Origin of the sequence: Streptomyces anthophorae (assembly GCF_049310305.1) — a bacterium.
In the GTDB taxonomy this organism is placed as follows: Bacteria; Actinomycetota; Actinomycetes; order Streptomycetales; family Streptomycetaceae; genus Streptomyces.
In genome coordinates this window covers 2556367-2613612 of record NZ_JBLWQQ010000001.1, presented here as the reverse complement: position 1 = coordinate 2613612, position 57246 = coordinate 2556367, and the positions used below count along the sequence as shown (strand labels likewise).

The 57246-nt window shown below is 71.2% G+C and carries 51 protein-coding genes (2 of these 51 cut by a window edge); 35 read left to right on the top strand and 16 right to left on the bottom strand.

Features of this window, described 5'->3' with window-relative positions; genetic code table 11:
* The 11 genes from ACNYS0_RS11640 to ACNYS0_RS11590 form a co-directional block, all read left to right on the top strand.
* Window positions 1-831, top strand: partial view of an APC family permease gene (locus ACNYS0_RS11640; protein ID WP_422410637.1) — the end only. Its footprint begins 1215 nt before the window's first position; only the last 831 of its 2046 coding nucleotides appear in the window; the start codon falls outside the window, past its left edge; its stop codon occupies window positions 829-831.
* Window positions 832-955: 124 nt separating this feature from the next.
* On the top strand, window positions 956-2284 hold the full coding sequence (locus ACNYS0_RS11635) for a class I SAM-dependent RNA methyltransferase (protein WP_422473014.1): 1329 nt from the start codon (window positions 956-958) through the stop codon (window positions 2282-2284).
* A 96-nt stretch (window positions 2285-2380) separates the two neighbouring features.
* Window positions 2381-3112, top strand: a complete 732-nt coding sequence (locus tag ACNYS0_RS11630) for a TetR/AcrR family transcriptional regulator (protein WP_422473012.1) — start codon at window positions 2381-2383, stop codon at window positions 3110-3112.
* A gap of 164 nt (window positions 3113-3276) precedes the next feature.
* A complete protein-coding gene (locus ACNYS0_RS11625) occupies window positions 3277-3927 on the top strand; it encodes a thermostable hemolysin (protein ID WP_422473010.1) in 651 nt (216 codons plus the stop codon).
* Window positions 3924-5483, top strand: coding sequence for an AMP-binding protein (locus tag ACNYS0_RS11620; RefSeq protein WP_422473008.1), 1560 nt, complete (start codon window positions 3924-3926; stop codon window positions 5481-5483). The genes ACNYS0_RS11625 and ACNYS0_RS11620 overlap by 4 nt, the downstream gene beginning before the upstream one ends.
* A gap of 25 nt (window positions 5484-5508) precedes the next feature.
* Window positions 5509-6423, top strand: coding sequence for a TauD/TfdA family dioxygenase (locus ACNYS0_RS11615; protein ID WP_422473006.1), 915 nt, complete (start codon window positions 5509-5511; stop codon window positions 6421-6423).
* 3 nt (window positions 6424-6426) lie between these two features.
* Window positions 6427-6756 (top strand): hypothetical protein, encoded by a 330-nt coding sequence (locus ACNYS0_RS11610; protein WP_422410645.1) that lies wholly within the window; start codon window positions 6427-6429, stop codon window positions 6754-6756.
* The gene (locus ACNYS0_RS11605) at window positions 6743-7732 is read left to right on the top strand and encodes a hypothetical protein (RefSeq protein ID WP_422473004.1); all 990 of its coding nucleotides are present in this window, start codon (window positions 6743-6745) and stop codon (window positions 7730-7732) included. Before ACNYS0_RS11610 ends, ACNYS0_RS11605 begins: the two co-directional genes overlap by 14 nt.
* The gene (locus ACNYS0_RS11600) at window positions 7729-9114 is read left to right on the top strand and encodes an MFS transporter (RefSeq protein ID WP_422473002.1); all 1386 of its coding nucleotides are present in this window, start codon (window positions 7729-7731) and stop codon (window positions 9112-9114) included. Before ACNYS0_RS11605 ends, ACNYS0_RS11600 begins: the two co-directional genes overlap by 4 nt.
* A gap of 62 nt (window positions 9115-9176) precedes the next feature.
* On the top strand, window positions 9177-9614 hold the full coding sequence (locus ACNYS0_RS11595; RefSeq protein ID WP_422473000.1) for a hypothetical protein: 438 nt from the start codon (window positions 9177-9179) through the stop codon (window positions 9612-9614).
* Window positions 9611-11185: a multicopper oxidase family protein gene (locus ACNYS0_RS11590; RefSeq protein ID WP_422472998.1), complete on the top strand. Its 1575-nt coding sequence runs from the start codon at window positions 9611-9613 to the stop codon at window positions 11183-11185. Before ACNYS0_RS11595 ends, ACNYS0_RS11590 begins: the two co-directional genes overlap by 4 nt.
* 26 nt (window positions 11186-11211) lie before the next feature.
* Here the strand turns inward: ACNYS0_RS11590 and ACNYS0_RS11585 are convergent, their stop codons facing one another.
* Together ACNYS0_RS11585 and ACNYS0_RS11580 are read right to left on the bottom strand one after the other, a co-directional pair.
* Window positions 11212-12033: an alpha/beta fold hydrolase gene (locus ACNYS0_RS11585; RefSeq protein ID WP_422472996.1), complete on the bottom strand. Its 822-nt coding sequence runs from the start codon at window positions 12031-12033 to the stop codon at window positions 11212-11214.
* Window positions 12034-12120: 87 nt separating this feature from the next.
* Window positions 12121-12525, bottom strand: a complete 405-nt coding sequence (locus tag ACNYS0_RS11580; RefSeq protein WP_422472994.1) for a VOC family protein — start codon at window positions 12523-12525, stop codon at window positions 12121-12123.
* A 93-nt stretch (window positions 12526-12618) separates the two neighbouring features.
* On the opposite strand from ACNYS0_RS11580, the gene ACNYS0_RS11575 reads away from it, so the two are divergent.
* Complete coding sequence (locus ACNYS0_RS11575; RefSeq protein WP_422472992.1) at window positions 12619-13593, top strand: helix-turn-helix transcriptional regulator; 975 nt, start codon at window positions 12619-12621, stop codon at window positions 13591-13593.
* Window positions 13594-13595: 2 nt separating this feature from the next.
* Here ACNYS0_RS11575 and ACNYS0_RS11570 read toward each other — a convergent pair whose 3' ends face one another.
* Together ACNYS0_RS11570 and ACNYS0_RS11565 are read right to left on the bottom strand one after the other, a co-directional pair.
* Window positions 13596-14624 (bottom strand): LacI family DNA-binding transcriptional regulator, encoded by a 1029-nt coding sequence (locus ACNYS0_RS11570; RefSeq protein ID WP_422472990.1) that lies wholly within the window; start codon window positions 14622-14624, stop codon window positions 13596-13598.
* Window positions 14621-17023, bottom strand: coding sequence for a glycoside hydrolase family 2 protein (locus ACNYS0_RS11565; protein WP_422472988.1), 2403 nt, complete (start codon window positions 17021-17023; stop codon window positions 14621-14623). The genes ACNYS0_RS11570 and ACNYS0_RS11565 overlap by 4 nt, the downstream gene beginning before the upstream one ends.
* Before the next feature lie 211 nt (window positions 17024-17234).
* Here ACNYS0_RS11565 and ACNYS0_RS11560 point away from each other — a divergent pair, with 211 nt between their 5' ends.
* The 4 genes from ACNYS0_RS11560 to ACNYS0_RS11545 are packed head-to-tail and all read left to right on the top strand — an operon-like array spanning window position 17235 to window position 21454.
* A complete protein-coding gene (locus ACNYS0_RS11560; RefSeq protein ID WP_422482594.1) occupies window positions 17235-18557 on the top strand; it encodes an ABC transporter substrate-binding protein in 1323 nt (440 codons plus the stop codon).
* A gap of 1 nt (window position 18558) precedes the next feature.
* Entirely contained in the window at window positions 18559-19521 is a 963-nt protein-coding gene (locus ACNYS0_RS11555; RefSeq protein WP_422472986.1) for a carbohydrate ABC transporter permease, read from the top strand.
* A complete protein-coding gene (locus ACNYS0_RS11550; protein WP_422472984.1) occupies window positions 19518-20390 on the top strand; it encodes a carbohydrate ABC transporter permease in 873 nt (290 codons plus the stop codon). The genes ACNYS0_RS11555 and ACNYS0_RS11550 overlap by 4 nt, the downstream gene beginning before the upstream one ends.
* Entirely contained in the window at window positions 20387-21454 is a 1068-nt protein-coding gene (locus tag ACNYS0_RS11545; protein WP_422472982.1) for a LacI family DNA-binding transcriptional regulator, read from the top strand. The genes ACNYS0_RS11550 and ACNYS0_RS11545 overlap by 4 nt, the downstream gene beginning before the upstream one ends.
* Here ACNYS0_RS11545 and ACNYS0_RS11540 read toward each other — a convergent pair.
* The 5 genes from ACNYS0_RS11540 to ACNYS0_RS11520 form a co-directional block, all read right to left on the bottom strand.
* Window positions 21444-22448: a glycosyl hydrolase gene (locus ACNYS0_RS11540; protein ID WP_422472980.1), complete on the bottom strand. Its 1005-nt coding sequence runs from the start codon at window positions 22446-22448 to the stop codon at window positions 21444-21446. The two genes, ACNYS0_RS11545 and ACNYS0_RS11540, sit on opposite strands and share 11 nt — an antisense overlap.
* 152 nt (window positions 22449-22600) lie before the next feature.
* Window positions 22601-24160 (bottom strand): AbgT family transporter, encoded by a 1560-nt coding sequence (locus ACNYS0_RS11535; protein ID WP_422472978.1) that lies wholly within the window; start codon window positions 24158-24160, stop codon window positions 22601-22603.
* A 15-nt stretch (window positions 24161-24175) separates the two neighbouring features.
* Entirely contained in the window at window positions 24176-25135 is a 960-nt protein-coding gene (locus tag ACNYS0_RS11530) for a CE1 family esterase (protein WP_422472976.1), read from the bottom strand.
* A 55-nt stretch (window positions 25136-25190) separates the two neighbouring features.
* Window positions 25191-25964: a creatininase family protein gene (locus tag ACNYS0_RS11525; protein WP_422472974.1), complete on the bottom strand. Its 774-nt coding sequence runs from the start codon at window positions 25962-25964 to the stop codon at window positions 25191-25193.
* Window positions 25961-26659: a FadR/GntR family transcriptional regulator gene (locus ACNYS0_RS11520; protein ID WP_422472972.1), complete on the bottom strand. Its 699-nt coding sequence runs from the start codon at window positions 26657-26659 to the stop codon at window positions 25961-25963. The genes ACNYS0_RS11525 and ACNYS0_RS11520 overlap by 4 nt, the downstream gene beginning before the upstream one ends.
* Before the next feature lie 246 nt (window positions 26660-26905).
* Here ACNYS0_RS11520 and ACNYS0_RS11515 point away from each other — a divergent pair, with 246 nt between their 5' ends.
* The 5 genes from ACNYS0_RS11515 to ACNYS0_RS11495 all read left to right on the top strand — a co-directional run bounded on the left by ACNYS0_RS11515 (window position 26906) and on the right by ACNYS0_RS11495 (window position 30584).
* On the top strand, window positions 26906-27727 hold the full coding sequence (locus ACNYS0_RS11515) for an ABC transporter ATP-binding protein (protein WP_422472970.1): 822 nt from the start codon (window positions 26906-26908) through the stop codon (window positions 27725-27727).
* Window positions 27728-27833: 106 nt separating this feature from the next.
* Window positions 27834-28214: a cell division protein SepF gene (locus tag ACNYS0_RS11510; protein ID WP_422411687.1), complete on the top strand. Its 381-nt coding sequence runs from the start codon at window positions 27834-27836 to the stop codon at window positions 28212-28214.
* Between the two features lie 119 nt (window positions 28215-28333).
* Complete coding sequence (locus ACNYS0_RS11505; protein WP_422472968.1) at window positions 28334-29500, top strand: AAA family ATPase; 1167 nt, start codon at window positions 28334-28336, stop codon at window positions 29498-29500.
* Window positions 29497-29874 (top strand): nucleotide pyrophosphohydrolase, encoded by a 378-nt coding sequence (locus tag ACNYS0_RS11500; RefSeq protein ID WP_422472966.1) that lies wholly within the window; start codon window positions 29497-29499, stop codon window positions 29872-29874. The genes ACNYS0_RS11505 and ACNYS0_RS11500 overlap by 4 nt, the downstream gene beginning before the upstream one ends.
* Window positions 29875-30080: 206 nt before the next feature.
* Window positions 30081-30584, top strand: a complete 504-nt coding sequence (locus ACNYS0_RS11495; RefSeq protein ID WP_422472964.1) for a DUF6099 family protein — start codon at window positions 30081-30083, stop codon at window positions 30582-30584.
* 64 nt (window positions 30585-30648) lie between these two features.
* Here the strand turns inward: ACNYS0_RS11495 and ACNYS0_RS11490 are convergent, their stop codons facing one another.
* Both ACNYS0_RS11490 and ACNYS0_RS11485 read right to left on the bottom strand, forming a co-directional pair.
* Entirely contained in the window at window positions 30649-30837 is a 189-nt protein-coding gene (locus ACNYS0_RS11490; RefSeq protein WP_422472962.1) for a hypothetical protein, read from the bottom strand.
* 222 nt (window positions 30838-31059) lie between these two features.
* Window positions 31060-31983 (bottom strand): LLM class F420-dependent oxidoreductase, encoded by a 924-nt coding sequence (locus ACNYS0_RS11485; RefSeq protein WP_422472960.1) that lies wholly within the window; start codon window positions 31981-31983, stop codon window positions 31060-31062.
* Between the two features lie 105 nt (window positions 31984-32088).
* Here ACNYS0_RS11485 and ACNYS0_RS11480 point away from each other — a divergent pair, with 105 nt between their 5' ends.
* The 7 genes from ACNYS0_RS11480 (at window position 32089) to ACNYS0_RS11450 (ending at window position 43514) form a co-directional block, all read left to right on the top strand.
* A complete protein-coding gene (locus tag ACNYS0_RS11480; protein WP_422472958.1) occupies window positions 32089-33582 on the top strand; it encodes a 3' terminal RNA ribose 2'-O-methyltransferase Hen1 in 1494 nt (497 codons plus the stop codon).
* The gene (locus tag ACNYS0_RS11475) at window positions 33579-36155 is read left to right on the top strand and encodes a polynucleotide kinase-phosphatase (RefSeq protein ID WP_422472956.1); all 2577 of its coding nucleotides are present in this window, start codon (window positions 33579-33581) and stop codon (window positions 36153-36155) included. Before ACNYS0_RS11480 ends, ACNYS0_RS11475 begins: the two co-directional genes overlap by 4 nt.
* 205 nt (window positions 36156-36360) lie before the next feature.
* Entirely contained in the window at window positions 36361-37593 is a 1233-nt protein-coding gene (locus tag ACNYS0_RS11470) for an arginine deiminase (RefSeq protein WP_422472954.1), read from the top strand.
* A gap of 113 nt (window positions 37594-37706) precedes the next feature.
* Window positions 37707-39185: an APC family permease gene (locus tag ACNYS0_RS11465; RefSeq protein WP_422472952.1), complete on the top strand. Its 1479-nt coding sequence runs from the start codon at window positions 37707-37709 to the stop codon at window positions 39183-39185.
* 25 nt (window positions 39186-39210) lie between these two features.
* Window positions 39211-40812 (top strand): amidohydrolase, encoded by a 1602-nt coding sequence (locus tag ACNYS0_RS11460; RefSeq protein ID WP_422472950.1) that lies wholly within the window; start codon window positions 39211-39213, stop codon window positions 40810-40812.
* Window positions 40813-40942: 130 nt separating this feature from the next.
* Entirely contained in the window at window positions 40943-41938 is a 996-nt protein-coding gene (gene argF, locus ACNYS0_RS11455; RefSeq protein WP_422472948.1) for an ornithine carbamoyltransferase, read from the top strand.
* A 121-nt stretch (window positions 41939-42059) separates the two neighbouring features.
* On the top strand, window positions 42060-43514 hold the full coding sequence (locus tag ACNYS0_RS11450) for an amino acid permease (RefSeq protein WP_422472946.1): 1455 nt from the start codon (window positions 42060-42062) through the stop codon (window positions 43512-43514).
* Here ACNYS0_RS11450 and ACNYS0_RS11445 read toward each other — a convergent pair.
* Complete coding sequence (locus tag ACNYS0_RS11445; RefSeq protein ID WP_422410692.1) at window positions 43477-43935, bottom strand: ATP-binding protein; 459 nt, start codon at window positions 43933-43935, stop codon at window positions 43477-43479. The genes ACNYS0_RS11450 and ACNYS0_RS11445 overlap by 38 nt on opposite strands.
* Before the next feature lie 252 nt (window positions 43936-44187).
* Between ACNYS0_RS11445 and ACNYS0_RS11440 the strand changes: the two genes are divergently transcribed.
* Window positions 44188-45018 (top strand): enoyl-CoA hydratase family protein, encoded by an 831-nt coding sequence (locus tag ACNYS0_RS11440; protein ID WP_422472944.1) that lies wholly within the window; start codon window positions 44188-44190, stop codon window positions 45016-45018.
* 7 nt (window positions 45019-45025) lie between these two features.
* Window positions 45026-47314, top strand: coding sequence for a bifunctional salicylyl-CoA 5-hydroxylase/oxidoreductase (locus ACNYS0_RS11435; RefSeq protein WP_422472942.1), 2289 nt, complete (start codon window positions 45026-45028; stop codon window positions 47312-47314).
* 95 nt (window positions 47315-47409) lie between these two features.
* Here ACNYS0_RS11435 and ACNYS0_RS11430 read toward each other — a convergent pair whose 3' ends face one another.
* Window positions 47410-48216: a PaaX family transcriptional regulator gene (locus ACNYS0_RS11430; RefSeq protein WP_422472940.1), complete on the bottom strand. Its 807-nt coding sequence runs from the start codon at window positions 48214-48216 to the stop codon at window positions 47410-47412.
* A gap of 4 nt (window positions 48217-48220) precedes the next feature.
* Window positions 48221-49861, bottom strand: coding sequence for an AMP-binding protein (locus tag ACNYS0_RS11425; RefSeq protein ID WP_422472938.1), 1641 nt, complete (start codon window positions 49859-49861; stop codon window positions 48221-48223).
* Window positions 49862-50027: 166 nt separating this feature from the next.
* Between ACNYS0_RS11425 and ACNYS0_RS11420 the strand changes: the two genes are divergently transcribed.
* The 3 genes from ACNYS0_RS11420 to ACNYS0_RS11410 are packed head-to-tail and all read left to right on the top strand — an operon-like array spanning window position 50028 to window position 52480.
* The gene (locus ACNYS0_RS11420) at window positions 50028-51158 is read left to right on the top strand and encodes an acyl-CoA dehydrogenase family protein (RefSeq protein WP_422472936.1); all 1131 of its coding nucleotides are present in this window, start codon (window positions 50028-50030) and stop codon (window positions 51156-51158) included.
* Window positions 51155-51595, top strand: coding sequence for a RidA family protein (locus ACNYS0_RS11415; protein ID WP_422472934.1), 441 nt, complete (start codon window positions 51155-51157; stop codon window positions 51593-51595). Before ACNYS0_RS11420 ends, ACNYS0_RS11415 begins: the two co-directional genes overlap by 4 nt.
* A 27-nt stretch (window positions 51596-51622) precedes the next feature.
* Complete coding sequence (locus ACNYS0_RS11410) at window positions 51623-52480, top strand: alpha/beta fold hydrolase (RefSeq protein WP_422472932.1); 858 nt, start codon at window positions 51623-51625, stop codon at window positions 52478-52480.
* A gap of 73 nt (window positions 52481-52553) precedes the next feature.
* On the opposite strand, the gene ACNYS0_RS11405 is transcribed toward ACNYS0_RS11410, so the two are convergent.
* The gene (locus ACNYS0_RS11405; protein WP_422472930.1) at window positions 52554-53996 is read right to left on the bottom strand and encodes a hypothetical protein; all 1443 of its coding nucleotides are present in this window, start codon (window positions 53994-53996) and stop codon (window positions 52554-52556) included.
* Between the two features lie 104 nt (window positions 53997-54100).
* Between ACNYS0_RS11405 and ACNYS0_RS11400 the strand changes: the two genes are divergently transcribed.
* Window positions 54101-54760: an MSMEG_1061 family FMN-dependent PPOX-type flavoprotein gene (locus ACNYS0_RS11400; RefSeq protein WP_422472928.1), complete on the top strand. Its 660-nt coding sequence runs from the start codon at window positions 54101-54103 to the stop codon at window positions 54758-54760.
* 95 nt (window positions 54761-54855) lie between these two features.
* Here ACNYS0_RS11400 and ACNYS0_RS11395 read toward each other — a convergent pair whose 3' ends face one another.
* Complete coding sequence (locus ACNYS0_RS11395) at window positions 54856-56385, bottom strand: helix-turn-helix domain-containing protein (protein WP_422472926.1); 1530 nt, start codon at window positions 56383-56385, stop codon at window positions 54856-54858.
* Window positions 56386-56656: 271 nt separating this feature from the next.
* Between ACNYS0_RS11395 and acnA the strand changes: the two genes are divergently transcribed.
* Window positions 56657-57246: the beginning of an aconitate hydratase AcnA gene (acnA, locus tag ACNYS0_RS11390; RefSeq protein WP_422410709.1), read on the top strand. The gene runs 2125 nt beyond the window's last position; the window shows 590 of its 2715 coding nt (coding positions 1-590); the start codon lies at window positions 56657-56659; its stop codon lies off the right edge, out of view.

Genomic DNA, 57246 nt, shown 5'->3' with positions numbered 1-57246 from the left:
ATCGTGGGCGTCTTCGTGTCGTTCACGCTCAGCCAGATCGGCATGGTGCGGCACTGGAACCGGCACCTTGCCTCCGAGCGCGACCAGGCCAAGCGCCGCCACATGATCCGCTCCCGCGCGATCAACGCCTTCGGCGCGTTCTTCACCGGCCTCGTCCTCGTGGTCGTCCTCCTCACGAAGTTCACGCACGGAGCGTGGGTCGCGCTGCTCGGCATGTGCATCTTCTTCGTGACGATGACCGTGATCCGCAAGCACTACGACCGGGTCGCCGAGGAGATCGCCGCGCCGGAGACCCCGACCGACGACAGCGTGCGCCCCTCGCGGGTCCACTCGCTCGTCCTCGTGTCGAAGATCCACCGGCCGACGCTGCGGGCGATCGCGTACGCGAAGCTGATGCGCACGGACACCCTTGAGGCCTTGAGCGTCAATGTTGATCCGGCGGAGACGAAGGCATTGAGGGACGAGTGGGAGCGTCGAGGTATTGACGTGCCGCTCAAGGTTCTTGATTCGCCGTACCGGGAAATCACCCGGCCGATCATCGAGTACGTCAAGAGCCTCCGTAAGGAGTCTCCGCGCGACGCGGTCAGCGTGATCATTCCCGAGTACGTGGTCGGCCACTGGTACGAGCACCTGCTGCACAACCAGAGCGCGCTGCGCCTGAAGGGCCGCCTGCTCTTCACGCCCGGCATCATGGTGACCTCCGTCCCGTACCAGCTGGAGTCCTCCGAGGCAGCGAAGAAGCGGGCCCGCAGGCGGTCCGAGTGGAACGCGCCGGGTGCCGTGCGACGCGGTCCGGTCGAGAAGCGCCCGAAGGAGCCCAGCTCCAAGTAGGCCGATGCGTGCCCTGGTGAGCGGCCGGGCGACAGCCACGTAAACTGGTGGGCTGTTGTTCGGCCGCTCTCGTGTGCGGTCCGCGACGTCGAACGCCTTCCCCCTTACGTACTGGAGCCCCGCCATGCAGGCAGAACCGACGAAGTCACTGGTGGGGGAGGAATACGAGGTCGAGGTCGGCCCCGTCGCGCACGGCGGTCACTGCATCGCGCGCACCGCCGAGGGGCAGGTCCTCTTCGTCCGGCACACGCTGCCCGGCGAGCGGGTCGTGGCGCGGGTGACCGAGGGCGAGGAGGGCGCGCGCTTCCTGCGCGCCGACGCCGTGCAGGTGCTGGAGCCCTCCAAGGACCGCGTCGAGGCGCCCTGCCCGTACTCCGGCCCCGGCCGCTGCGGCGGCTGCGACTGGCAGCACGCCAAGCCCGGCGCGCAGCGCCGCCTCAAGGGTGAGGTCATCGCCGAGCAGTTGCAGCGCCTCGCGGGCCTCACGCCCGAGGAGGCCGGCTGGGACGGCACGGTCATGCCGGCCGAGGGCGACAAGCTCCCGTCGGGCGAGGTCCCGCAGTGGCGCACGCGCGTCCAGTACACGGTCGACGCCGACGGCAACGCGGGTCTGCGCCGCCACCGCTCGCACGAGGTCGAGCCGGTCGAGCACTGCATGATCGCCGCCGCGGGCGTCTCCGAGCTGGGCATCGAGAAGCGCGACTGGTCCGGCATGGACTCGGTCGAGGCGATCGCGGCGAGCGGCTCCCAGGACCGCCAGGTGATCCTCACGCCGAAGCCGGGCGCCCGCCTGCCGATCGTCGAGCTCGACAAGCCGGTCTCCGTCATGCGCGTCGAGGAGAAGGACGGCGGCGTGCACCGCGTCCACGGCCGCCCCTTCGTGCGCGAGCGCGCCGACGACCGCACCTACCGGGTCGGCAGCGGCGGCTTCTGGCAGGTCCACCCGAAGGCGGCGGACACGCTGATGCGCGCCGTCATGCAGGGCCTGCTGCCGCGCAAGGGCGACATGGCGCTCGACCTGTACTGCGGCGTCGGCCTGTTCGCGGGCGCGCTCGCGGACCGGATCGGCGAGAAGGGCGCGGTCCTCGGCATCGAGTCCGGCAAGCGCGCGGTCGAGGACGCCCGGCACAACCTGGAGTCCTTCGACCGCGTCCGCATCGAGCAGGGCAAGGTCGAGGCGGTCCTGCCGCGCACCGGCATCTCCGAGGTCGACCTCATCGTCCTGGACCCGCCGCGCGCGGGCGCCGGCAAGAAGACGGTCAACCACCTCACGACGCTCGGCGCCCGCCGCATCGCCTACGTCGCCTGCGACCCGGCCGCCCTCGCGCGCGACATCGCGTACTTCCAGGAGGGCGGGTACAAGGTGCGCACGCTGCGGGCGTTCGACCTGTTCCCGATGACGCACCACGTGGAGTGCGTCGCGATCCTGGAGCCGGTGAAGAAGGACGCCTGACCTGCCGTGCGTCGAGCTTCAGTGTCTGGCCAAAAAATCTTGACCCTACATTGACCAACTGTCGAACTTTGACGATCGGTCACGCATAATGCGTCCATGCGAACGACTCAACGTAAGGCGCAGGAAGTTGCGGAGCGTGACCAGAAGCTGGTGGACGTCGCGCTCGACATGGTGTGCCGCGACGGCTTCCACAATCTGACGCTGGGGAAGCTGGCCGACGAGGCCGGCTACTCCAAGGGCACCGTCTACAACCACTTCACTTGCAGGGAAGACCTGCTCATCGAGCTCTCCGCGGAGAGTGCGCGCCGCCAGCTGCGCTACTTCCAGGCGATCGCCGATCTGCCCTGGGACGGGGTGCGCTCCGTGTACGGCATGGCGCTCGCCTATCTGCGGCACGCCGAGGTGGCCCCGGTGCTGTTCGAGTGCAGCATCACGGCGCGCACCGACGCCGTCTGCAAGGTCGCGTCCGAGCAGCGGCTCAAGCGGCGTGACCTGGTCGAGGCGCAGATGTCGCAGGTGGTGGGGTATGCCGTGGAGCGCTCCGTCGCCGAGGGGTCCTTCGAGAGCGCCGATGTGGAAGCGGCCGTGGCGGTGGACGCCCTGCGCGCCTACATCCTGGGCTACGCGGCCATGCATCTGCTCTCGCGGCGCTTCCTGTGGGCCGGCGAGGAGGACCGCGACACCCGCCTGAAGGTGATGACCTCCATGGTCAGCGGCCTGGGCTGGGCACGTCTGGCCGCCGACGACGTGGCGCGGCTGCAACGCGAGGTGGCGGGCATCGTCGACGCGATCGCCGCGCAGTACACCTCCGACGGTCACCCTAAGTAGACACCGCGCCCGCAGGAGAAGCGGGCTGCCTCATTCCGTATTTCTGCATTCACGTTCCGTTCATCGACTTCTATCGTGAACTAGTTGTCAAAAATCGACGACTCGTCATAAGTTGATGGAGCGCCCGGCCGATCGGTCGGGCCGTGATGCGGAACGGAGGGGCAATGCGCATCAACATCGCTCGCCGCGGGAGTGCTCTGTGGCATGCGTGCGTCGATCTGGCCCGGGAGCGCTACGCCCGGGACTACGACGCACGGATCGCACCGTCACCGGACAGCTTCATCGCCCTGTGCTCGGACGAAGGCGGCGGATCGGACGTCGTCCCGCTGGCCTGTGCGGGACTGACGTACGGAGGGGAACGCAGTCTCCTCATCGAGAACTACCTGGGGGACGAGGCCGTCAGCGCCATATCCCAGTACACGCGCACCGCGTGCGAGCCGGCCGGTCTGGTCGAGGTCGGACCGCTGGCCTCCAGCGAGCCCGGCGCGGGCCTGAAGCTCATCGGCATGGTGCCCGCACTGTGCTGGTGCAACGGCGCCTCTTACCTGCTGTGCACCGTCACCCAGCCGCTCGCCCGCACCCTGGCGCGGATCGGACTCAAGTTCACCGGCCTCGCCGAGGCCCGCGAGGACGCGCTGCCGCCGGAGCAGCAGGGCACCTGGGGCTCGTACTACGACACGAAGCCCGTGGCCGGATTCATCGACCTGCGCGCGTTCGACGCCGGCATCAACCGTGAGGCCGAGTCCGGCTACCACCTCGCCGTGACCTGGGCGCAGGAAGCGCCGCTCGCCGCGCAGGGGGCAGGTGCCAGATGAGGAAGATCCACGACGGTCTGTACGCACCCGAGCGGCGCGACCACGTCCTCGTCGAGAGGCTCGCCGCCGACGGCTCGGTCGCCGACATCTTCACGTACGGGGATCTCGCGGGCTGGAGCGGGCAGATCCGACGGCTGCTCGCCGACCTCGGCGCCGACGCGGGCGCCACGATCGGCGTCGTCGCGGGCAACGGCCCCGAATGGGTCGCCGCCGATCTCGCGCTGCTGCTCGGCGGGTACGTCGAGGTGCCGGTGCCGCTGGCGTTCTCCGGCGAGCAGGCCGCCTCGCTGCTGAAAGAGGTGCGGCTCTGCCTCGCCGACGAGGCCGGGGTCCGCAAGCTCGCCGAGTGGGGTCTGGACGGCGCCGTCACCGTGCTGCCGATCGCGGCGGACAGCGGCGCGGGGAACCGGGTGGCGGAGCCGGAGGGCCTCCGGCTGCCACCGGACGAGCGGATCATCAAGGTCATCCACACCTCGGGGACGACCGGTGCGCCCAAGGGCGTGAAGATCCGGTCGAAGGCGCTCGAGGCGCTGCTCGTCTCCCTCGACTCCGTCTCGCCCGACGGGGTGTACGCCCGCTATCTCTCCCTGGTGCCGTTCAGCCTGCTCATCGAGCAGGTCACCGCGGTGTACCTGCCGATCATCAACGGCGGCCGGATGATCCTGCTGCCCGAGGACACCGCGCTGCTCGGCACGGCCGGCTCGCGTGCCGACGACGTGGTCACCTGGATGCGCGCCGCGCGGCCGACCGCCGCCGTGCTGCCGCCGGCCGCGGTGAGCGCCCTCGACAAGGCGGTGCGTGGCGCCGAGGCGGGTTCCGTGCTCGGCGACGGTGTGCGGCCGTTCCTGATGGCGGGCGGCGCGCCCGTCGATGTGGAGGCCCAACTGCGCCTGGACGCGGCCGGATTGCGGGTGCACGAGGGGTACGGGCTGTCCGAGAACAGCTCGGTCGTCTCGTGGAACACCCCCGAGCACTGGCGACCCGGAACGGTCGGCAGGCCGCTGCCGCACTGCGAGGTCCGGCTCTCCGAGGACGGGGAGCTGCTGGTGAAGTCGACGTCGCTGTTCGCCGGATACACCGTCGAGGACCCGACCAGCCGCCCCGTCGACGAGGACGGCTGGCTGCACACCGGGGATCGCGGCGAGATCGACGAGGACGGCTACATCCGCATCCTCGGCCGGCTGAAGAACGTGATCATCACCAGCCACGGCCGCAACGTCTCGCCCGAGTGGGTCGAGGGCAGCCTGCGCAGCTGCCCCTCGGTGGTGGACGCCGTGGTGTTCGGCGAGGGCCTCGAGCACCTCTCGGCCCTCCTGATCACCGGCGAGTCCATCGACGCCGGCATGGTCGAGGAGGTGCGGCGGCAGGCACGCGCGTACGCCGAACGGCACCTGGCGGAGACCGACCGGCCCGAGCGCTTCTTCGTGGTCGCCGACAGCGGCGACTTCCGCCGCACGTACTTCACCGTCACCGGCCGGCCACGCCGCCAGAAGCTCTTCGACGACCTGATCGCGGGCACCACCGACCACGGCCGCCCGGACGACCACAACCTCTGACCTGCACACGAACGGGGACCCAGCCATGACAGTTGCCCAGCACACGCTGCGCCTGACCACCATCGGCGACGGCGACGGCATGATGATCACGCCCACCGGCATCGACTCCGACTTCACCGAGCTGTACCAGGCGGGCCTCGACGGCCTGCTCGCCGACACCGGCCACCTCCTCATCCGCGGATTCGCCCCGAGCGTCGAGGAGTTCAACGAGCTGGTGCGCCGCTACAGCTCCCGCACGACCCTCGACCCGGCCCGCACCTTCCACGGCAACGCCGCGCAGAAGGTCGACTCCGGGCACGACCCGATCGGCCTGCACCTGGAGAACGGGGCCACGCCCTTCGCCCCCGACCTGCTCTGGTTCCACTGCGTCAAGGCCGCCGCGTCCGGCTCCGAGACGACCGTCTGCGACGGCTTCCGGGTCTGGGACGCGCTGTCCGAGCGAGCCAGGAAGGTCTTCGCCGGCAACCCGGTGAAGTACGCCCGCAGCAACGTCCCGCGGGCCATGTGGCAGCGGCTCGCCGCCCACCTCACCGGCCCCGACGCCGACCCGGACGACATGACCGTCGAGCACCTCCACGCCGTGTCCAACCAGGGCGCCGACGCCGTCTTCACCGAGGCCGCCGACGGCTCGCTGAGCTACGAGTACCGCGTGTACGCCGCCCATCCGACCCGCACGTCCTCGCGCACCGCGTGGGCCAACAGCATCCTCGGCCCCTCGTTCAACTACGAGGCGCCCGAGATCCGCTTCGCCGACGGCTCGCCGATACCCGACGACGTGATCGCCGAGTACACCGAGGTCTCCGAGAGGGTCACCGAGGAGATCCAGTGGGAGGACGGCGACATCGTCCTCATCGACAACACCCGCGTCATGCACGGCCGCCGGGCGATCACCGACCCCGAGCGCACCATCCTCAACGCCCAGAGCTACGCCAGGAGCTGACCCATGAAGTACGGCATCGTCATCCGCTACGAGTTCGACACCTCCTGGCTGCGCCTGAGCCGCGAGCAGCGGGGTGAGAAGGAAGAGGTCTTCCAGAAGGAGATCGTCGGGCCCTTCGCGGACAGGATGTCCGTCCGGCACTTCGACGCCGAGGCGTTCGCCACGGACTACTCCGACTTCCTGTTCGTCGAGACCGACGACATCAAGACCTACTACTACTTCATCGAGAAGCTGCGGGACAGCGAGTTCATCGCCCAGGGCTGGGTGCGGCTGCGCGACATCTCCATCGGTCTCCAGGACGGCTACAAGGAGTTCGAGAATGACCAGGTCTGACCAGTTCGACGGCATCGCCGAGGCCGTCCGCACCGAGCTGGCCTCGGTGACCCGGCTCGCGCACATCAACACCTTCCACCCGGGCGCCTTCGACTGGAGTGAGGCCGGCACGCGGGCCGAGCGCGAGTTCGCCTCCGTCGTCGCGTACGGGGAGACCGGTCACGAGGCCGAGGCCGTCGCCTACCTCACCAAGGAGCTGGCGCAGCTCGCCGAGATCGAGCGCCACGTCAGTACTGTCATGGCCATGGTGATGGGAGAGCTGCACGATCTGCGCGACCCCATCAACCTCGGGCACGAACTCCACCACGCCCTCTCCTGCTTCGCCGCCGAGGAGATCCAGCACGCCAACACCTTCTACCGGTACGTGCGTGCCCTGTCCGGCGCCGAACCCCGCGTCGACAAAGCCCTGTTCGACGAGCGCCTCGACGTCTTCCGCACCGACGACCACCCCTACGTCAAGCTGGTCGCGCTGTGCTGCTCGGCCTACGTCGGGGAGTCCGTGATCACCGTGTTCGAGCACCGCAGCGACGCGCTCGACCCCGAGCGGGCCCGCTTCTTCACCCGCCTCCTGCACACCCACGGCCTCGACGAGGCCCGGCACGTGAAGATCGACCACGTCGCCATGAAGCTGATCCACCCGGCGCTCACCGCCGAGCAGCAGCAGCGCGTACGGGCACTCCTCGGCCAGATCGAGGAACTGAACCGCACCCTCGCCGCGACCTTCGAAGCCCGCACCCGGCAGCTCCTCGACGTCGACTTCGTCACCGGCAACCCGGCGGCCGCCGTGCAGCTGGAGATGACGAAGGCGTTCGGGCAGAAGGTCTTCGCCGACGACGGGACGCTGCACAGCGTCGACGAGATCCTCGACGACGAACTGGCCGGACTCATCACGGAGTTCTCCGGTGTCGGCCGTGTGCACGCCGCGCCCTTCGCGGCGCCGGCGAAGGCGCTGAGCACAGTGGGGAGCGCGTCATGACGGCGGCGGCCGTGGGCACGGACGCCGCCGCTCCCGACCGTCCGGCCGTGGCCGGGGGCAGGATCGCAGTCGCCGCGGCCGTGCTCGCCCTGCTCCTGGCCGCGATGGACGCCACCGTCATGGGCACCGTGCTGCCCAGCGTCCTGTCCGACGTCGGCGGCGGCTCGGGCGGCGGATACGCCTGGCTGGTGTCCGGGTTCATGCTGGCGCAGGTGGCGGGCACCCCGCTGGCCGGCTGGGTCGCCGACCGGCTCGACGACCGGATCCTCGCCGTCGGCTCGACGCTGGTCTTCCTCGGAGCCTCCGTGCTCGCCGGGGTCGCGGGTTCGTTCGGCGTACTGGTCGCCGCCCGCGTACTGCACGGCCTGGCCGCCGGCGCGATCGTCGTCTCCAGCTACGTGATCGTGGGCCGGGTCTTCGGAGCCGAGCGGCGCGCCAAGGCCCAGTCGATGCTGAGCATGGTCTGGGGCGTGGCCGCCGTCCTCGGTCCCGTCGTCGGCGCAGCCGTCACCGAACTCTGGGGCTGGCGCTGGGTGTTCTTCCTGAACGTGCCCCTGTGCGCCTTCGTCGTCCTGGCCGTCCTGCTCGCCCTGCCCAAGCGGCAGACCGCCTCGGAGGCACCGGGCTCCGGCTTCCCGGCGGGGGAGTACCTGCTGGTCACCGGCGGCTCGGCGCTCGTCCTGGTCGGACTCCAGGGCGGCGAGCTCGGCCTCGGCGCGATCGGCGGCGCCCTCGCCGCGCTCGCGGGCATCGTGGCGCTGGTCCTGGTGCGCCGCTTCGGAGGCGGCCTCGTACCGCGCCGGATCCTCGCCCGGACCCCCTCGGCGGGCGCGGCACTGGCCACCGTCGGCGCGTGCGTCGTGATGTACGCGACGGTGACCGTGCTGCCCGTACGGCTCGCTGCCTCCGGCACCTCGACCACTCAGATCGCCGTGGTCGTCGGCCTGGCCGCACTCGGCTGGGTCGCCGGAAGCGCCGTCACCGGCGCGACAGTGGCCGAACACGGCTATCGGCCCTTGATGCTGGCAGGCGCGTTCGCCCTGCTGATCAGCGCCGTGCTCAGCGCCACCGGCGAACTCGCCTGGCTGGCCGGTGTGACCGCCGGCCTCGGCACCGGAGCCGTCACGGCCACGACGCTCGCCCTCATCCAGGATCAGTCGCCGCCCGAACAGTTGGGCGTGGCCACCTCGGCCGCGACGATGCTGCGCAACCTCGGCTCGGCGGCCGGCGTGAACGGCATCGCGGCCCTGACCGCCGCTCTGGCCACCACCGCTCATCACGGTCAGCAGAACCGGGCGTTCTGGGTCCTCGCCGCGGTGGTCCTCGTGACGGTTCTCGCCCCGGCGGTCATGGCACCTCGCCGTCGCGCCACTACCGGGTGACAGCCGGGGCAGGGGCGTTCGGGCGCCCCTGCCCCGGTCGGCCACGAACAGAACGGAACACGATGATCCGGACCACGACGGCTCCTCCCGCGCCGACCGGGGCGAAGGCGCCACATTCCTGGCTGAGCAGGGGGATACGTCTCCTCCGCCTGCTCTCGGTGCTCGCCCTGTTCGACACCCTGTTGCAGGCGGCGCTCGCCGGACTGTTCATCACCGGTGATGTCGGCCTGCTCGACTGGCACGCGGCGAACGCCTCCGTGCTCGCCCTCCTCGTCGTCCTGGAGATGGTCGCCGGGTTCATGGTGTGGCGCCCGGGCCGCGGCCCCATCGGCCCGTTCCTCCTGGCGACCGGACTGCTCGTACTCGTCGGCGTGCAGCAGGCGCTCGGTGAGTCCCGCGTCCTCGCCGCACACGTACCGCTCGGCATCACGATCTTCGGCATCGGTGCCGCGCTGACGTACTGGTCCTTCTCGCACGTCAACGAGGGAGACCCCACGTGACGTCTCGGCGCAAGGTGCTGGGCCTGATCGCGGGCGGTGCCGCGGGCCTCGCGGTGCCCGCGGCCTCGGCCGCGTATGCCCACTGGACCAAAGAGAGCGCCGGCCGGATCCTGAACAGCCGGATCGCCCTGCCCGCACCGTTCGCGGTCCCGCTGCCGACGCCGCCGCGCGCCCGCCCGGTGCGCGGAACCCGCACCACCGACCACTACGAACTGACGCAGCGCGCGGCCCCGGTGGAGATCCTGCCCGGCACCCGCACGACCGTCTGGGGCTATGACGGCATCTTCCCCGGCCCCACGATCACCGCCCGCTCCGGCCGCACCGTCTCGGTGAACGTCCTCAACTCCCTGACCGTGCCGACCTCGACGCATCTGCACGGTGGCGTCACACCCCCGCACTCCGACGGCTACCCGACGGACGTGGTGGTGCCGGCCCTGTGCGGCGACACCTTCCGGGCCGGCCGCATGCAGCGAAGGGGCCACGGCATGCACACGGCCGCTTCCGACTGGACGGTCTCGCAGGGCGCCAAGACGTACGAGTACCCGCTGAAGCAGCGGGCGGCGACCCTCTGGTACCACGACCACAGGATGGACTTCAGCGCCCCGCAGGTCTGGCGCGGCCTCGCGGGCTTCTTCCTCGTCCACGACGCCGAGGAGGATGCCCTCCCGCTGCCCGACGGCGACCGTGACCTGCCCCTGATGCTCTGCGACCGCTCCTTCGAAGCCGACGGCTCCTTTCGCTACCCCGGCCACGACCTCGGCTGCACCGGCACCCCAGGTGTCCAGGACGCGTACATGGACGGCGTCCTGGGCGACGTGCAACTGGTCAACGGAGCCCCCTGGCCCGAGGCCGAGATCCCGGCCACCCGCCACCGGCTGCGACTCCTCAACGCCTCCAACGCCCGCCGCTACCACCTGCGTTGGGAGCTCGACAGTGGGGGAACGCTCCCTCTCGTCCAGATCGGCGGTGATGCCGGGCTCCTCGGTGCGTCCCAGCGGCTCGACGCGATCCCCATGGCCCCGGCGGAGCGCTTCGACGTCGTCACCGACTTCTCACGATGCCCGGTGGGCAGCCACGTCACCCTGGTCAACACCCTGGCCGAAGGCCGGATGCGCCAGGTCATGCGTTTCCGCATCGCGCGCAGGGCGAAGGACGACAGCCACGTGCCTGCCCGCCTCTCCTCCTACGCGCCGCTCGCCCCGTCCACCGCTGTCACCACCCGGCACTTCGACTTCCGTCGGACCGAGGACCGGTGGACCATCAACGGCCGCCCCTTCGACGCGGCGGCGACCCTCGCCCGCCCCCGTCTCGGCACGGTCGAACGCTGGCGCCTGAGCAGCGACTTCCACCACCCGGTCCATCTCCACCTGGCCCACTTCCAGGTCCTCTCGCGCGGCGGGCGCCCTCCGCGGGCCACCGACGCGGGCTGGAAGGACACCGTCGACGTCCGCCCGTACGAGGTCGTCGAGGTCCTTGCCCGCTTCGACGGCCATCGCGGCCGGTACATGCTGCACTGCCACAACCTGGAGCACGAGGACATGGCGATGATGGCGAACTTCGAGGTGGTCTGACTCCTGCCGGTGGCGCGCTCCGCGACTCAGGCCGGTGCGAAGTCGGCTGTCAGGAGGGCCAAAAGCTGACTGGGCGCGTCCTCCTGGAGAAGGTGGCCGGCGCCCTCGATCCAGTGCAACTGCGCGTGCGGAATGCGCTCGTGCAGCCACTCGGCGTACATCGGAGGCAGGATGCGGTCCTCGCGGCCCCAGACGAGCCGTACAGGAATCGACACGCCGCCCAGCAAGTGCTCGTACGCGACCGTGTCCGCCTGCCTGATCCGGGTGTACTGACGGTAGAACGCCGCCTGCCCCTCCGCTCCCCGCCACGGTGCGAGGAAGGTGTCGAGGACCCCCGGCCGGAAGCCGGTGTGCGTGGCGTGCCGCAGATGGGCGGCGACCAACGCTTCATGCGCGTAGCCCGGCAGTTTGCGGAAGACGTCCTCGTGCTCCAGGAAGAGCCGAAAGAGCCCTCGTTCCCACTCGCCTCCGCTCACCGCGTCGAAGAGGGTCAGATCCTGATAGCTCCTCTCCTCCAACAGCAGGGTCCGGAGCGCCACCGCCCCGCCGATGTCGTGGGCCACGACGCTGGGGCGCGACAGCCCCCAGTGGTCGAGGAGCCGGGCGAAGTTCCTCGAGTGAGCCGCCAGGCTCAGATCCTGGCCCTCGCGCCGGTCCGACCGGCCGAAGCCAAGATGGTCGAAGAAGTAGACCTTGCGGGTACGGGCGAGTGCCGGTGCGATGTCCCGCCAGAGGAAGGAGGAGTACGGGGTGCCGTGCACCAGTACGAGGGGGTCTCCGCTGCCCAGGGTCCCCCACCGCACCACCCCTTCGGGTGTCTCGAATTCCTCGTCGAGTGTCCAGTCCACCACTGCTCTCCTCTCCTGCCTCGTGGACACCACCTTCCGCGCGGAGCGGGTTTCGATGCCTCGTCAGCGAGATTTTCCGCATCCGGGTCAGGTGTGGCGTGCGAACTTCTCGACCGCCTCAGCCGTGACCGGCGTGAAGAAGTTGACCAGGTTGCCGTCCGGGTCGCGCAGCAGCAGGGAGCGGTTGCCCCAGGGCATCGTGGTGGGCTCTTTCACGAAGTCCGTTCCGTGAGCGGACAGTTCGCGGTGGGTGCGGTCCACGTCCTCGACGAGGAACTCGGTGATCACGCTGTCGTTGGCCGCCGGGCGGGCCGAGCCCGGGGCGAACAGCGGGACCGTGCGGGTGCTGGCGATGGCGAGGGTGCCGTGGGGCGTCCGGAGTTCGGCGAAGTCCTCGGTCGCCCAGGCCGCCGCCACGCCCGTGGCCCGCTCGTAGAACGCGACGAGGCGTGCGACGTCGGCCGTGATGATGCGGATCGATACGAAGTCCATGAGGTCTCCCTGAGCTCTGGGCGGGTCGGATGCTTCGCAGGCTAGGAGCAATAGCGGACAGAATCGGTCCGGTATCCGCGTTAGCCTTCGAAGATGTCCCGACCCGCAGGCCGCGTGCTCACCCTCCTTGAGCTGTTGCAGTCCGGCGGCACCCGCACCGTCGCCGAACTCGCCGACCGGCTGGGCGTCGACGGGCGCACCGTTCGGCGGTACGTCGACCACCTCGTCGACCTCGACGTTCCCGTGGAGTCGGTCCGCGGTCGCTACGGCGGATACCGGCTCGGTCCGGGCCACCGGCTGCCCCCGCTCATGCTGAGCGACGACGAGGCACTGGCCGTGCTGCTCGGCCTGATCGCCGGCCGGCGGGCGGGGCTCGTGGCGGCCGGGGAGACGGCGAGCGAGACGGCCGCGGCGAAGATCCGGCGGGTGCTGCCCAAACCGCTCGCCCGGCGGCTCGACACGCTCCTGGACGCGCTCTCCTTCACCGACCGGCCCGGCGAGCGGGCCCCCGCCCCCGACGCCGGGGTGCTGCTCGCCCTCGCCGACGCGGTGCGCCATCGGCGTCCCGTCTCGGTCCGGTACGTCGACGGGGAGGGGCGGCGCAGCGAGCGCACGCTGCATCCGTACGGGATCGTCGCCCACGCCGGGCGGTGGTACGTCGCCGGGCAGGACGCGGGGCTCGGCGAGGACCGGACCCTCCGCCTCGACCGGATCGCGGACGCGCGGTCGCTGCCCGGTACGTTCGATGAGCCGGAGGGGCCCGAACCGGAGCAGCGCGTGCTGTCGGGGCTCGCCACGGCCGCGTACCGGTACGAGGTGACCCTGCGGATCCACGGCACCGTCCGGCAGATCCGGGACCGGCTCCCCGCGAGCGTCGCGGTCCTGGACGAGACGGAGCCCACCACCGAGCGCCGACGGCGCGTCGAGCTGCGGGCACAGCGCCTCGACTGGCTGCCTCCGGTGCTGGCCTCGCTCGACCGGCCGTTCGTCGTCGAGCGGCCGGCCGAACTCCGCGAGCTCGTCGCTGAGTTCGCCGAGCGTCTCGCCTCCTACGCCCGACGGACCTGACGTCACCCTCGCGGTGGCGCCGTCGACCCCCTCGGCGTCAGCGAAGGCGTGGGCACCGGACCCGGTTTCGCCGGGTTGCCCGCGATGATGTCGAAGAGGACGCGGGTGACCTGGGCTCCGAAGCTGTGCACGTCATGGCTCATCGCGGACAGCGTGGGGTGGGTGAGGCGGCAGAGCTGGGAGTCGTCCCAGGCAAGGAGCGAGAGCTCGTCGGGGACCGCCACCCCCATCTCGGCGGCGACCCCGAGCCCGGCCACCGCCATGATGTCGTTGTCGTAGACGATCGCGGTCGGGCGGTCGGGGCGCAGCAGGAGGGAACGCGTGGCGCGGGCCCCCTCCTCGTCCGCGAAGCCGGTGGTGAGGTGCAGGCTCGCGTCGAGGCCGAGCCCGCGCAGCGTCGACTGGAACGCCTCCTCGCGGATCGCGCTGTGCCCGAGGTCGGCCGGGCCGCCGACGCGGGCGATCCTGCGGTGGCCGAGCGCCGCGAGATAGTGCACGGCCTCCGTCATCGCGGTGGCGTCGTCGGTCCACACGGAGGGCAGGCCGCCCGTGAGGTCGGGGTGGCCGACCGCGACGGCCGGGAGGCCGATGCGGGTGAGCGGTTCGACGCGCGGGTCGTCCTGGTGGAAGTCGACCAGGACGCTGCCGCCGATCTGCCGCTCGCGCCACCACGTCTGCTGGAGCGCGATCTCCTCCTCCAGGCTGCTCACCAGGCGCAGGAGGAGAGAGCAGGAGTGCTCGGCCAGGACGCTCTCGATGCCGGAGATGAACTCCATGTAGAACGGTTCGAGGCCGAGCAGCCGCGCCGGGCGGCACAGCGCGAGACCGATCGTGTCCGTGGTGCGCCGGGAGAGGCTGCGCGCCGAGGAGTTCGGCGCCCAGCCCAGCTCCCGCGCGGCGGCGAAGATCCGCTCGCGGGTGGCCTCGGAGAGCCCCGGCTTCTGGTTGAACGCGATCGACACCGCACCCTTGGACACCCCGGCGGCCGCCGCGACGTCCTTGATGGTGACGTTCCGGATGGGGGCGCTCACGCCGGTTCCACGCAGAAGAGGGCGGAGCGGATCGCGTTGGCTCCGGCGCCGCGTGCGCCGGTGAGGCGGATCCGGGCCCGCTCGCCGGGCAGCAGCGTGACCAGGCCGCGGTCGGCGCGCGCGTGCGGCGCGACGCGGTCGGGCTGGAGCAGCAGGTCGCGTACGAGGGTCTGGGCGGTCACCACGACGTCGACTGTATCCGGGTCCCCGCCGACGGTCTCGGTCACGACCGTGAAGCGGGGCTCCGGGTAGCCGAACTCCTTGTCCCGCACGGGGAAGTGCAGCGCACGCGAGCCGTCCGCGTCCGCGACCAGGAACTCCTTGGCCGAACCCGCCGCGGGCAGCACCGAGCGCGGCACCGGCACCCGCGTCACCTGACGCGGGCCGGCGCTCGCCCGCAGCCGGGCCTGCCCGGCCATGGTCCCGTCGGCGCGCATCAGACGCAGGGTGACGGTGGTGGTCCAGGGCGAGGCGCCAAGATTCGACAACACCAACTCCGGTTCTTCGCGGACTGGTTGAAGGGTCAGGAGCCGGTCCGCGTACACCCGTCGCAGTTCGTGGTGGAGCGGCTTGAGGCGGCCGTCGCCGTCGACCGCGGACCAGGAGCTGACCGGCCAGCAGTCGTTGAGCTGCCAGACGACGGTGCCCGCGCAGCGCGGCCAGTTGGCGCGCCAGTGCTCGATGCCGGTGGCGACGGCGCGGGCCTGTACGACCTGCGTCAGATAGTGCCAGCGGTCGAAATCGCCCTCGGGCGCGACGAAATGGCGCTCCAGGCCGCGCTGAAGCTTTCCGTTCCCGTCCTCCGCCTTCTGGTGGTGCAGCATGCCGGGGGAGTCGGACGCGAGCCGCTCACCGGGCAGGGCGCGGCGCAGCGTGGCCATCGCGGGCGGCGCCTGCCAGCCGAACTCGGCGACGAAGCGCGGGACTTCGGACAGGTACTCGGTGTAGTCGAGCCGGTTCCACACCTCCCACGAGTGGAATGTGCCGTGGTCGGCATCGTTGGGGTGGTGGTCCCAGGAGCCGGACCAGGGGCTGCCTGCGGTGTAGGGGCGCGTGGGGTCCAGCTCGGCGACCACACGCGGCAGCAGGCCGAGGTAGTAGCCCTCGCCCCAGGAGTCCCCGGCGAGCTCGTCCTCCCAGCCCCACTCGCGAAAGCCCCACAGGTTCTCGTTGTTGCCGTTCCACAGGACGAGGCTGGGGTGCGGCATCAGGCGGCACACGTTCTCGCGCGCCTCGGCCTCTACCTCGCCGCGCAGCGGCTGCTCCTCCGGGTAGGCGGAGCAGGCGAAGGGGAAGTCCTGCCAGACCATGAGGCCCAGCTCGTCGCACGCGTCGTAGAAGGCGTCGTCCTCGTAGATGCCGCCGCCCCAGACGCGGACGAGATCGACGTTGGCCTCCGCGGCCTGGGTGAGGCGGGTGCGGTAGCGCCCGGGGGTGATGCGCGAGGGCAGGACGTCGTCGGGGATCCAGTTGATACCGCGTACGAAGATGCGGACGCCGTTGACGACGAAGGTGAAGCCGGTGCCGTGGTCGTCGGCGCTCTGGTCGATCTCGACGGTACGGAAGCCCACGCGGCGCCGCCAGGTGTCCAGCTCTTCCGAGCCGTCGAGCAGCGTCAACTCGACGTCGTAAAGCGGCTGTTCGCCGTACCCGCGCGGCCACCAGAGGCGTACGTCCGGAACGTCCAGGACGAGGGTGGCCGCGTCGCCCTCCACGGAGGCGTGCACCTCCACGCCCGCCACCGAGGCCCGCGCCGTGAGCGGCCGTTCGGCGCCACGCCCGGTGCACTCGACCTCAACTCGCAAATCGACGCGCCCTGTTGAACCGTCGACCGTCACCAAGGGCCGTACCCGCGCGAGGCGGGCGGTCGACCAGCGCTCGATCCGGACCGGGCGCCACAGGCCCGCCGTCACGACGGTGGGTCCCCAGTCCCAGCCGAAGGAGCAGGCCATCTTGCGGATGTACTGGGACGGCGCCGGATAGACGTTGGGGCGCTCGCCGGTCAACTCCCTCACAGCGGCCGCCTCTTCGTAGGCGGAGGCGAAGTCCACCCGCAGTTCGCCGGAGCGGCCGGTGACGTCGAACCGGTACGAGCGGTGCATGTTGCGGGTGCGGGCGAGCGGCTCCCCGTCGACGGTGATGCGGGCCGCCGTGTCGATGCCGTCGAAGACCAGGTCCGTTCGTTCATGGGCGCCTTGAGTCGTCGGCAGAAGAGTCACGTATGTCCAGGAGCGCCGGCCCACCCACTCGACCTCGCGCTCGTTCGTGCCGAGGAACGGGTCCGGGATCAGGCCCGCGGCCAGGAGGTCGGTGTGGACACAGCCGGGGACACGGGCGGGGATCCCGGTCCCGTCGTGGTCGAGGCTCCAGTCCTCGCCGAGCTGGACGGCGTCCTTCATAGTGCGGCTCCCATCGGGCGTACATCAGGCCGGAGTTCGCGATCCGCGCCAACCTAACTCCGGTTGTGTGAACCGGTCTAGTCCCCTTCCCCTAGGGGGATCTGCTGGTTCACCGCGCCAAGGGGCTTTACCGGTTCACGGTTCGCTGCCATAGTGCCGTCAGCCGCTGGGCCTGAGCCGTCAAACCCTCGAAGGAGTGGGGCACATGAGGATGAAGCCGAGCAAGCCGTTGGGCGTCGCGCTGCTCGCCACCGCGATGCTGGCCGTCGCGGGGTGCAGTGGAGGAGGCACGGGCACGGGCGGGGAGGCGAAGGCGCCCACCGACCCCAAGGACGTGTCGGGCACCATCAAGGTCCTGACCCACCGCACCGATCTCGTGCAGAGCGGCGCGATGAAGAAGTACGCCGCCGAGTTCAACAAGACGTACCCCAAGGTGAAGGTCGAGTTCGAGGGCATCACCGACTACGAGGGCGAAGTCAAGATCCGCATGAACACCGAGAACTACGGTGACGTGCTGATGATCCCCGGCGTCATCGCCAAGAACGACTACCCGAAGTTCTTCGCCCCGCTCGGCGAGACCTCCGACCTGAAGAAGACGTACCGCTTCACCGGCAAGACGGACGTCCAGGGGAAGACGTACGGCATCGCCAGCTTCGGCACGGTCAACGGATTCCTCTACAACAAGGCCGTGTGGAAGAAGGCCGGCATCACCAAGTGGCCCACAACGCCGCAGGAGTTGCTCGACGACCTCAAGGCGGTCAAGGGGAAGACGGACTCGGTGCCGTACTACACGAACTTCAAGGACGGCTGGCCGCTCAGCAGTCCCTGGTCCAACTCCATCGGCTCGGTGAGCTGTGACGTGAAGGCCAACGACAAGCTCGCCACCGACAAGAAGCCGTGGGCCGAGGGCAGCGACCTCAACGTCATCGACACGCTCCTGTACGACATCGTCCACGACAAGTACGCGGAGCAGGACCCGACCACCACCAACTGGGAGAACTCCAAGAACCTGCTGGCCAAGGGGAAGATATCGAGCATGCTGCTCGGCTCCTGGGCCGTCACGCAGATGCGGGACGCCGCGAAGAAGGCGGGCGAGAACCCGGACGACATCGGGTTCATGCCGTTCCCCGTGCGGAAGGACGGGCAGTTCTGCGCCACCCTGCTCTCCGACTACCAGCAGGCCGTGAACATCCACTCCGAGCACAAGGCCGCCGCCCGTGCCTGGATCGACTGGTTCACCGAGAAGTCCGGCTACGCGGCCAAGGAGGGGGCCGTCTCCGCGCTGCGCTCCGCGCCGATGCCGGCCACGCTGAAGTCCTACGAGGACAACGATGTCAAGTACATCGAGCGCTCGGAGGCCAAGACCGCGCAGGTCAACGCCATCGACAACGCGGCGGAGATCGGGTTCAGCAAGCCGGACTACCGGCAGAAGCTCGTCGACATCGCGCGGGGGGCGCAGAAGGGATCGGTGGAGGGGTACTTCGCGGAGCTGGACAAGCGGTGGGCCGATGCGGCGGCCACGGCGGGTGGGTGACATGGTCTCCGACGCGAAGTCCACCGAGTTCGTGACGCCGCCCGGTCCGACGTCTCGGGGCTCTGCCCCGGACCCCGCTGCTCAATCGCCGCAGGGGCTTGAAATACTCACCCGGCTCACCCCCTGGCTGTTTCTGCTGGTGCCGCTCGGGTTGTTGATTACGTTCACGTATGTGCCGGTCGGGAACATGATCTATTACAGCCTCACCGACTGGGACGGCGTCAGCCCCGATCGCGACTTCACCGGGGTCGACAACTACACCCAACTCTTCACGCGGCCAGAGCTGTTCAGGGTGTTCTTCGTCAGCTTCTACTATCTGGCCGCGTCCGCCGTGCAGATCGTGATCGCGCTCTACTTCGCGACGGTGCTCAGCTTCGACCTGCGCTTCCGCAACCTCTTCAAGGGCATCCTGTTCTTCCCGTACCTGATCAACGGCGTCGCCATCGGCTTCGTCTTCCTGTACTTCTTCCAGGACGGCGGCACCCTCGACTCGGTCCTGTCGTGGTTCGGGGTCGGCGGCGACCACGCGTGGCTCGGTGACGCGGAGTCGGCGAACACCTCGCTCGCCGGGGTGTCCGTGTGGCGGTTCACCGGACTCAACTTCGTGCTGTTCCTCGGCGCGATCCAGTCGATCCCGGGGGAGCTGTACGAAGCCGCGCAGCTCGACGGCGCGAGTCGCTGGCAGCAGTTCCGGCACATCATCGCGCCGGGCATCAAGCCGGTGCTGAGCCTCAGCGTGATCCTCGCGGTCTCCGGTTCGCTCGCCGTGTTCGAGATCCCGTACATCATGACCGGCGGCGCGACCGGGACGTCGACCTTCGTCATCCAGACGGTGAAGCTCGCCTTCCAGTTCAACAAGACGGGGCTCGCCTCGGCCTGCGCCGTGGTGCTGCTCCTGATCATTCTGCTGATCACGTGGATCCAGCGCCGCCTGGTGCCCGACGAGAAGGTGGATCTCGTATGACCGTGCTCCCCGTACCGCAGGACAGGGCCGGCACCGCCCGCGGGCGGCCGCGCGTCGGCACGGCCCTCACGTATCTCTCGCTGGTCGTCGCCGCCCTCGTGGTCCTGCTGCCGCTCGCCGTCGTGTTCCTCACGTCGTTGAAGTCGTCGGGCGAACTCACCCGGGGCGGTGGGGCGTTCAGCCTCCCGGACAACTGGCTGAACCTCTCCAACTACGTCACGGCGTTCCGCGACGGCAAGATGCTCACGGCGTTCGGGAACACGGCGTTCATCCTGCTGTTCTCGATCACCGGCACCGTCCTCATCGGCTCGATGACGGCGTACGCCATCGACCGTTTCCGGTTCCGGCTGAAGAAGACGGTCATGGCGTTGTTTCTCTTCGCCACGCTCGTGCCGGGGGTGACGACGCAGGTCGCCACCTTCCAAGTGGTCAACAGCTTCGGCCTGTTCGACTCGCGGTGGGCGCCGGTCCTGCTCTACATGGGCACGGACATCGTCTCGATCTACATCTTCCTTCAGTTCATCAGGTCCATCCCGACCTCCCTCGACGAGGCCGCGAGGATCGACGGTGCCAACACCTTCACCATCTACTGGAAGATCATCCTGCCGCTGCTCAAGCCGGCCATCGCCACCGTCGTCATCGTCAAGGGCATCACGACGTACAACGACTTCTACATCCCGTTCCTCTACCTGCCGTCCGAGGAGCACGGCACGATCTCCACGGCCCTGTTCCGCTTCAAGGGGCCGTTCGGCGCGCACTGGGAGGACATCTCCGCCGGCGCCATCCTCGTGATCCTGCCGACGCTGCTCGTCTTCCTCTTCCTCCAGCGCTACATCTACAACGGCTTCGCGGCCGGTGCCACGAAATGACCGGCAGGACCGCACGACGCGTCACGATCACCGACGTCGCGGCCCGCGCCGGGGTGTCGCGGGGCGCCGTCTCCCTCGCGTACAACAACCGGCCCGGGGTCTCCGACGCCACGCGCGGCCGCATCATGGCGGCGGTCGCCGAGCTGGGCTGGTCGCCGACCCGGGCACCGGGCAAGCTGTCCGGGACGGAGACCGGCGCCGCGGACACCGTCGGCCTCGTCATCGCTCGCCCGGCACGGCAGCTCCAACTGGAGCCGTTCTACGTGGAGTTCATCTCCGGCGCCGAATCGGTCCTTGAGGAGCACGGCTGCTCGCTCCTCCTCCACCTCGTGCGGGACACCGCCCGGGAGATCGCCGTGCACCGGCAGTGGTGGCGCTCCCGCCGGATCGCCGGATCCATCCTGGTCGACCTCCAGCACGACGACCCCCGGATCAGCGCTCTGCGGGCCATCGGACTCCCGGCCGTCGCGGTCGGCCATCCGTCCCTGACCGGCGGCTACACCTCCGTGTGGACGGACGACGAGACCGCCGTGCGCGAGGCGGTACGCCATCTCGCCGCGCTCGGGCACCGGCGGATCGCCCGGGTCGGCGGCCACCCGGCGCTCGGCCACACCATCCTGCGCACCACCGCGCTGAACCGTGCCGTCGCCGACCTCGGCCTCGAACCGGCCCGCAGCATCACCACCGACTTCTCCGGCGAGCAGGGCGCCCGCGCCACCCGCGGGCTGCTCTCCTCGGCGCGGCCGCCCACGGCGATCGTCTACGACAACGACATCATGGCGGTCGCGGGCCTCGCGGCGGCCGCCGAACTGGGCCTGAACGTCCCGGAGGACGTCAGCCTCATCGCCTGGGACGACTCCCAGCTGTGCCGGCTCACGCACCCGGACCTGTCCGCCATGAGCCACGACGTCTTCGCCTTCGGCGCCGATGTCACCCGCCGCCTCTTCGATGTCGTCCACCGCCGCAACCCTTCGTCGGAGCCGGTCGCGCCGCCCGTCCTCGTGCCCCGCGGCAGCAGCGCGCCGCCGCGGGGCACGGGTTCGGTCCCGGGGGTCAGAGCGTGAGCTCGCCCTGGTTCAGGACGCGGGGGTGGAAGTACGTCGACTGGATCTCGGCGTTGGTGTTGTTCCCGCGCAGCTGCTCGGACCACAGCATGAACCAGGCCCACTGCGGCTGGCTCGACAGCAGCGCAGCGTTCGGCATCTTGCCCATTTCCGCGATGGCCATGGGCTTGGTGCCGGCGATGCTCCGCATCTGCTGATAGTCGGCGGAACTCGGGTAATTCTTGTACCAGGCGTCGAGGGACACGACATCGACATACTGGCTGCCTGGGTAGTAACGGCTCCAGCCGCCCGCCGGATTGTCCTGCACGTTCCACACCCAGATCAGATTGTCGAGGCCCTTGGTGTTGGCCAGATAGTCGTGCGTGATCTGGTACAGGCGTGCGCTGCCGTTCGCGCCCGGCCGATTGCCCCACCAGTTCCACGACTCGTTCATTTCGTGGAGCGGACGGAAGAGGGCGGGCACTCCCGCGTCCTTCAACTGCTTGAGATACGGCACGACTTCGTCGAGCCGCTTCTTCCACGCCGTGTTCAGCGCGCTGCCGTCGGTGACGAGCTGGGAGAACTGCGCATCCGAGATGTTCGACTTCACGCCACCTTCGAAAGCGCAGCTGCTGCCTCCGGTCGGCGGGCAGACATGCCAGGTCAGGCTGACGAGCGACCCGTTCTTCCACTCCGTCTTCGCCTGGTCGATCACCCGCTGCCGGTTCGCCACGTCGGTGGCGTTGAACATCAGGTCGCCGCCCCACAAGCCGGGGTACTGGCCGGTGATGTCCTTGACCTGTTGCGTGTACTGGCCGGGGGCGGTGGCGGGCTCCTTGTTGTGCTGGCCGGAAACGATGTGATTCCCGGAAACGGACCGTAAGTAATTCAGCACGGTCTGTTTGGAACTCGGCGGGAACGCCTGCGCGGATTCGGAGGCGGGCCAGGCGAAGAGGCCGGCCGCGATGGCCGCGGACGCCGCCAGGAAGGCGACTCCGTGTTTGATTCTTTTCATGGGTGTCCCAGCTCTCGGGAATGAGCGGAATGCTTGTCGCCAAGACGGTGGCGGTAATTCCGTCGGGCGTCAATGGGTTCCGTGGATTCCCGGGAGCTGTGGACCGCATTGTTTACTGAACGTTTTGTAAACGCCGTCACGGGGACGGCGGTTCAGCGCACCGGCGCCCCGGGGCCCAGCGGAATCCCCAGCGCCCACCACGCGAGGAACAGCAGTGTCCACGCCGCCGTCATCGCGATCGCCAGCGGCAGCGTGTACGCGGCGAGCGTGCCGATGCCCGCGTCCTTGCGGTAGCGCTGGAGGAAGCCGAGGGCCATCACGAAGTACGGGCTCATCGGCGTGATCGCGGTCGACCCGGAGTCGGCGATGCGGAACAGGGCCTGCGTCGTCTCGGCCGGCACGTGCGCCAGCATCAGCATCGGTACGAGGACGGGCGCGGCCAGTGCCCACATCGCGGAGCCGCTGGTCACCATGACGTTGACGACGGTCAGCAGAAGCAGGATCAGCAGGAAGACGACGACGATCGGCATCCCGCTGTGTTCGAGCAGCTCCGCCGCCCGCACCGCGAGGACGTCACCGATGTGCGTCCAGTCGAAGTAGGCGAGGAACTGGGCGATCGCGAAGAACAGCACGAGCACCGGCGCCATCTGCTTCACGCCCGCCGCCATCAGCTTCGGTACGTCGCCGGGCTTCGCGATCGACCCCGAGCGGGCTCCGTACACGATGCCGGTGAGCGCGAACAGGACGGCCACGACCGCCGCGATGCCGTCGATGAACGGCGACTCGACGATGCTGCCGCCGGCCCCGCGCAGCGGGGAGGACGTGGGCGCGAGTGCCGCTACGACCAGCACCAGGCCGCCGCCGAGCGCGAGCAGTGCCCGCCGCAGCGCGGACCGTTCGCGGACGCTGAGGTCCAGCGTGCCCAGGTCCTCGACGTCGGCGTCGGGATCCGGGTCGAGATCGGGCCGCTTGGCCAGCACCCAGCGCGTGACCAGCGTGATGACGGTCGCGAGGAGCAGCGAACTGGCGATGTTGAAGAACCAGTTGGACAGCGGCGAGACATACGCGTCGTCGCCGCCCGCGATCTTCGCGGCGGCCGTCGTGATGCCCGCGAAGATCGCGTCGTTCGGTGTGGGCACCGGGCTCGCGTCGTAGCCGGAGGCGATCGACGTGTACGCCACGACGATGCCGAGGATCGGGGAGCGGCCCACGGCACGGAAGGCGAGCCCGCCGAGCGGCACCAGGATGATGTACGCGGCGGCCGACGCGACGTGCGCCACCGTCCCGGCGAACGCGACGGCGAACACCACCCACGACGCGGGCACCCGCGCGACCCCGACCTTCATCGCGGCGGACAGGAACCCGCTGCGCTCGGCGACGGCGACGCCCATGATGACGACCACGATCGTCGCCATCGGCGGGAACTCGGCGAAGTTCGACACCATCGTCGACACCGCCATGGCGAGCCCGTCGCCGCTGAGCAGGTTCTGCACGGCGACCGTCTTGTGGTCGGCGGGCGACACCACGGACACGTCGAGCCCGGCGAGCACGGCGCTGACGACGGCGAGCACCGCCGACAGGATCCAGAACAGCCAGAACGGGTGCGGCAGCGCGTTCCCCGCCCGCTCGACGACACCGAGGGCGCGGATGACGAGGGGCAGCCGTGCCGCCTCGGCGCCCGAGGAGGATGGGGCCTCTCTCTGTACGGTCATGATGGCGGCTCCGAACTAGTGCGGCGCGGACGGGAGTTGGTGGTTGCCGAAGAACGCCCACATCACCTTGTGGGCCTGGATCGTTTGTGTGGTGTAGCCGCCGCCGCTGTACCCGTCGGCGCCCGGCCAGGTGTGTCCGCCGTCGGTGACCGCGACGTGCGCCACCTCCGCGCCGCCCGCGCAGCCGGTCCACCGCGACGTCGTGATGTCGGGCTCGGTGACCTCGTCGGGCGTCCGGGTGCGGCAGCCGTCCCGGTCGGCCCACTCGCGCACCCAGTCCTGGATCGCGGGCAGCCCCCGGTCGGTGTCACCCGCGTACGGGATGGTGGTGTCGCCGGTGCCGTGGAAGTCGAGCACCGGCATCGGGCGCTTCGGGTCGCAGCCGCCCTCGCGGGTGCCGGGGTAGAAGGCCCCGGCGACCGGTGCCACGGCAGCGAAGCGGTCGGACATCCGGCACGCGAGCAGGCCGGTGAACCCGGCGCCGTTCGACTTGCCGGTGGCGTACACCCGCCGCTCGTTCACGCAGAGCGAGCCTTCGAGGGAGTCGAGGAGATCCCCGGTGAACGCGACGTCGTCCACACCGGCCGCCGCGTACGGTGCGCCCTGCCAGGCCTGCCGCTCCCCGTCGCCGGTGCCGACGACGCCGTTCGGGTAGGCGACGATCGCGGGCAGCGTGGACAGGCGCGAGAACGCCTCCGTTCCGGGACCGGTGTTGCCGCGCCCGTGGTAGGCAACGATCAGCGGCCAACTGCGGTCCGGCGTATACCCGTCGGGGAGGTGAAGCTGGTACGTGCGCTCCCGGCCGCCGCTGGTCATGGTGTGCAGGGTGCTGGTGCCGGGCGGTTGCGGGGCGGGGGCGTCGCAGCCGCCGGAACGGGGAGAGGCGGGGGTCGGGGTGTGGGCTTGGGCGGGGGCGAACGGTACGGCGACGAGCGCGGCGGCCAGTACGCAGGCACGCCGAAGTAGACCCTTCATTGCGGCTCCTAAATGAGGGTTGCTCAGGGGGACGGGACGGGGTTCGGGTTGCGGCTTACAGGTCGAGCCATCCTTCGACGAACGCGGACACGCGGTCGACGGCGGCGTCCACGATGCCCCGACCGTCCTCGGCGGTGACCGACGTCGGGTCGCCGAGCACCCCGTTGGCGCTCAGCTCGTCGTACGGCAGGGTCAGTGTCGGCTGCGAGAAGGTGCGGGCGAGGCGGGCCTGCGGTGTGAGTCCTTCGATGGCGAAGGACCCCGGCTTCAGACGGTCCTGGTGCACCAAGCCCGGTGCCAGATGCAGCATTTGGGCGGTCTCCGCCTCCCCGCTGTGCCCGCTGACCTCGCTCACGTCCATCTCCGCGATCACGCCGGACGCGAGTGACGTGACCGGCGTCCAGGCGAACCGCACGTCCGGGTGGGACACGAGCAGGTCCTGCGCCACCGTGGTGAGCGTCGCGTTGTTGCCGCCGTGCCCGGTGAGCACCAGGAACCGCCGCCAGCCGTGCCGCCGCAGGCTCTCCACGTACTCGCGCACGACGGCGGCGAACGTGGTCGTCGTCAGCGTCACCGTCCCCGCGAACGCCATGTGGTGCGGCGAGACGCCGACCGGGAGCGGCGGGCCGATCACCACGCGGCCGGCGAGCCGGGCTCCGACGAGGTCGGCGATCCGCTCGGCGCGGATGGTGTCCGTGGCGATCGGCATACCGGGGCCGTGCTGCTCGTAGGCGCCGGCGGGGATGATGACGACGGGGGCGCGGGTGACGGCCTCGGCCGCCTCCTCCGTGGTCAACTCGGCGAGCCGCAGCGGCTCTTCGGTGCTCACGCGAGCTCACCTCCGTCGGGGAACTCGGCGCCGAGCACGGCGTCCCGGATCGCGGTCAGGTGCTCGCGAGTGATCCGCTCGGCCGCCGCCGCGTCGCCATCGCGTACCGCCTCGACGATCTGGAGGTGCTCGGCGTGGTCGCGCTCGCGGTCGTTGTAGCGGTGCCGGATCTCGACCTGGTCGCGGGCGCGGACCTGGAGCAGCGCCTCGACGGTCTCCTTCAGGAGCGCGTTGCCGCTGGCCGTCGCGAGCGCCACGTGGAAGTGCACGGAGCGGCGCAGCGACTCCTCGGGCGGGAACAGGGCGTTGGCCGCCGCGTGCTCCAACTGCTCGACGCCTTGCGGAAGTCGGATGCGGGCCGCCTCGGCCGCCACCGCCGGTTCGACGACGAGACGTGCCTCGACGAGTTCGAGCACGGATCGCCGCGAGGTGCGCGGCCGGTGCGGATTGGCGAGCAGCCGCCGCTCCACGCCGGGCCCGACGTACGTACCCGAACCGTGCCGGAACTCCACGACCTGCATGGCCTCCAGGCGCCGCAGCGCCTCCCGCACGGTCGGCGTCGTCACCTCGAACCGCTTGGCCAGCTCGCGCGAGGAGGCCAGGGCGTCGCCGGGGGAGAGCCGTTCGGTACGGATGATCTCGACTATGTCGTCCGCGAGGCGCTCGGACAGCGAGGGTTGGTCGGCGTAACTCATAAAGTGAATAGATCACTTGGTCAGTGGGGGTGTCAACGGTCGTGCACGGCACCGATTTCTGTTCCGGGGTAGTTGGTCATGGCGTCCATGCTGGTCTCGGGGGTGCGGGCGCGGGCAGTGGTGGCCGGTGGAACTCCGGGGTCACCGGCCGGTGGACCCCGTGCCGGTCCACGACTCGGACGCCCGCCCGGATAAATGCTGTTTACAGCTACTCTCCATCCGTCGTACGACGAGGCTGGAGGCGCCATGAACGGGACGGACGGGAACCGGGGCGAGGGCCGTGCCGTGGCCGCACTCGACGGCGTGAGCATGCGCCGCTACACGACCGGCCAGGTCATCCTCGACGAGATCGACTGGACCGTACGGTCCGGCGAGCACTGGGCGCTGCTCGGGCCGAACGGCGCGGGCAAGACCAGCATCCTGCGGCTCGTCGGCGCCACGAACCACCCCACCACCGGCACCGTCGAGGTCCTCGGCCACCGGCTCGGCCGCGTCGACGTCCGCGAGCTGCGCGCCCTCATCGGCCACGTCTCCACCTCGCAGCGCGTCCCCCAGGATCTGCCAGGCCACACCGTCGTCCTCACCGGACACAGCGGCACCGTCCAGCCGCTGTGGAAGGCGTACGACGACGAGGCCCGCGAGCGCGCCCACGCGCTGCTCGCCGAACTCCAGATCAAGGAACTCGCCGACCGCCCCTACGGCGTCTGTTCCGGCGGTCAGCGGGCCCGCCTCCTCATCGCCCGCGCCCTCATGGCGGACCCGGCGCTGCTCCTGCTCGACGAGCCGTTCAACGCGCTCGACCTGCCCTCGCGCGAGGACCTCATCGACACCATGCGTCAACTCGCCGCCGGACGGCCCGAGTTGGCGACCGTCACCGTCACCCACCACCTGGAAGAACTCTCCCCGGCCATCAGCCACGCCCTCCTGCTGCGCGAGGGCCGCGTCCTCGCCAGCGGCGCCGTGGACACCGTCCTGACGCAGGACCTGATGACGTCCTGCTTCGGCCGTCCGATCGAGGTCACGCGGCACGCGGGCCGCTGGCTCGCGCGCTCCGCCGACCAGGTGTGACCGGACGCACGGGCTCCGGACCGTGTCGGTGTTGGGCCGAACGGGTTACATCGCGTAAGAATTGGGCGGTGCAGACACAAGTGCGAGCCCAAACGGGGTGGGGGAACTGAACAGCCACGACGTCACCGACGAACAGTGGGAAGGGCTCGCCCAGGTCGTGCCGCTGCGCAGCCGCAACGAGTGGCCGTCAGCCGTCGACCACCGGGCGATGCCCGAGGCGGAGACCGAACCTCGGCGCCGCTTCGTGGTCCTGCGCGTCAACGTCTTCGGCGACGCGCGCGAGGTCGCCGAGACCGTCATGTCCGGCATACCGGTGCTGCTCGACCTGACCGGCGCCGAGACCGAAGTGGCCAAGCGGGTTCTGGACTTCAGCAGCGGCGTCGTCATGGGCCTCGGCTGCGGCATGCACCGCGTCGACCGCAACGTCTTCCTCCTGGCCCCTCCCGGTACCGAGGTCCAAGGGCTTGTGCAGGGCGCGGTCTCGTGATCGCACCCCGGTCGGCCCGGGTGGACGTCCGGGCAAGCCCGAGGGGCATAGTCCCCCGATCGTAGGAAGGGCGTTCCGCGCAAACGGTTCTGCGCTTCTGACCCGCCTACGTTCGTCCCATGACCGTGCTCCGCCGGGGCTCGGCCCCGACCCCCGGCGCGTCCCCCGACCGCCCGCGTGTGACCCGGCTCAGGCTCGCCGCCTTCGCCCGCCATCGCGGCACCACCGTCCACCTCGGCCCGTTCACCGCCGTGTCGGGCCCCAGCGGCAGCGGAAAGACCAGCCTGCTGCGCGCCTTCGCGGCGCTCGCGGGACTCGGCGGCGGAGCACACCTCGCGGACGTGTTCCCCGACCCCCGCGCCTACGTTCCCGAACGCGCACGGCCCGACGCCGAACGACGGCGCGGACTCCACCTCGGCTGCACCGTCGAGGGCCCGGTCGGACCCGTACGCCTCGACCTCGCCGTCCAGGTCGAACCCGAACTCCGCGTCGTCGGCGAACGACTGACCGGGCCCGACATCACCTATCTGGAGACCGCCCTGCGCGACCCCGGCCGGCGCGACGTCCAGGCCGCCTGGCACACCGCGGGCTCCGTGCCCGTGACCCGCGGACCGCTCCCCGACGACCTGCTCGGCACCGCGATGCTCCCGCTGCGCGTCGCCGGCCGCACCGAAGGGCAGCGCAAGGTCCTCGCCGCGGCCGAACAGGTCGTCGTCGGCCTGCGCTCCACCTTCGCCTGCGACCCCGACCCCGCGCGGATGCGCACCCCGGCCCCCGCGGCGGCCGACCGGCTGCACGGCGGCTGTGACAACCTCGCCGCGGTGCTGCGCCGCACCGGAGCCGAGTGCGCCACCAGGCACGCGCTGTTCGTCGCGGCGGCCCGCGCGGGGCTCGTGGGACCGGTGACCGACGTACGCGCCGTGGCCGCGCCCAACGGGGCCGTGCGCGCCGTCGTCGACCGCGGCGGCGGGGTGACCAGCCCCGTCGAGAGGCTCGCCGACGGGGAGTTGAGGTACCTCGCGCTCGCGCTCGTCCTGCTCACCGGGCCCCGCGTGCTCGCCGTCGACGCGGCGGCGGAGGTCCCGGAGGCGTACCAGAGCCTGACCGTCCTCGCGGACGGCTTCGACCGGGGCCTCGACCGCACCCAGTGCGCCGAACTCACCGCGCTGGCCGCCCGGATGTGCGCCCGCGGGCACATCCGGCTCGTCGCCGCGGTGGGCGAGGGCTCCGAGGCGGAGCGGGGAGCGCGGGCGGAGGGTGCGGCGATGGTAGACCTGGGGCGATGAACGAGGAACGCGCAGAGGACCAGGTACATGAAGAACACCGTCCGCTCGACGTGGCGAGCCTCCAGGCGCGCCTCGCCCGGTTCGCGGTCGCCCGCGACTGGCAGCCCTTCCACACACCGAAGAACCTCGCGGCCGCGCTGAGCGTCGAGGCGTCCGAACTGGTCGAGATCTTCCAGTGGTTGACCCCCGAGCAGTCGGCCCGCGTGATGGAGGAACCGGAATCGGCCCACCGGGTCGAGGACGAGGTCGCCGACGTCCTCGCGTATCTCCTGCAACTCTGCGAGGTCCTGGGCGTCGACGCGCTGGCCGCGCTGTCGGCCAAGATCGACCGCAATGAGCGGCGGTTCCCGGCGCGGGGCGAGGGGGCCGGATAAGAGCCGGGGGAGCCGGACAGGGCGGGTGGTGGCGGGGCTCCGTTAACTGCCCACCGGATCAACGAATGTCACTCTCCGGAGTCGTTGACTTATCCACATTCGGCCGTGTGTCCACAGATTTCGGGCTTCCCCTGGCTTTTCGCCGCTCATGCCTTCACTCTGGGTAGTGGACGAAGGAGTTCGGGCGGGAGACGGACGGGGACGCGATGGATGCGGTACGGCTCATCGGGGTCGGCCGACGGGCCCTGGCGCAGAGTCAGGACCCGCGGGACATCATGAGGGAGGCATGGCAGGCACAGGCGTTGGCGCAGGCGATGGGGAGCCGCCTCGCGATGCAGGGGCCACCGGAATTGCGGGGCGAGGCGCTGGGGCTGGGTGAAGCAGGGGCGCGAGGCAGCGGCGGATCGGCGACACCGGTCGTGGGAGCCGGGGGGATACGGGCGGCGCAGCTGACCGAACTGGGCGATGTGCACCGGGCGTTGATGGACCTCGGGGCGCTCCTCGGTGACGTGGGCATCGCGCTCGTCGCGGTGGCGAGCGAGTCGTCCGAGGAGGGAGCCTACTGGCAGTGCATGGAGGCGATCGACGCGGCGGACGAATCGCGGGACAGAATCCTCGAGATACTGCGGCGGCTCCCGGAGGGCTGCCGTGCGCTGCCCCTCGCCGGCCGGGAGCCCACGCCGGAGCCGGACTCGGACTCGGCGGCGTGAGACCGGCGGGCGCGGAGCCGGCCCGGGGTGGTTCCGCGGGCGTCTGACGCGGTGGGCGTCCCGCTCAGCCGTCCTCACCGGTCGGCGGCGACGTCCTGGGCGGCTGCTGGAGGTCGGCGTCGAGCTGGGTCAGGTCGGCGTTGAGCGCGGCCATCAGCTCTTCCATCTGCTGCAACAGACCCTTGGGCGCGCCTTCCTGCTCCGGCGGGGACGTGTCGGGCACGGCCTCATCGGGCACGGCTTCCTGGGACATGGCGGCCTCCTCGGCCCTCGCCCTCCGGAGGCGGAGGGGAGTTGACGCAATCGTGACGCCCGGCAGCGACCGCCGGCGCGGGTGCCGGGCGGTCCGGCTCCGCCCGAGTCAACGATCACGACCGGGGCCGGGTCACTGCACACGCCCGCCACCACGCACCGGGTTGACGCGATTTCACCCGACCGTGGAGCCGGGGCCGAGAGGGGGCCGCTCCGCCGCGGCTCAGCTCAGCTGTGGGGCCACCTCGGAGGCGATCAGGTCCAGGTGGTCCAGGTCGTCGAGGTCGAGCATCTGGAGGTACATCCGTTGGGAGCCCACGGCTTGGTAGGCGGCGAGGCGTTCGACGACCTCGGCGGGGGAGCCGGCGAGGCCGTTGGCCTTGAGTTCGTCGACGTCGCGGCCGATGGCGTCGGCGCGGCGCTTGACCTCGGCGTCGGTGCGGCCGACGCAGGCGATGAGGGCGTTGGAGTAGGTGAGCGCGTCCTGGGCGCGGCCGTGCTCGCCGGCCGCGGCCTTCACCCGCTTGAACTGCTGCTCGGTGTCCGCGATGGAGGCGAAGGGGATGTTGAACTCGGTGGCGTACTTCGCGGCGAGGGCCGGGGTCTTCTTGGCGCCGTGGCCGCCGACGAGGATCGGGACGCGCGGCTGGGTGGGCTTGGGCAGGGCCGGGGAGTCCTTCAACTGGTAGAAGGTCCCGTCGTAGTTGAAGCGCTGCCCGACCGGCGTCTCCCACAGGCCCGTCACGATGGCGAGCTGCTCCTCCAGTCGCCCGAACTTCTCCTTCGGGAACGGGATGCCGTACGCGGAGTGCTCCTCCTCGTACCAGCCGGAGCCGAGCCCCAGTTCGACGCGGCCGCCGGACATCTGGTCGACCTGAGCGACCTGGATGGCGAGGACGCCGGGAAGGCGGAAGGTGCCCGCGGTCATCAGCGTGCCGAGGCGGATCGTGCTCGTCTCGCGGGCGAGCCCGGCGAGCGTCGTCCAGGCGTCCGTGGGCCCCGGCAGACCGTCGACGGATCCCATGTGGAGGTAGTGGTCCGAGCGGAAGAAGGCTCCGTAGTTCAAGTCCTCGGCGGCCTTGGCGACGCGGAGCAGCGTCTCGTAGGTAGCACCCTGCTGCGGTTCGGTGAATACGCGAAGATCCATACACCCATCATGCAGGTCAGGGGCGCGCGCTTCGATGATGCGGGCGCCGTCGTGCGGGCGAAAACCCATGGTGGGGAGCGTGGGCCCGGAGCCATACTCGGCCGTGTGTTTCTGACGATCTCGACCACTGGCAATGCCGCGAATCCGGCCACCGACCTGGGCTTTCTGCTGCACAAGCATCCGGCGAACGCCCAGTCGTTCAGCACGGCGCACGGCACCGCGCACGTCCTCTACCCCGAGGCCGGCGACGAGCGGTGCACGGCCGCGCTGCTCCTTGAGGTGGATCCCGTGGCGCTGGCCCGGCGGGGCAGGGGCAAGGGGCGGGGCGGCGCACCCGGCGCGGCGCTCGCGCAGTACGTGAACGACCGGCCCTACGCCGCGTCGTCGCTGCTCGCCGTCGCGTTGAGCAACGTCTTCTCCAGCGCGCTGCGCGGCGTGTGCAAGGCCCGCCCGGAGCGCGCGGAGCAGGCGCTGCCGTTGCGCGTCGAGGTGCCCGCGCTGCCCGCGCGCGGCGGCGCCGACCTCGTACGGAAGCTGTTCGAGCCGCTCGGTTGGGCGGTCGAGGCGACGGCGGTCCCGCTGGACGAGCGGTTCCCCGAGTGGGGCGACTCGCGGTACGTGCGGCTCGTCCTGGAGGGCGAGTTGCGGCTCGCGCACGCGCTGCGGCACCTGTACGTGCTGCTGCCGGTGCTCGACGACGCCAAGCACTACTGGGTCTCGGCCGACGAGGTGGACAAGCTGCTGCGCGCGGGGGACGGCTGGCTGGCCGGGCACCCGGAGCAGAAGCTGATCGTCGGCCGGTATCTGTCGCGGCGCTGGTCGCTGACCCGGCAGGCCATGGAGCGCCTGGAGCTGGTGCGGCTCGCGGACGCCGACGACACGGACGTCGACGAGATCGACAACGCCGTGGACGAGGAGAGCGACACCGAGGAGCGCCCGGTGCCGCTCGCGGTGCGGCGCAGGGAGGCGATCCTCGACGCGCTGCGCGGATCCGGGGCCGCCCGGGTGCTCGATCTGGGCTGCGGGCAGGGCCAGTTGGTGGGCGAGCTGCTCAAGGACGTGCGGTTCACCGAGATCGTGGGTGTGGACGTTTCCGTACGGGCGCTCGGCATCGCCTCCCGGCGGCTCAAGCTGGACCGGATGGGGGAGCGGCAGGCCGCGCGCGTACGCCTCGTACAGGGCTCGCTCGCGTACACCGACAAGCGGCTCAAGGGGTACGACGCCGCGGTGCTCAGCGAGGTGATCGAGCACCTCGACCTGCCGCGGCTGCCCGCGCTCGAGTACGCGGTGTTCGGTTCGGCGCGGCCCCGTACGGTCGTCGTGACCACGCCGAACGTCGAGTACAACGTCCGCTGGGAGTCCCTGCCCGCCGGGCACGTCCGGCACGGCGACCACCGGTTCGAGTGGACCCGGGCCGAGTTCCGCGAGTGGGCGGAGCGGGTCGCGGCGCGGCACGGATACGCGGTGCGGTACGTGCCGGTGGGGCCGGACGACCCGGAGGTGGGCCCGCCGACGCAGATGGCGGTGTTCACGACGGCCGGGACCACGACGAAGAGCGAGAACGAGAACGAGAACGAGAAGGGGGCGACAGCCGCATGAGCACCGCAAGCACCATAGGCACCACCGACACCGCAGGGCGCGTGCTGCCCGTCACCGATCTCTCGCTCGTCGTGCTGGTCGGCGCGTCCGGTTCCGGCAAGTCGACCTTCGCGCGTGCCCACTTCAAACCCACCGAAGTGCTCTCCAGCGACTTCTGCCGCGGACTCGTGGCCGACGACGAGAACGACCAGGGCGCCAGCCGCGACGCCTTCGACGTGCTGCACTACATCGCGGGCAAGCGGCTCGCGGCCGGGCGCCTGACCGTGGTCGACGCGACCAACGTGCAGCAGGAGTCCCGCCGCCAACTCGTCGAGCTGGCGCGGAAGTACGACGTGCTGCCCATCGCCATCGTGCTCGACGTGCCGGAGGACGTGTGCGCCGCGCGCAACGCCGGGCGCACCGACCGCGCCGACATGCCGCGCCGCGTCATCAGCCGGCACACCCGTGAACTGCGGCGCTCCCTCAAGCACCTGGAACGCGAGGGCTTCCGCAAGGTACACGTCCTGCGGGGCGCCGCGGAGGTCGAGGGTGCGGGCGTCGTGCGCGAGAAGCGGTTCAACGACCTGACGCACCTCACCGGACCGTTCGACATCATCGGCGACATCCACGGGTGCGCGAGCGAACTCGACACGCTTCTGGGCAAGTTGGGCTATGTGGACGGGGCGCACCCCGAGGGGCGGACCGCCGTCTTCGTCGGTGACCTCGTCGACCGCGGCCCGGACACGCCCGGCGTGCTGCGTCGCGTGATGGGCATGGTGAAGGCCGGTACGGCGCTGTGCGTGCCCGGCAACCACGAGAACAAGCTGGGCCGTTGGATGAAGGGGCGCAGCGTGCGGCACACGCACGGCCTCGCCGAGACGGTCGAGCAGCTGGGCGGGGAGAGCGAGGAGTTCCGCGCGGAGGTGCGCGCGTTCGTCGACGGGCTGGTCAGCCACTACGTGCTCGACGGCGGGAAACTCGTCGTGTGCCACGCCGGGCTGCCCGAGAAGTACCACGGCCGCACGTCGGGCCGGGTCCGCTCGCACGCGCTGTACGGGGACACGACCGGCGAGACCGACGAGTTCGGCCTTCCGGTGCGCTATCCGTGGGCGGAGGAGTACCGGGGCCAGGCGGCGGTGGTCTACGGCCACACCCCGGTGCCGAGTGCAACGTGGCTGAACAACACCATCTGCCTCGACACCGGCGCCGTGTTCGGCGGGAAGCTCACCGCGCTGCGCTGGCCGGAGCGCGAGCTGGTCGATGTACCGGCCGAGCGGGTCTGGTACGAACCGGCCAGGCCGCTGGCGACCGAGGCGCCGGGCGGGCACGAGGGGCGGCCGCTGGACCTCGCGGATGTGCAGGGCCGCCGGAGCGTGGAGACCCGGCACACCGGGCGTGTCACTGTGCGCGAGGAGAACGCGGCTGCGGCCCTGGAGGTCATGAGCCGGTTCGCGGTCGACCCGCGGCTCGTGCCGTATCTGCCGCCGACGATGGCGCCGACTGCCACGTCGTCGCAGGACGGGTACCTAGAACACCCGGAGGAGGCGTTCGCCCAGTACGCCGCCGACGGCGTGGAGCGGGTCGTGTGCGAGGAGAAGCACATGGGCTCGCGGGCCGTGGTGCTGGTGTGCCGGGACGCGGAGGCGGCGCGGGAGCGGTTCGGCGTCGGTGACGAGGGCGGCGGGCCGGTCACCGGTTCGGTCTACACGCGCACCGGGCGGCCGTTCTTCGACGACCTGGCTACCACCGAGGCGGTCCTCGGGCGGGTGCGGGACGCCGTCACCGCCGCCGGTCTCTGGGAGGAGCTCGACACCGACTGGGTGCTGTTCGACGCGGAGTTGATGCCGTGGTCGCTCAAGGCGTCCGGGCTGCTGCGCGCGCAGTACGCGGCGGTGGGCGCGGCGTCCGGCGCCGCGTTCCCGAGCGCGCTCGGGGCGCTGGAGGCGGCGGCCGACCGGGGCGTCGACGTGGGCGAGCTGCTGGAGCGGCAGCGCGGCCGGGCGGCCGACGCCGCGGCGTTCACGGACGCGTACCGGCGCTACTGCTGGAGCACCGACGGCCTCGACGGGGTGCGGCTCGCGCCGTTCCAGATCCTGGCCGCCCGGGGGCGCTCGCTCGCCGGGCTGCCGCACGACGAGCAGCTCGCGCTCATCGACCGGGTCGTCGGGCACGACACGACCGGACTGCTCCGGACGACGCGGCGGCTGTACGTCGACACGGGTGACGCGGCGTCCGTGCGGGCCGGGGTCGACTGGTGGCTGGAGATGACCGGGCGGGGCGGCGAGGGCATGGTCGTCAAGCCGGTCGGGGCGCTGGTGCGGGACGCGAAGGGGCGGCTCGTGCAGCCGGGGGTGAAGTGCCGTGGGCGCGAGTACCTCCGGATCGTGTACGGGCCGGAGTACACGCGGCCGGAGAATCTGGCGAAGCTGCGGCAGCGGTTTCTCGGGCACAAGCGGTCGTTGGCGATCCGGGAGTACGGGTTGGGCCTGGAGGCGTTGGATCGGCTGGCGGAGGGGGAGCCGTTGTGGCGGGTGCACGAGGCGGTGTTCGCGGTCCTGGCGCTCGAGTCGGAGCCGGTCGACCCTCGGCTCTGACGTCCTGGCCCGGTCGTCCGGGGGAACGGCCTCGGGGCTCCGCCCCGCACCCCGCTGCTCAATCGCCGCAGGGGCTTGATTGGCTTGATTGGCTCGAGCGGTCGGTGGGACTTGAGGTAAATCAAGCCCCTCCGGCGATTGAGGAGCGGGGTCTGGGGCGGAGCCCCAGGGCGCAACCACGGGCGGCCGGGGTAAGGATGGCCCCATGGGATTCCACGTCGACTCCGAGGCCGGCCGCCTGCGCCGAGTGATTCTGCACAGGCCCGATCTCGAACTGAAGCGGCTCACGCCCAGCAATAAGGACCAGTTGCTCTTCGACGACGTGCTGTGGGTGCGCCGGGCCCGGCAGGAGCACGACGGGTTCGCCGACGTGCTGCGCGACCGGGGCGTCAGTGTGCACCTCTTCGGGGACCTGCTCACCGAGGCCCTCGACGTCGACGCCGCCCGCGGCCTCGTCCTGGACCGCGTCTTCGACGAGAAGGAGTACGGCCCGCTGGCCACGGGCCACCTGCGGGACGCCTTCGCGGCGATGCCGTCCGCGGAGCTCGCCGAGGCCCTCATCGGCGGGATGACCAAGCGGGAGTTCCTCGACGCGCACCCGGAGCCGACCTCCGTGCGCTTCCACGTCATGGAGCTCGACGACTTCCTGCTCGGCCCGCTGCCCAACCACCTGTTCACCCGCGACACCTCGGCGTGGATCTACGACGGCGTGTCCATCAACGCGATGCGCTGGCCCGCCCGGCAGCGCGAGACCGTCCACTTCGAGGCGATCTACCGGCACCACCCGCTGTTCCGCGACGCCGACGACTTCCATGTGTGGTCCGAGGGGCAGGCCGACTACCCGTCGACCATCGAGGGCGGCGACGTCCTCGTCATCGGGCAGGGCGCCGTCCTCATCGGGATGAGTGAGCGGACCACGCCGCAGGCCGTGGAGATGCTCGCGCACAAGCTGTTCGCGGCGGGTTCGGCGCGCACCATCGTCGCCCTCGACATGCCGAAGAGACGCGCTTTCATGCACCTCGACACGGTCATGACGATGGTCGACGGCGACACGTTCACGCAGTACGCGGGGCTCGGCATGCTGCGCTCGTACACCATCGAACCGGGCTCGTCCGGCGCCGAGTTGAAGGTCACCGACCATCCGCCCGAGCACATGCACCGCGCCATCGCCGCCGCACTCGGACTCCCCGGGATCCGGGTGCTGACCGCGACGCAGGACGTGCACGCCGCCGAGCGCGAGCAGTGGGACGACGGCTGCAATGTGCTCGCCGTCGAGCCGGGCGTCGTGGTCGCGTACGAGCGGAACGCCACGACGAACACGTTCCTGCGCAAGCAGGGGATCGAGGTCATCGAGATCCCGGGCAGCGAGCTGGGGCGCGGCCGCGGCGGCCCGCGCTGCATGAGCTGCCCGGTCGAGCGGGACCCCGTGACCCCGTGAACACCTGAGCGCGATCCCCCCGAACACCCCGCCGGGCCATCGGCGGCGATCTTCCCAGACCGCCCCGGCTCGGCATACGGTCCTGACGACCCGCCAAACGAAAGGTATTCGTTTTGACGTCGTCCACCGGGACCGAACACGGCGGGGCCGCGTCCGCCGCCACCTCCGCCCCCACCCTGGAGAAGGGCGCCATCGGCACCGGCGACCTGGTCTTCTTCGTCGTGGCCGCCGCCGCGCCGCTGACCGTCATGGCGGGTGTCGCCCCACTGGCCATCGGGATGGCGGGCCAGGGCGCGCCGCTCGGCTATCTCGTCTCCGGACTGCTCCTGATCGTCTTCGCGGCCGGTTTCACCGCGATGAGCCGCTACGTGCGCAACGCCGGCGCGTTCTACGCGTACATCGGCCGGGGCCTCGGCCGCCCCGCCGGAGTCGGTTCCGCGTATGTCGCGCTGCTCGCGTACAACGCGATCGAGGTCGGACTCCTCGCCGCCTTCGGCTGGTTCACCGAGTCGGGGTTCCAGGACCTGACCGGCGTACTGATCCCGTGGTGGGCCTGGGCGCTCGCCGGGCTGGTCGCCATCGGCGTGCTCGGCTGGCTCAAAGTCACGCTCAGCGCCAAGGTGTTGGGCGTCGCGCTGGTCCTCGAAGTGCTCGTCCTGCTGGTGTTCGAGGCGGGGGTGTTCGCGCACGGCGGCGGGCCGCACGGCCCCGAGTTCGGCGTCCTGTCACCGGGCCACCTCCTGAACGGCGGCGTCGGCGGCATGTTCGTCCTCGCCATCGGTGCGTTCGTCGGCTTCGAGGCGACCGCGATCTACGCCGAGGAGGCCCGCGAACCGGAGCGCACGGTGCCGCGCGCCACCTACATCGCCGTCGCGTTCCTCGCGCTCTTCTACACCTTCACCGTCTGGATGATCATCAACGCGTACGGTGCCGGGGACGCCCGGCGGGTCGCGACCGGGGACGGCGGCGGCGACATGGTCTTCGCCGCGACCGAGCGGTTCGCCGGGGCCTGGGCCGCCGACGCCATGCAACTCCTGATCATCACCAGCGCCTTCGCCGCCACCCTCGCCTTCCACAACGGCGCCACCCGCTACTTCTACGCGCTCGGCCGCGAGGGCCTGCTGCCGCGCCGCCTCGGCCGGGTCACCGCCCGCACCGGCTCGCCCGCCGTCGCGGTCCTCGTGCAGTCGGCCATCGCGCTGCTCACGGTCGTCGTGACGCTGGTCGCGGGCGTGGACCCGTACAGCGTCACGTTCCTGTGGACCAACGGCACCGGCATCCTCGGCGTGATGCTGATGCAGGCCTGCGCCGCGCTCGCGGTGTTCGGGTTCTTCCGCCGCGACCGGCGCGGTCTGCCCGGGTGGCGGGTGGTGCTCGCGCCGCTCCTCTCCTTCGCCGGGCTCGCGGTCCTCATCGGCCTCGCGTGCGTCAACCTCGACCTGCTCACCGGCGCGACACCGGGCGTCAACGCGGTGCTGCTCGCGCCACTGCCCGTGCTGTTCGCGCTCGGGGTCGCGGTCGCGCTGCGGGTGCGGCGCCGCGACCCGGCCGGGTACGCCCGGCTGACCACCGTCGACGCCGAGCGCGTCTGACCCCCGCATCGAAAGGAACGTGTACGTGCTGGTACTCCGCGGAACCGTCCGCACCGGAAGCGACGCGCACGGCGACGTCACCGCCGTCGCCGTCCGGGACGGCCGGATCCTCGCCCTCGGGGCGGCGGCCGAGGCGCTGGCCGCCACCGCCGACGAGGTGCTCGACCTCGGCGAGGGCGGGCTGCTCATGCCGTCCTTCGGCGACGGCCACGCCCACCCGCTCTTCGGGGGTCTGGAGCACTTCGGCCCGCGGATCAAGGAGTTGGGCTCGGTCGAGGAGATCGTCGCCGAGGTCGGGCGGTGGGCCGAGGCGCACCCCGAGGAGGAGTGGATCGTCGGCGCGAGCTACGACCCGGCGCTCGTCCCCGACGGCGAGTTCGACGCCCACTGGCTGGACACCGCGGTCCCCGGCCGGCCCGTCGTGCTGCGGGCGTACGACTACCACACGGTGTGGTGCAACACCGAGGCCCTGCGCCGCGCCGGGGTGGACGCGACGACGCCCGAGCCGCGCCTCGGCTGGATCGTGCGCCGCCCCGACGGCACCCCCATGGGCACCCTGCGCGAGTGGCACGCCTGCGACCTGGTGCTCGACCGGGTGCCGGGCCGCCCCGTGGACGAGCTGGTCGAGGCGCTCGGTGTGGCGGGGGAGGCGTACGCGCGGGCGGGACTGACGTGGGTTCAGGACGCCTGGGTGGAGCCGGAGATGGTCGACGCCTACCTGGAGGCCGCCCGCCGGGGCGCCCTCCGCTTCCGCGTCAACCTCGCCCAGCGCGCCGACCCGGACCGCTGGCGCGAGCAGCGGCCCGCGTTCACGGAGCAGCGCCGCCGCGTCGAGGCAGAGGGCGGCGACCGGCTCACCGCCCGCACCGTGAAGTTCTTCGGCGACGGCGTGATCGAGGGCGGCACCGCCGCGCTGCTCGCCCCCTACGACGACGCCCCGCACAGCTGCGGGATGCCCGTCTGGGAACCGGCGGCGCTCGCCGAGGCCGTCCGGGCGTTCGACGCGGACGGCTTCCAGACCCACATCCACGCCATCGGCGACGCCGGGGTGCGGGCCGCGCTCGACGCGATCCAGTCGGCGGCGGAGGCCAACGAGGCGTGGGACCGGCGCCCCGTGATCACCCACGTCCAGCTCGTCGACCCTGCCGATCTGCCGCGCTTCGCCGCACTCGGGGTGATCGCCAACTTCGAGCCGCTGTGGGCGCAGCCCGATCCGTTGCAGACCGTGCTCTCCGTCCCGCGCATCGGCGACGAGCGCTCGGCGCTCCAGTACCCGATGGGGGAGCTGGAGCGCGGCGGGGCGCGGCTCTCGTTCGGCAGCGACTGGCCGGTCAGCTCGTACGAGCCGCTGGAGGGGATCCAGATCGCGGTGACCCGGCGGACCTTCGACGGCGACCCGGAGGGCGGCTGGCTGCCCCACCAGCGGCTGACGGTCGAGGAGGCGCTGGCCGCGTACACGGCGGGATCCGCGCACCAGGCGTTCGCCGACGAGCGGGGCGCGCTCGTGCCGGGGGCGCCCGCGGACCTGGTGTGGCTGTCGGCGGACCCGCGCACCACCGACCCCATGCGGCTGCGGGAGATCCGGGTGCGCGGCACGTGGCTGGCGGGGGAGCGCACGTTCGGGTAGGCACGGAAGCGCATGCACCGGAAAGCACGGAAGCGCATGCTCCGGAAAGAATCATGAATAGAAATGTGGAACATCGTATAGACTTCCATTGTCCCGACCCCGTCCCCGAGTCATGCGCAGGAGCCCCCGAATGAACCTCACCGGCCGCCACTTCCTCAAGGAGCTGGACTTCACCGCCGAGGAGTTCCGAGGCCTGGTCGACCTGGCCGCTGAGCTGAAGGCGGCCAAGAAGGCGGGGACCGAGACACAGCACCTCAAGGGCAGGAACGTGGCGCTGATCTTCGAGAAGGCGTCCACGCGTACGCGCTGCTCCTTCGAGGTCGCGGCCGCCGACCAGGGCGCTTCGACGACGTACATCGACCCGGCCGGCTCGCACATCGGCAAGAAGGAGTCGAGCAAGGACACCGCGCGCGTCCTCGGCCGGATGTTCGACGCCATCGAGTTCCGGGGCGACGAGCAGGCCATCGTCGAGACGCTCGCCGAGTACGCGGGCGTGCCGGTCTACAACGGCCTGACGGACGACTGGCACCCCACGCAGATGCTCGCCGACGTGCTCACGATGACCGAGCACAGCGCCAAGCCGCTCACGGAGATGTCCTTCGCCTACCTCGGCGACGCCCGCTTCAACATGGGCAACTCCTACCTCGTCACCGGCGCCCTGCTCGGCATGGACGTCCGCATCGTCGCGCCGAAGGCCTACTGGCCGGCCGAGACGGTCGTCGCCGAGGCCCGCGAGCTGGCCGCCGCCAGTGGCGCGCGGATCACACTCACGGAGACCGTCGAGGAGGGCGTCGCCGGCGCCGACTTCGTGGTCACCGACGTGTGGGTGTCGATGGGCGAGCCCGAGGAGATCTGGGACGAGCGCATCAAGGCGCTCACCCCGTACGCGGTGACGATGGACGTGCTCCGGGCGACGGGGAACGCGGACGTGAAGTTCCTGCACTGCCTCCCCGCCTTCCACGACCTGGGCACCAAGGTCGGCCGCGAGATCCACGCCAAGTACGGCCTGGAGTCCCTCGAGGTCACCGACGAGGTCTTCGAGTCGGAGCACTCCGTCGTCTTCGACGAGGCGGAGAACCGGATGCACACCATCAAGGCCGTCATGGTCGCCACGCTCGGCCGATAGCCGCAAACCGCACAATCCCCGAATAACCGTTCAAACTGATGGGGCCGGAACACCCTCTCCGGCCCCACCGGCATGCGGCCACCCCCACCGCACCCGCACCACCAGAAAAGAGCACCACCCCATGTCGCCGACCCCCTCCGGCCTGCGCATCAAGTCGCCCGAGTCCCTGATCGCCGAATCGGGCGCCGACCTCGAAGGCCACGGCCTCAAGCGCACCATGGGGCTCTTCCAGCTCGTGTGCTTCGGCGTCGGCGCGATCGTCGGCACCGGCATCTTCGTCGGCCTGTCCGACACGGTCGCCGAGGCCGGCCCCGCCGTCATCCTCTCCTTCGTCCTCGCCGCGATCACCTGCATCTTCACGGCCTTCTCCTTCGCCGAGCTGGGCAGCGCGATCCCGGTCTCCGGCTCCTCGTACTCCTTCGCCTACGCGACCCTCGGCGAGCGCGTCGCGTTCCTCGTCGGCTGGTGCCTGCTCCTGGAGTACGGCGTCTCGGTGTCGGCCGTCGCCGTCGGCTGGAGCCAGTACCTGAACGAGCTGCTCGACAGCGTCTTCGGGTGGCAGCTGCCCGAGGCCCTGTCCGCCGGCCCCGCCGACGGCGGCGTGGTCAACCTGCCCGCCGTGCTGGTGATACTGATGGCCGCCACGCTGCTGGTGCGCGGCATCCGGGAGAGCGCGCGGGCGACCGCCGCGATGGCCGTGCTCAAGATCGGCATCCTGATCGTGTTCTGCGCGATCGCCTACTCCGCCTTCGAGGCCGGCAATCTGACCCCGTTCCTCAAGGACGGCATGGCCGGTGTCACCTCCGGCGCCTCGCTCGCCTTCTTCTCGTACATCGGCTTCGACGCGGTCACCACGGCCGGCGAAGAGGTCAAGAACCCGCGGCGCAACATCCCCCTCGCGATCCTGATCTGCATCGGCATCGTCACGCTGCTCTACGTCGCGGTGGCCGTCGCCGCCATCGGCGCGCTCGGCGCGGACGCCGTCGGGGACAAGCCCGCCGCGCTCTCCCTCGTCGTCGACCGGGTCACCGGCTCGGACATCGGCGGCGGCGTGATCGCCTTCGGCGCGGTCGTCGCCATCGCCTCGGTCGTGCTCGCGGTGATGTACGGGCAGACCCGGATCCTGATGTCGATGTCCCGCGACGGGCTGATCCCGCGGGTCTTCGAGCGGGTCTCCCCGAAGACGCACACGCCGGTCGCCAACACCTGGATCGTGGCGTGCGTCTTCGCGGTCCCCGCCGCGTTCTCCTCGCTCGACGCCGTCGTCAACCTGACCACCATCGGCACGCTCGCCACCATGGTCGCCGTCAATGTCGCGGTGATCGCGCTGCGCCGCTCGCACCCCGCCCTGAAGCGCTCGTTCCGGGTGCCGCTGTACCCGGTCAGCCCGGTCCTGGGCGTCGGCTTCTGTCTCTACCTGATCTGGGGCACGGGCTGGACGACCTGGGTCCAGTTCGCGGTGTTCCTCGTCGTGGGCGCGCTCGTGTACGCGCTGTACGGCCGCCGCAACTCGCGGCTCGGCGAGGTGCCCGAGGGGGCTACGCCTCGGACGCCGGGCGCTGGCTCGGCACCGTAGAGGGAAGCGTGAACCACACCGCCTTGCCGGAATCGGTGGGGCGGTGCCCGCACGACGAGCTGAGCGTGCGGATGAGGAGCAGGCCGCGGCCGTGCTCCTGCCAGGGGTCGGGCGGCCCTTCGTCCTCGGGGTTGGTGAGGTCGGACGGCGGCGCCGGGTCCGTGTCGTGCACCTCGACCTGACAGCCCGAGTCGAGCAGCTCCACGACCAGCTCGATCGGTGTGTCCCCCGTCGTGTGCTCCACCGCGTTCGCCACCAGCTCCGCCGTCAGGAGCTCCGCCGTGTCCGCGTCCGCGGCCGGTGACTCGATCTCGGACAGCGCGGTCCGCACGAGGGCGCGCGCGACCGGCACGGCCGCGGCCGTGTGCGGAAGGGCGATGCGCCACGACGTGGGCGTGGAGGGACCGGAGAAGGGAGTCACGGCGGAATCCTGGGGGCGGAGGGCGCGTATGCGGCTCGGGGACGGGCTCGGAGGAACGGGCTCAAGGGGGACTGTCCTGCGTTCAACCTTATGAATGGTACGGCGTGGGGCGAAAGAGGCTCTCGTCGGTGCGTGCCGGGACGTACGACCCCTCCGCGTTATCGCGCACTCGTGACGACAGTCATGATGCGGTGATACGGTCGAGTCGTCCCGCTCCTCCTCGGCACGCCCGCTACCCGTCGGAGGCACCGCATGAGTCCCTTCACCGGCTCCACCCCCCGCACCGACTCCTGGCAGCACCTCACGTACGCCGTGGACGAGAGCGGTGTCGCCACCGTCACGCTCGCCCGCCCCGAGAAGCTCAACGCGCTCACCTTCGGCGCCTACGCCGACCTGCGCGACCTGCTCGCCGAACTGTCCCGCGAGAAGACGGTCCGTGCCCTGGTCCTCGCCGGCGAGGGGCGCGGCTTCTGCTCCGGCGGCGACGTCGACGAGATCATCGGCGCCACGCTCTCCATGGACACCGCGCAGATCCTCGACTTCAACCGGATGACCGGACAGGTCGTCCGGGCCGTGCGCGAGGCCCCGTTCCCGGTGATCGCCGCGGTGCACGGGGTCGCGGCCGGGGCGGGCGCGGTCCTCGCGCTCGCCTCCGACTTCCGCGTCGCCGACCCCAGCGCCCGCTTCGCGTTCCTGTTCACGAAGGTCGGCCTGTCCGGCGGCGACATGGGCGCGGCCTATCTGCTGCCCCGCGTCGTCGGCCTCGGCCACGCCACCCGCCTCCTGATGCTCGGCGACGCGGTCCGCGCGCCCGAGGCCGAGCGCATCGGCCTGATCAGCGAGCTGACCGACGAGGGCCGGGCCGACGAGGCCGCGCAGGCCCTCGCCCACCGCCTCGCCGAGGGCCCCGTCCTCGCGTACGCGCAGACGAAGGCGCTCCTGACGGCCGAGCTGGACATGCCGCTCGCCGGGGCCATCGAGATGGACGCGGCCACGCAGGCGCTGCTCATGCACGGCGAGGACTACGCCGAGTTCCACGCGGCGTTCACCGCCAAGCGCCCGCCGAAGTGGCAGGGGAGGTGACCGGCGGATGACCGTTCGCGCCCGCCGCATCGCCGTCATCGGAGGCGGCCCCGGCGGCCTGTACGCCGCCGCCCTCCTCAAGCGCCTCGACCCGGACCGGGAGATCACGGTCTGGGAGCGCAACGCCCCGTACGACACGTTCGGCTTCGGCGTCGTCCTGTCCGACGAGACCCTCGGCGGCATCGAGCACGCCGACCCGGTGGTCTACCGGGCGCTCCAGGAGGAGTTCGTGCGCTGGGACGACATCGACATCGTGCACCGGGGGCAGCGGCACACCTCGACGGGGCACGGCTTCGCGGCGCTCGGCCGCCGCCGGCTCCTGGAGATCCTGCACGCCCGCTGCCGCGAACTCGGCGTGGACCTGCGCTTCCAGGAGGAGGCGCCGCCGATCGACGAACTCCGTGAGGCGTACGACCTGGTGATCGCGGCCGACGGTGTGCACAGCAAGACCCGCGAGGCGTACGCGGACGCGTTCGGCCCGCACATCGAGGAGCACCGCAACCGCTACATCTGGCTCGCCGCCGACTTCGCCCTCGACGCCTTCCGCTTCGACATCGCGGAGACCGAGCACGGTGTGATGCAGCTGCACGGCTACCCGTACAGCGATCACGAGTCGACGGTCATCGTCGAGATGCGCGAAGAGGTGTGGCGGGCGGCGGGCTTCGCGGACATGGATGTGCGCGAGTCGATCGAGGCCTGCGCCAAGACCTTCAAGGACGCGCTCGGCGGCCGCGCCCTGAGGACCAACAACTCCTCGTGGCTGACCTTCCGCACGGTCGTCAACGACCGCTGGTCGCACGGCAATTGCGTGCTCATCGGCGACGCCGCGCACACCGCGCACTTCTCCATCGGCTCCGGCACGAAGCTCGCCGTCGAGGACGCGCTCGCGCTCGCCGCGTGCCTGACCGAGCAGCCCACGACCGACGCGGCGCTCGCCGCGTACGAGGAGGAGCGCAGGCCCGTCGTCGCGTCGACGCAGCGGGCGGCGCGGGCCAGCCTCCAGTGGTTCGAGGAACTGGGCCGCTATCTGGACCAGCCGCCACTCCAGTTCGCCTTCAACCTGCTCACGCGCTCGCGCCGGGTGACGCACGAGAATCTGCGGCTCCGGGACGCGCGGTTCACGGAGTCGGTGGAGCGGGAGTTCGGCTGCCCCGAGGGCACGCCGCCGATGTTCACGCCGTTCCGCATCGGCGGCCTCGAACTGCGCAACCGGGTCGTGGTCTCACCGATGGACATGTACTCGGCGCAGGACGGTGTGCCGGGCGACTTCCACCTCGTGCACCTGGGGGCGCGGGCGCTGGGCGGCGCCGGGTTGGTCATGACGGAAATGGTGTGCGTGAGCCCGCGGGGCCGCATCACGCCCGGGTGTGCGGGCCTCTACACGGACGGCCAGGCCGAGTCCTGGCGCAGGATCGTGGACTTCGTCCACACGCGCGCTCCCGGCACGGCGATCGGTGTGCAGCTCGGCCACTCGGGACGCAAGGGCTCCACCCGCCTCATGTGGGAGGGCATGGACGAGCCGCTCCCCGAGGCGGCCGACAACTGGCCGCTGGTCGCGGCGTCCGCGCTCCGCTACCGCCCGGACAGCCAACTGCCGCGCGGGCTGACGGCGGCGGAACTCGCGGACGTACGCGAGGAGTTCGTCGCGTCGGCGCGGCGAGCGGCGGACTCCGGCTTCGACCTCCTCGAACTCCACTGCGCGCACGGCTACTTGCTGTCCGGGTTCCTGTCACCGCTGACGAACCGGCGCACGGACGCGTACGGCGGCTCACTTGAGGGGCGGCTGCGGTTCCCGCTCGAAGTCTTCGACGCCGTACGCGAGGTGTGGCCGGAGGGCCGCCCGATGACCGTGCGGATCTCCGCCACGGACTGGGCGGAGGGCGGCACCAGCGAGGAGGAGGCCGTCGCCGTCGCCCGCGCCTTCGCCGCGCACGGCGCCGACGCCATCGACGTGTCCACGGGGCAGGTGGTCTCGGACGAGCGCCCCGCGTTCGGCCGCTCCTACCAGGTGCCGTACGCGGACCGGATCAGGGCGGAGGCCGGCGTCCCGGTCGTCGCGGTCGGCGCGATCTCTTCCTGGGACGACGTCAACTCCCTTGTCCTGGCGGGCCGTACGGACCTCTGCGCGTTGGCGCGCCCGCACCTGTACGACCCGAACTGGACGCTGCACGCGGCGGCCGAGCAGGGCTACGCGGGTCCGGGTGCGGTGTGGCCCCAGCAGTACGGGGCGGGAAGCCGCCGGCCCCAGACGGGTCGCCTGGACGCGCCGAAGCCGAGGCTTGTCCTGCCGGGGTGACCAGGGTGCGGCGCCCACCCTCCGGCGCCCTGAGGCGACTCGAAAGATCGGGGCTCTGCCCCGGACCCCGCTGCTCAATCGCCGCAGGGGCTTGATCACGCGCGGGCGAACTCCGCCCCCGCCCCCCGCAGCCGCTCGTCCAGCGCCCGGAACACCTCCGCCGCCCGCACCCCCGGCCACCCCTCCGGCAGCAGCTCGGGCGGCAGGCCGGGGTCCGCGTAGGGGAGGTGGCGCCAGGAGTCGAGGGCGCGGAGGTAGTCCCGGTAGGCCTCGCGCGACGGGGTCCCGGACCGGGCCTCCCACGCCCGCAGCACCGGCTCGTGCTCGTCCAGGAACGCCTCGTGGAGCTTCGCGAGGGCGGCGAGGTCCCACCACTGGGCCACCGCGTCCGCGGTCGCCGCGAAGCCCAGGTGCTCGCCGCGGAACAGCTCCACGTACCCGGACAGGCCGAGGCGCTCCAGCGTGTGGCGGGTCTCCTCGTAGACGGCGAGGGGCGCGAGCCACACGCCGGGCGCCGCCGTGCCGAAACCCAGACCGCTGAGCGTGGAGCGCAGCACGTGCCGCTTGGCGCGCTCGGACTCCGGGACCGAGAACACGGCGAGCACCCAGCCGTCGGCGGGGGAGCCGCTGCCGTAGATGCGGCGGTCGCCGTCGTCGAGGAGCTGGCGGGCGCCGTCGGAGAGCGCGTAGGCCGCGGCTCCCGCGTCGGTGCGGGCCGGGAGGAGCAGGCCGCGGCGCTTCAGGCGGGAGACCGCCGAGCGGACGGACGGCGCGTCGACGCCGACCGCGCCGAGCAGCCGGATCAGCTCGGCGACCGGCAGGGGCCCCGGCAGCTCGCGGCCGTAGGCGCCGTACAGGGTGACGATGAGGGAGCGGGGCGTATGCGTGGGCTGCTCGGGCACGTGATCACTCTACGGCTGAGGGCTCGCGGAGCCGGAACCGCTGGAGCTTTCCCGTGGCCGTGCGCGGCAGCGCGTCCAGGAACTCGATCACGCGCGGGCACTTGTACGGGACGAGTTCCGCCTTGACGAACTCCCGAAGCCCCTCGGCGTCCTGCCGCGCCCCGGCCCGCAGCACCACGTACGCCACCGCCACCTGACCGCGCTCCTCGTCGGGGCGTCCGACCACCGCCGCCTCCGCCACGTCCGGGTGGCGCAGCAGCGCGTCCTCCACCTCGGGGCCCGCGATGTTGTACCCGGCGGAAATGATCATGTCGTCGGCGCGGGCCACGTACCGGAAGTAGCCGTCGGCCTCGCGGACGTACGTGTCCCCGGTGACGTTCCAGCCGTGCTGTACGTAGACGGTCTGCCGCTCGTCGGCGAGGTAGCGGCAGCCGACGGGTCCGCGGACGGCCAGCAATCCCGGTTCTCCGTCCGGGAGTTGGCGGCCCTCGGAGTCGACGATCCGGGCCTCCCAGCCGGGCACGGGAACGCCGGTGGTCCCCGGCCGGATCGCGTCGTCCGCCGCCGAGATGAAGATGTGGAGCAGCTCCGTCGCGCCGATCCCGTTGATGATGCGCAGACCGGTCGCCTCCTGCCAGGCCTGCCAGGTCGCGGCGGGCAGGTTCTCGCCCGCGGACACACAGCGGTGCAGCGAGGAGATGTCGTACGAGGGGACGTCGGCAAGCAGGCCAAGCATCGCCCGGTAAGCCGTCGGCGCGGTGAACACGACCGACACCCGGTGCTCGGCGATCGCGGGCAGCAGCTTCTGCGGGCCCGCCTGTTCGAGCAGCAGCGCCGATGCGCCCACCCGCAGCGGGAAGATCACGAGGCCGCCGAGCCCGAAGGTGAAGCCCAGCGGCGGGCTCCCCGCGAACACGTCGTCCGGACCGGCCCGCAGCACGTGCTTCGCGAAGGTGTCCGCGACCGCCAGCACGTCCCGGTGGAAGTGCATGCAGCCCTTGGGCCTCCCGGTGGTCCCCGAGGTGAAGGCGATCAGCGCGACGTCGTCGGCGGAGGTCTCCACGGCCTCGTACGCCGCCGGTTTCGGGGCCGCGCGGTGCAGCAGGTCGTCGGGCCCGTCCCCGCCGAAGGTGGTGATGCGCAGGCCCGGTACCTCGGCCTTCGCGAGGTCGTCGACCGAGCGGATGTCGCACAGGGCGTGCCCCACCCGCGCGATCCCGCACACGGTGGCCAGCTCGCTCGCTCGCTGCGCCGCGAGCACGGTCACGGCGACGGCCCCCGCCTTCATCACGGCGAGCCAGCAGGCCGCGAGATACCGGGTGGTGGGGCCGCGCAGCAGCACCCGGTTGCCGGGCACGACGCCCAGGTCCTCGGTGAGCACGTGCGCGATCCGGTCGACCGTCGCCTTCAACTCCCCGTACGACCAGGGTGCTTGGCCGGGGGAGTGAAAGGCGGGGCGGTCCGCGCCGTGCCGCTCCACGGTGGCGTCGAGGAGTTCGGCCCCGCAGTTGAGCCGCTGGGGGTAGTCCAGCTCGGGAAGGTCGAAGGTGAGGCCCGGCCACAGCTCGGCGGGTGGCAGATGCTCGCGGGCGAAGGTGTCGACGTGCCCAGAAGGAAGCAGTGGGCTGAGCGGATGGTGGGTCATGGCCTGGCGCCCCCTCGTGGTGAGTGGCTCGCATGCCGTCGCCGGGTGAGGCGGCGCGCATCGAGCGTATCGTGATGGTGACGACAGTCAACGGGGCGCGATACGGTTCCTGTGTGGGGCCGGCGGGCAGGGTGGCCGGTAGGCAGTCGTGAGAGGAGCACCACGTATGGGGACATTCTCGCTCGAACCGGGGCAGCTCGCGTGGTGCGGTGAGCTGCGGGCCCTCGCGGCCGACCGCCTCGCCCCGCTCGCCGAGAAGGGCGAACCGGGCCGCGTCAACCGCCCCCTCGTCGCCGAACTCGGCCAACTCGGGCTCCTGGATCGCCTGTTCACATCGGGCGCGCTGGATCTCTGCCTCCTGCGCGAGTCCCTGGCCCGGGTCAGCACCGAGGCCGAGACGGCCCTCGCCCTACAGGGGCTCGGAGCGCACCCGATCCACGCGTACGGCGCCGATGCGGTGCGCGAGCGGTGGATTCCGGAGGTGAGCGCGGGCCGGGCCGTGGCGGCGTTCGCGCTGAGCGAGCCGGGGGCGGGATCGGACGCGGCGGCGCTGTCCCTGCGCGCGGATCAGGACGGTGACGGCTGGCGGCTCACCGGTGACAAGTGCTGGATCTCGAACGCACCCGAGGCCGACGTCTACACCGTCTTCGCCCGCACCACGCAGGGCGCGGGCGCGCGCGGCGTGTCGGCCTTCGCGGTCCCCGCCGACCGCGCGGGCCTGACCGGCGAGCACCTCGACATGATCTCCCCGCACCCCATCGGGGCGCTCGCCTTCGACGGCGTCCCGGTCACCCGCGACGACCTGCTCGGCGAGGTCGACGCCGGGTTCCGCGTCGCGATGGGCACGCTGAACCTGTTCCGGCCCAGCGTCGGCGCCTTCGCCGTCGGCATGGCCCAGGCGGCTCTCGACGCGACGCTCACGCACACCGGCGAGCGCGAGGCGTTCGGCGCCCCGCTGAAGGAGCTCCAGACCGTCGCCCACCAGGTCGCCGACATGTCGGTCCGCGTCGAGTCCGCGCGCCTCATGGTCTACGCGGCGGCCTCCGCGTACGACGAGGGCGACCCGGACGTGCCGCGCCGCGCCGCCGCCGCGAAGCTCATCGCCACGGAGACCGCCCAGCAAGTCGTCGACGCCGCCGTGCAGTTGCACGGGGCGCGGGCGCTGCGCCGCGGCCACCTCCTGGAGCATCTGTACCGCGAGGTCCGGGCGCCCCGCATCTACGAGGGTGCCTCCGAGGTCCAACGGGCCATCATCGCCCGCGAGTTGTACAAGCGGCACACGAAGGAGACCACGTGACCGGCAACAACGGCGGCAACGGCATCGGCAGCAACACCGGCGACCTGCGGCGCGTCAACCCGCCCGAGCTCTCCCCGCCCACCGGCTTCTCCCACGCCGTCGTCGCCACCGGCGGCCGCATGGTGATGCTGGCCGGCCAGACGTCCCTGGACGCCGACGGCAAGGTCGTGGGCGACACCCTCCCCGCCCAGTTCACCCGCGCCCTGACGAACCTGCTCACCGCCCTGCGCGCGTGCGGCGGCACGCCGGAGCACCTGGCCCGCGTCACGGTCTACGCCACGGACGTCGCCGACTACCGGGAGAACGCCCGCGAACTGGGCCGGATCTGGCGCGAGTTGGCGGGCCGCGACTACCCGGCGATGGCCGTGATCGGAGTGAGCCGGCTGTGGGACGAACAGGCCATGGTGGAACTCGACGGCATCGCCGTCCTGCCCTGAGGGGGAACCGCGCCTAGGCTCGGCCGTATGACGCAGCAGACGGAACTCTCGGTGGACCTCTCCGTGGGCCCGATCGCGTACGAGGAATCGGGAGGCGACGGGCCGACCGTCGTCCTCCTCCACGGACTCGCCCAGGACGGCACGGTGTGGCGGCAGGTCGTCGACGAACTGGGCGCGTCCGTGCGGTGCATCGTGCCCACCCTTCCGTACGGGAGCAACCACGTGCCCGTGCGGCCCGGCGCCAAGATCACCCCGCACACCGTGGCGTTGCTGATCGGCGAGTTCGCCGACGCGCTCAAGCTGGGCGACGACACGGTGTTCGTCGAGAACGACGCGGGGCGCCTCCAGCAGCTCGCCGCGGAACGGCCCGACCGGGTGGGGCGCATGGTCATCGCGGGCTGCGAGGCCTTCGACAACTATCCGCCGGGCCCGGCGGGCAAGCTCCTGGAGGTCATGTCCCGGGTCCCCGGCGGCATCACGATGCTCGTGGGCACGCTGTCCGTGCGGCCGCTGCGCCGGATGCCCGGCACGGGGTACGCGGTGATGTCCCAGCGGCCGGTCCCGCACGAGTTGATCGACCGCTGGATCGAGCCACTGCGCAAGGACCCGGCGGCGCGGAAGCTGCTGCTGCACTACCTCCGGTCCGGGGTGAAGACGGAGATGATGGAGGCAGCGGACGCGCTCCGCGCGTATGACCGGCCGGCGCTGGTGGTGTGGGGGAAGCAGGACCGGATGATGCCCCTGGCCCACGGCCGTCGCCTGGCGGAACTGTTGCCGCAGGGGCGGCTGGTGGAACTGGACGACTGCGGCACGCTGATTCCGCTGGACCAGCCACGTGCCTTGGCGGCGGCGATCCGGGAGTTTGTTGCGGCCACCCGGTCCTAGGTCGCGGGGCTCTGCCCCGGACCCCGCTGCTCAATCGCCGCAGGGGCTTCAATTGCCCACCCGTCGCCGGGGCTTAATCGGCGAACCCGGTCGTCGAGAAGGAGGCGGCATCGCGGCCCGACGTGCCCACGGTGACCCACCAGTGCGTCGGGTGCTCCCCGTACAGGGTGAAGAGGGTGCCCGCCGCCCACGCCAGGACCAGCTCGTCCTTGCCGTCCGCGTCGAAGTCACCCGCGTCGACCGGCCGCGCGCGGCGCGCGTTGTCCGAGAGCATCTTGTGGTCGATCTCCATGGGCCCCTGCCGCAGCACGGGGGTCCGCTTCTCGCCGTCGATCAGGGTCGCCCCGGAGTACGTGGCGACGAGGATGCCGTCCCGTCCGTCCCCGTCCGGATCGGCGGCGACGTACCCGCCGGGCCCGTAGTCGGTCTCCCGGTCCGTGCCGGGCGGGGGCAGCTTGTACGTCACCGGGGACCCGCCCCCGCCGGGGTACACCGCCAGCGACCCGTCCACGTCGGCCGCCTCCGTCTCGTAGCCGGGCTCGTCGTTGCGGCTGCCGTTGTCGCCCACGGCCACGTCCCGCCGCCCGTCGCCGTCGAAGTCGCCGAAGGCGTGCGCGTTGCCCGGCCGCAGTTTCCGTCCCTTGCCGGTGCGCGGGTCGGCGTACAGCGTGCTGGTCGCCTGCTCCCCGTCGCTCATCGAGGGGATCAGGAGCCCCGTGACGCGCGGCTTGCCCGTCGGGTCGATGGCGTCCGCCACCAGGCCGCCGCCCCCGTCGTCGTCCCCCGTGAGCGAGCCGGAGCGGGCCGGCGCCCCCGAGCGGTCGAAGGGGCCGTAGAGGATGTGCACCGTCGTGCCGTTGTTGCCCAGGCCCACCAGATCGTGGTGTCCGTCCCCGTCGAAGTCGCCGCGCGCGGCCTCCTCCAGGCCCAATCGGGCCGCGGCCGAGGGAAGTTGGAGCCGAGTCGCCGTGCGGCCCCGCGCGCCGGGACCGGTCGGCGTGCCCCACGCCACGTACGGGACGCCGCGCTGATTGCCGCTGCCGTCGTCGGACTCCTCCGCCACGGTGGTGACGAGGTCGGGGAACCCGTCCCCGTCGAGGTCGGCGGTGGTCACGTTCTCCGCGGCGAGATCGTCCTCGGGGCCCGGGTTCTGCACCGTCGAGCGCGGGATCCCGAGGTCCGAGCGCCCGTACACGGCGCGTGTGGCCGGGTCGAGCCCGCGGGCGGAGCCGAAGACGACGCCGACCCGCTCGTCGCGGTCGTTCGGGTCCGTGCCCACGTGCGCCGCGACGGGCACGACCAGGTCCCGGTGCCCGTCCCCGTTGAGGTCGTCGGGGTCCTTCGAGCCCTTCCCCGCGGCGGGTGCCCGACTGGCCGATGGCTCCTTGGGCACCCCGCGGGCGCCCGCACCGGACGCGGAAGGACCGGTCTCCGGCGCACCGCGCCCGCCCCCGCATCCGGTGAGCAGTACGAGGGCGGCACAGGCGGCGAGCGCGGCGGCGGATGAACGCTTCATGCGCCCACCCTCACATCCCGCCCGTCCCGAGGGCAGGCGGCCCACGTCAAATCCCTCGCGCGGTGGGCGAACGGCCTGATGTGATCAGGCACATGACTGCCTCCATGACCCCACACCCCGCACTCAGCACCTTCGAATCACTCCGCGCCGACGCCGTTCCCGATGAGGAGACCCTGCGTCAGGCCTACGCGCTCCCCAGCGACGCGGCCGTGCGCAAGCAGATGGACGAACTCACCGACCAGACGAGGCGGTTGATCGGTCTGTCGGCGCTGGTCATGATCGCCAGCGCGGACGCCCAGGGCAACTGTGACGTCTCCCCGCGCGGCGGCCCCGCCGGATTCGTGTCCGTCCTGGACTCGCGGACGGTGGCGATACCGGACGCGACCGGCAACAAGCGTCTGGACACCCTTCAGAACGTGATCGCCACCGGCCGGGCCGGGCTGCTGTTCATCGTCCCGGGGCGCACCACGACGCTCAGAGTGAGCGGCCGGGCCTGCGTCTCCACCCGGCCGGAGCTGCTGTCGCAGCTCACCGCCGTGGGCAAGCCGCCGGCCAGTGCGCTGGTGGTGGGGATCGAGGAGGTCTACCCGCACTGCCCCAAGTCGCTGCTGCGCAGTGGGGCCTGGAAGCCGGAGCAGTGGCTGCCGGCGGACGCCCAGCCGAGCTCGGCCGAGGTGACGCTGGCCCAGATGCGGATGCCGGAGCTGACGATCGCCGATGTCGAGCGGACCGAGGCGGAATCGCTGAAGTACCGGTACGAGTAGCCGGGCGGTCGGTGGCCGGAGGACGGCAGGCCGGCTGTTTCGCCGACCTGCCGCCCTGCCGACCTGCCGGGCGAGCCACTCGGGACCGCAAGGGATCAGATGTCCCGGAACGTCTCGATCTGCGCCCCGACGGAGTTGAGCCGCTCCGCCAGGTCCTCGTAGCCGCGGTTGATCACGTACACGTTGCGCAGCACCGACGTGCCCTCGGCCGCCATCATCGCGAGCAGCACGACCACGGCGGGGCGCAGGGCCGGCGGGCACATCATCTCGGCGTGCCGCCAGCGGGTCGGGCCCTCGACGAGGACGCGGTGCGGGTCGAGGAGCTGGAGGCGTCCGCCGAGCCGGTTGAGGTCGGTCAGGTAGATCGCCCGGTTGTCGTAGACCCAGTCGTGGATCAGGGTCTTGCCCTGGGCGGATGCCGCGATGGCCGCGAAGAACGGCACGTTGTCGATGTTCAGGCCCGGGAACGGCATCGGGTGGATCTTGTCGATCGGGGCTTCGAGCTTCGACGGGCGGACCGTCAGGTCGATCAGGCGCGTGCGGCCGTTGTCCGCCGGGTACTCCGCCGAACGGTCGTGGTCGAGGCCCATCTCCTCCAGGACCGCCAGCTCGATCTCCAGGAACTCGATCGGCACGCGCTTGACGGTGAGTTCGGACTGCGTGACGACGGCCGCGGTCAGCAGGCTCATCGCCTCGACCGGGTCCTCGGACGGCGAGTAGTCCACGTCGACGTCGATGTGCGGGACGCCGTGCACGGTGAGCGTCGTCGTGCCGACGCCCTCGACCTGCACGCCCAGCGCCTCCAGGAAGAAGCACAGGTCCTGGACCATGTAGTTCGACGACGCGTTGCGGATGATCGTCGTGCCCTCGGCGCGGGCGGCGGCGAGCAGCGCGTTCTCCGTCACGGTGTCGCCGCGCTCGGTCAGCACGATGGGGCGGTCCGGCGCGACGTCCGGGTGGACCTCCGCGTGGTAGAGGCCCTCGGTCGCCGTGATGTCGAGGCCGAAGCGGCGCAGCGCGATCATGTGCGGCTCGATGGTGCGGGTGCCGAGGTCGCAGCCGCCCGCGTAGGGCAGCTTGAAGCGGTCCAGGCGGTGCAGCAGCGGGCCGAGGAACATGATGATCGACCGGGTGCGGCGGGCGGCGTCCGCGTCGATCGCGTTCATGTCGAGCTCGGCGGGCGGCACGATCTCCAGGTCCGCGCCGTCGTTGATCCAGCGGGCGCGTACGCCGATCGAGCCGAGTACCTCCAGAAGGCGGTACACCTCCTCGATGCGCGCGACACGGCGGAGCACGGTGCGGCCCTTGTTGAGCAGCGAGGCGCACAGCAGCGCCACACACGCGTTCTTGCTGGTCTTCACTTCGATGGAACCCGACAGCCGGCGCCCGCCGACCACGCGCAGATGCATCGGTCCCGCGTACCCGAGGGAGACGATTTCACTGTCGAGGGCTTCGCCAATTCGAGCGATCATCTCAAGGCTGATGTTTTGGTTGCCGCGCTCGATGCGGTTCACTGCGCTCTGGCTGGTGCCGAGCGCCTCCGCAAGCTGCGACTGGGTCCAGCCCCGGTGCTGGCGGGCGTCGCGGATGAGCTTGCCGATGCGTTCGAGGTAGTCGTCTGCCATGGCGGCAGGTTATCTCAGATATGAGATGCCGCATCTCGAGGGGCGTGGCGGCCGCCGGACGCCGAGGATGGGGGGAGAGGTGAAGAGCCCGGGTGTGGGTACGCGCACGAGGGTGCCCCTTGCTGGCAATGCCGGGCGATGTACTAGGGTTATCTCGACATCGAGATATCCGCGCGAAGGCGCGCCAAGGAGGCCCGGTCGGGCGAGGTAAGGGTTACCTTACCTCACTCATTTCCGCGGTCCGGTACTGAATGCACTGAAGGAGACTGTCGTGTCGGCGAACAGCTTCGACGCCCGAGCCTCGCTGCAGGTGGGCGACGAGTCGTACGAGATCTTCAGGCTGGACAAGGTCGAGGGCTCTGCTCGCCTTCCCTACAGCCTCAAGGTCCTTCTGGAGAACCTGCTCCGCACCGAGGACGGCGCGAACATCACCGCCGACCACATCCGTGCGCTCGGCGGCTGGGACTCCCAGGCCCAGCCCTCCCAGGAGATCCAGTTCACGCCGGCCCGCGTGATCATGCAGGACTTCACCGGCGTGCCCTGCGTCGTGGACCTCGCCACCATGCGTGAGGCCGTGAAGGAGCTCGGCGGCGACCCGGCGAAGATCAACCCGCTGGCCCCGGCCGAGCTGGTCATCGACCACTCCGTCATCGCCGACAAGTTCGGCACGAAGGACGCCTTCGGTCAGAACGTCGAGCTGGAGTACGGCCGCAACAAGGAGCGCTACCAGTTCCTGCGCTGGGGTCAGACCGCGTTCGACGACTTCAAGGTCGTCCCCCCGGGCACCGGCATCGTGCACCAGGTCAACATCGAGAAGCTGGCCCGTACGGTCATGGTCCGCAATGGCCAGGCCTACCCCGA

Coding starts and splice junctions, on each gene's coding strand:
- ACNYS0_RS11540 (WP_422472980.1), bottom strand. CDS start 22,448: ATGAAAAGAATCAAACACGGAGTCGCCTTCCTGGCGGCGTCCGCGGCC.
- ACNYS0_RS11630 (WP_422473012.1), top strand. CDS start 2,381: ATGCGAACGACTCAACGTAAGGCGCAGGAAGTTGCGGAGCGTGACCAG.
- ACNYS0_RS11605 (WP_422473004.1), top strand. CDS start 6,743: ATGACCAGGTCTGACCAGTTCGACGGCATCGCCGAGGCCGTCCGCACC.
- ACNYS0_RS11530 (WP_422472976.1), bottom strand. CDS start 25,135: ATGAAGGGTCTACTTCGGCGTGCCTGCGTACTGGCCGCCGCGCTCGTC.
- ACNYS0_RS11610 (WP_422410645.1), top strand. CDS start 6,427: ATGAAGTACGGCATCGTCATCCGCTACGAGTTCGACACCTCCTGGCTG.
- argF (WP_422472948.1), top strand. CDS start 40,943: ATGAACCTCACCGGCCGCCACTTCCTCAAGGAGCTGGACTTCACCGCC.
- ACNYS0_RS11550 (WP_422472984.1), top strand. CDS start 19,518: ATGACCGTGCTCCCCGTACCGCAGGACAGGGCCGGCACCGCCCGCGGG.
- ACNYS0_RS11620 (WP_422473008.1), top strand. CDS start 3,924: ATGAGGAAGATCCACGACGGTCTGTACGCACCCGAGCGGCGCGACCAC.
- ACNYS0_RS11470 (WP_422472954.1), top strand. CDS start 36,361: ATGGGATTCCACGTCGACTCCGAGGCCGGCCGCCTGCGCCGAGTGATT.
- ACNYS0_RS11395 (WP_422472926.1), bottom strand. CDS start 56,385: ATGGCAGACGACTACCTCGAACGCATCGGCAAGCTCATCCGCGACGCC.
- ACNYS0_RS11490 (WP_422472962.1), bottom strand. CDS start 30,837: ATGTCCCAGGAAGCCGTGCCCGATGAGGCCGTGCCCGACACGTCCCCG.
- ACNYS0_RS11600 (WP_422473002.1), top strand. CDS start 7,729: ATGACGGCGGCGGCCGTGGGCACGGACGCCGCCGCTCCCGACCGTCCG.
- ACNYS0_RS11435 (WP_422472942.1), top strand. CDS start 45,026: ATGACCGTTCGCGCCCGCCGCATCGCCGTCATCGGAGGCGGCCCCGGC.
- ACNYS0_RS11515 (WP_422472970.1), top strand. CDS start 26,906: ATGAACGGGACGGACGGGAACCGGGGCGAGGGCCGTGCCGTGGCCGCA.
- ACNYS0_RS11565 (WP_422472988.1), bottom strand. CDS start 17,023: ATGAAGGACGCCGTCCAGCTCGGCGAGGACTGGAGCCTCGACCACGAC.
- ACNYS0_RS11555 (WP_422472986.1), top strand. CDS start 18,559: ATGGTCTCCGACGCGAAGTCCACCGAGTTCGTGACGCCGCCCGGTCCG.
- ACNYS0_RS11410 (WP_422472932.1), top strand. CDS start 51,623: ATGACGCAGCAGACGGAACTCTCGGTGGACCTCTCCGTGGGCCCGATC.
- ACNYS0_RS11595 (WP_422473000.1), top strand. CDS start 9,177: ATGATCCGGACCACGACGGCTCCTCCCGCGCCGACCGGGGCGAAGGCG.
- ACNYS0_RS11635 (WP_422473014.1), top strand. CDS start 956: ATGCAGGCAGAACCGACGAAGTCACTGGTGGGGGAGGAATACGAGGTC.
- ACNYS0_RS11505 (WP_422472968.1), top strand. CDS start 28,334: ATGACCGTGCTCCGCCGGGGCTCGGCCCCGACCCCCGGCGCGTCCCCC.
- ACNYS0_RS11450 (WP_422472946.1), top strand. CDS start 42,060: ATGTCGCCGACCCCCTCCGGCCTGCGCATCAAGTCGCCCGAGTCCCTG.
- ACNYS0_RS11560 (WP_422482594.1), top strand. CDS start 17,235: ATGAAGCCGAGCAAGCCGTTGGGCGTCGCGCTGCTCGCCACCGCGATG.
- ACNYS0_RS11440 (WP_422472944.1), top strand. CDS start 44,188: ATGAGTCCCTTCACCGGCTCCACCCCCCGCACCGACTCCTGGCAGCAC.
- ACNYS0_RS11495 (WP_422472964.1), top strand. CDS start 30,081: ATGGATGCGGTACGGCTCATCGGGGTCGGCCGACGGGCCCTGGCGCAG.
- ACNYS0_RS11545 (WP_422472982.1), top strand. CDS start 20,387: ATGACCGGCAGGACCGCACGACGCGTCACGATCACCGACGTCGCGGCC.
- ACNYS0_RS11400 (WP_422472928.1), top strand. CDS start 54,101: ATGACCCCACACCCCGCACTCAGCACCTTCGAATCACTCCGCGCCGAC.
- ACNYS0_RS11580 (WP_422472994.1), bottom strand. CDS start 12,525: ATGGACTTCGTATCGATCCGCATCATCACGGCCGACGTCGCACGCCTC.
- ACNYS0_RS11535 (WP_422472978.1), bottom strand. CDS start 24,160: ATGACCGTACAGAGAGAGGCCCCATCCTCCTCGGGCGCCGAGGCGGCA.
- ACNYS0_RS11615 (WP_422473006.1), top strand. CDS start 5,509: ATGACAGTTGCCCAGCACACGCTGCGCCTGACCACCATCGGCGACGGC.
- ACNYS0_RS11625 (WP_422473010.1), top strand. CDS start 3,277: ATGCGCATCAACATCGCTCGCCGCGGGAGTGCTCTGTGGCATGCGTGC.
- ACNYS0_RS11475 (WP_422472956.1), top strand. CDS start 33,579: ATGAGCACCGCAAGCACCATAGGCACCACCGACACCGCAGGGCGCGTG.
- ACNYS0_RS11520 (WP_422472972.1), bottom strand. CDS start 26,659: ATGAGTTACGCCGACCAACCCTCGCTGTCCGAGCGCCTCGCGGACGAC.
- ACNYS0_RS11405 (WP_422472930.1), bottom strand. CDS start 53,996: ATGAAGCGTTCATCCGCCGCCGCGCTCGCCGCCTGTGCCGCCCTCGTA.
- ACNYS0_RS11485 (WP_422472960.1), bottom strand. CDS start 31,983: ATGGATCTTCGCGTATTCACCGAACCGCAGCAGGGTGCTACCTACGAG.
- ACNYS0_RS11575 (WP_422472992.1), top strand. CDS start 12,619: ATGTCCCGACCCGCAGGCCGCGTGCTCACCCTCCTTGAGCTGTTGCAG.
- ACNYS0_RS11425 (WP_422472938.1), bottom strand. CDS start 49,861: ATGACCCACCATCCGCTCAGCCCACTGCTTCCTTCTGGGCACGTCGAC.
- ACNYS0_RS11500 (WP_422472966.1), top strand. CDS start 29,497: ATGAACGAGGAACGCGCAGAGGACCAGGTACATGAAGAACACCGTCCG.
- ACNYS0_RS11420 (WP_422472936.1), top strand. CDS start 50,028: ATGGGGACATTCTCGCTCGAACCGGGGCAGCTCGCGTGGTGCGGTGAG.